At 74.8% G+C, this 55817-nt stretch carries 49 protein-coding genes and 1 pseudogene (1 of these 50 running past the window's edge); 22 read left to right on the forward strand and 28 right to left on the reverse strand.

Annotated features, from left to right (window positions below):
- The 3 genes and pseudogenes from K7787_RS03255 to K7787_RS03265 form a co-directional block, all read right to left on the reverse strand.
- Positions 1-162: pseudogene (locus K7787_RS03255) on the reverse strand (electron transfer flavoprotein subunit beta); the annotation flags it as partial.
- Between the two features lie 233 nt (positions 163-395).
- Positions 396-914: a flavin reductase family protein gene (locus tag K7787_RS03260; RefSeq protein WP_009187313.1), complete on the reverse strand. Its 519-nt coding sequence runs from the start codon at positions 912-914 to the stop codon at positions 396-398.
- Positions 915-1121: 207 nt separating this feature from the next.
- Positions 1122-1481 (reverse strand): TlpA family protein disulfide reductase, encoded by a 360-nt coding sequence (locus K7787_RS03265; RefSeq protein ID WP_199293090.1) that lies wholly within the window; start codon positions 1479-1481, stop codon positions 1122-1124.
- A 353-nt stretch (positions 1482-1834) separates the two neighbouring features.
- On the opposite strand from K7787_RS03265, the gene K7787_RS03270 reads away from it, so the two are divergent.
- Complete coding sequence (locus K7787_RS03270) at positions 1835-2563, forward strand: lysophospholipid acyltransferase family protein (RefSeq protein ID WP_009187315.1); 729 nt, start codon at positions 1835-1837, stop codon at positions 2561-2563.
- A gap of 424 nt (positions 2564-2987) precedes the next feature.
- Here the strand turns inward: K7787_RS03270 and K7787_RS03275 are convergent, their stop codons facing one another.
- The 5 genes from K7787_RS03275 to K7787_RS03295 all read right to left on the reverse strand — a co-directional run bounded on the left by K7787_RS03275 (position 2988) and on the right by K7787_RS03295 (position 7707).
- Positions 2988-3692 carry a B3/B4 domain-containing protein gene (locus K7787_RS03275; protein WP_223000430.1) on the reverse strand — a complete coding sequence of 235 codons (705 nt, stop codon included), beginning with the start codon at positions 3690-3692 and terminating at the stop codon, positions 2988-2990.
- Positions 3693-3709: 17 nt separating this feature from the next.
- Positions 3710-4306, reverse strand: coding sequence for a transglutaminase domain-containing protein (locus K7787_RS03280; RefSeq protein WP_223000431.1), 597 nt, complete (start codon positions 4304-4306; stop codon positions 3710-3712).
- A 139-nt stretch (positions 4307-4445) separates the two neighbouring features.
- Positions 4446-5516 carry a threonine aldolase family protein gene (locus K7787_RS03285; protein ID WP_019985647.1) on the reverse strand — a complete coding sequence of 357 codons (1071 nt, stop codon included), beginning with the start codon at positions 5514-5516 and terminating at the stop codon, positions 4446-4448.
- Positions 5513-6268 (reverse strand): SDR family NAD(P)-dependent oxidoreductase, encoded by a 756-nt coding sequence (locus K7787_RS03290; protein WP_009187319.1) that lies wholly within the window; start codon positions 6266-6268, stop codon positions 5513-5515. Before K7787_RS03290 ends, K7787_RS03285 begins: the two co-directional genes overlap by 4 nt.
- 41 nt (positions 6269-6309) lie before the next feature.
- Entirely contained in the window at positions 6310-7707 is a 1398-nt protein-coding gene (locus K7787_RS03295) for a DUF6421 family protein (RefSeq protein WP_223000432.1), read from the reverse strand.
- A 444-nt stretch (positions 7708-8151) separates the two neighbouring features.
- Here K7787_RS03295 and K7787_RS03300 point away from each other — a divergent pair, with 444 nt between their 5' ends.
- Positions 8152-8835, forward strand: a complete 684-nt coding sequence (locus K7787_RS03300; protein WP_009187321.1) for a glycerophosphodiester phosphodiesterase — start codon at positions 8152-8154, stop codon at positions 8833-8835.
- A gap of 31 nt (positions 8836-8866) precedes the next feature.
- Here the strand turns inward: K7787_RS03300 and K7787_RS03305 are convergent, their stop codons facing one another.
- Positions 8867-9412 carry a GNAT family N-acetyltransferase gene (locus K7787_RS03305; RefSeq protein WP_019985643.1) on the reverse strand — a complete coding sequence of 182 codons (546 nt, stop codon included), beginning with the start codon at positions 9410-9412 and terminating at the stop codon, positions 8867-8869.
- 81 nt (positions 9413-9493) lie between these two features.
- On the opposite strand from K7787_RS03305, the gene K7787_RS03310 reads away from it, so the two are divergent.
- Together K7787_RS03310 and K7787_RS03315 are read left to right on the forward strand one after the other, a co-directional pair.
- Complete coding sequence (locus tag K7787_RS03310; RefSeq protein ID WP_043260521.1) at positions 9494-9886, forward strand: VOC family protein; 393 nt, start codon at positions 9494-9496, stop codon at positions 9884-9886.
- Positions 9887-9987: 101 nt separating this feature from the next.
- Positions 9988-10818, forward strand: a complete 831-nt coding sequence (locus tag K7787_RS03315; protein WP_043260522.1) for a VOC family protein — start codon at positions 9988-9990, stop codon at positions 10816-10818.
- Positions 10819-11056: 238 nt separating this feature from the next.
- Here the strand turns inward: K7787_RS03315 and K7787_RS03320 are convergent, their stop codons facing one another.
- Together K7787_RS03320 and K7787_RS03325 are read right to left on the reverse strand one after the other, a co-directional pair.
- On the reverse strand, positions 11057-11695 hold the full coding sequence (locus tag K7787_RS03320; protein WP_223000433.1) for a MarR family winged helix-turn-helix transcriptional regulator: 639 nt from the start codon (positions 11693-11695) through the stop codon (positions 11057-11059).
- A complete protein-coding gene (locus K7787_RS03325; protein WP_223000434.1) occupies positions 11692-13398 on the reverse strand; it encodes an FUSC family protein in 1707 nt (568 codons plus the stop codon). Before K7787_RS03325 ends, K7787_RS03320 begins: the two co-directional genes overlap by 4 nt.
- A gap of 190 nt (positions 13399-13588) precedes the next feature.
- Here K7787_RS03325 and K7787_RS03330 point away from each other — a divergent pair, with 190 nt between their 5' ends.
- The 4 genes from K7787_RS03330 (at position 13589) to K7787_RS03345 (ending at position 17828) form a co-directional block, all read left to right on the forward strand.
- On the forward strand, positions 13589-14182 hold the full coding sequence (locus tag K7787_RS03330) for a DUF5134 domain-containing protein (protein WP_223000435.1): 594 nt from the start codon (positions 13589-13591) through the stop codon (positions 14180-14182).
- Between the two features lie 231 nt (positions 14183-14413).
- Positions 14414-15349, forward strand: coding sequence for a M56 family metallopeptidase (locus K7787_RS03335; RefSeq protein ID WP_223000436.1), 936 nt, complete (start codon positions 14414-14416; stop codon positions 15347-15349).
- A gap of 266 nt (positions 15350-15615) precedes the next feature.
- Positions 15616-16275: a TetR/AcrR family transcriptional regulator gene (locus tag K7787_RS03340; RefSeq protein WP_019985636.1), complete on the forward strand. Its 660-nt coding sequence runs from the start codon at positions 15616-15618 to the stop codon at positions 16273-16275.
- A gap of 206 nt (positions 16276-16481) precedes the next feature.
- Positions 16482-17828: an FAD-dependent oxidoreductase gene (locus tag K7787_RS03345; protein WP_223000437.1), complete on the forward strand. Its 1347-nt coding sequence runs from the start codon at positions 16482-16484 to the stop codon at positions 17826-17828.
- 400 nt (positions 17829-18228) lie between these two features.
- On the opposite strand, the gene K7787_RS03350 is transcribed toward K7787_RS03345, so the two are convergent.
- Positions 18229-18594 (reverse strand): ArsR/SmtB family transcription factor, encoded by a 366-nt coding sequence (locus K7787_RS03350; RefSeq protein ID WP_019985633.1) that lies wholly within the window; start codon positions 18592-18594, stop codon positions 18229-18231.
- 120 nt (positions 18595-18714) lie between these two features.
- Here K7787_RS03350 and K7787_RS03355 point away from each other — a divergent pair, with 120 nt between their 5' ends.
- Positions 18715-19794, forward strand: a complete 1080-nt coding sequence (locus K7787_RS03355) for an NADH:flavin oxidoreductase/NADH oxidase (RefSeq protein ID WP_223000438.1) — start codon at positions 18715-18717, stop codon at positions 19792-19794.
- 22 nt (positions 19795-19816) lie between these two features.
- On the opposite strand, the gene K7787_RS03360 is transcribed toward K7787_RS03355, so the two are convergent.
- The 3 genes from K7787_RS03360 to K7787_RS03370 all read right to left on the reverse strand — a co-directional run bounded on the left by K7787_RS03360 (position 19817) and on the right by K7787_RS03370 (position 26272).
- Positions 19817-24160, reverse strand: coding sequence for a cation-translocating P-type ATPase (locus K7787_RS03360; protein WP_223000439.1), 4344 nt, complete (start codon positions 24158-24160; stop codon positions 19817-19819).
- 9 nt (positions 24161-24169) lie between these two features.
- Positions 24170-25033: a hypothetical protein gene (locus K7787_RS32375; protein ID WP_372456594.1), complete on the reverse strand. Its 864-nt coding sequence runs from the start codon at positions 25031-25033 to the stop codon at positions 24170-24172.
- Between the two features lie 489 nt (positions 25034-25522).
- Positions 25523-26272, reverse strand: coding sequence for a PaaX family transcriptional regulator C-terminal domain-containing protein (locus tag K7787_RS03370; protein WP_223000440.1), 750 nt, complete (start codon positions 26270-26272; stop codon positions 25523-25525).
- Positions 26273-26343: 71 nt separating this feature from the next.
- Here K7787_RS03370 and K7787_RS03375 point away from each other — a divergent pair, with 71 nt between their 5' ends.
- Positions 26344-28086, forward strand: a complete 1743-nt coding sequence (locus tag K7787_RS03375; protein WP_223000441.1) for an acyl-CoA dehydrogenase family protein — start codon at positions 26344-26346, stop codon at positions 28084-28086.
- Positions 28087-28199: 113 nt separating this feature from the next.
- On the opposite strand, the gene K7787_RS03380 is transcribed toward K7787_RS03375, so the two are convergent.
- Positions 28200-28859, reverse strand: a complete 660-nt coding sequence (locus tag K7787_RS03380) for an Rv1733c family protein (protein WP_223000442.1) — start codon at positions 28857-28859, stop codon at positions 28200-28202.
- A gap of 281 nt (positions 28860-29140) precedes the next feature.
- On the opposite strand from K7787_RS03380, the gene K7787_RS03385 reads away from it, so the two are divergent.
- The 4 genes from K7787_RS03385 (at position 29141) to K7787_RS03400 (ending at position 33141) form a co-directional block, all read left to right on the forward strand.
- A complete protein-coding gene (locus tag K7787_RS03385) occupies positions 29141-30226 on the forward strand; it encodes a WD40/YVTN/BNR-like repeat-containing protein (protein WP_223000443.1) in 1086 nt (361 codons plus the stop codon).
- Between the two features lie 116 nt (positions 30227-30342).
- Positions 30343-31020: a uracil-DNA glycosylase gene (locus K7787_RS03390; protein WP_027758737.1), complete on the forward strand. Its 678-nt coding sequence runs from the start codon at positions 30343-30345 to the stop codon at positions 31018-31020.
- Entirely contained in the window at positions 31017-32009 is a 993-nt protein-coding gene (locus tag K7787_RS03395) for an N-acetylglucosamine kinase (RefSeq protein WP_223000444.1), read from the forward strand. Before K7787_RS03390 ends, K7787_RS03395 begins: the two co-directional genes overlap by 4 nt.
- A gap of 208 nt (positions 32010-32217) precedes the next feature.
- Positions 32218-33141: a sirohydrochlorin chelatase gene (locus K7787_RS03400; protein ID WP_203621865.1), complete on the forward strand. Its 924-nt coding sequence runs from the start codon at positions 32218-32220 to the stop codon at positions 33139-33141.
- A gap of 182 nt (positions 33142-33323) precedes the next feature.
- Here K7787_RS03400 and K7787_RS03405 read toward each other — a convergent pair whose 3' ends face one another.
- Both K7787_RS03405 and K7787_RS03410 read right to left on the reverse strand, forming a co-directional pair.
- Entirely contained in the window at positions 33324-34364 is a 1041-nt protein-coding gene (locus tag K7787_RS03405) for a lactonase family protein (RefSeq protein ID WP_223000445.1), read from the reverse strand.
- A 152-nt stretch (positions 34365-34516) separates the two neighbouring features.
- A complete protein-coding gene (locus K7787_RS03410) occupies positions 34517-36010 on the reverse strand; it encodes an FUSC family protein (protein WP_223000446.1) in 1494 nt (497 codons plus the stop codon).
- A 307-nt stretch (positions 36011-36317) separates the two neighbouring features.
- On the opposite strand from K7787_RS03410, the gene K7787_RS03415 reads away from it, so the two are divergent.
- Complete coding sequence (locus tag K7787_RS03415) at positions 36318-36794, forward strand: Lrp/AsnC family transcriptional regulator (RefSeq protein ID WP_164389672.1); 477 nt, start codon at positions 36318-36320, stop codon at positions 36792-36794.
- Positions 36795-37036: 242 nt separating this feature from the next.
- Here the strand turns inward: K7787_RS03415 and K7787_RS03420 are convergent, their stop codons facing one another.
- Positions 37037-39040 carry an AfsR/SARP family transcriptional regulator gene (locus K7787_RS03420; protein ID WP_223000447.1) on the reverse strand — a complete coding sequence of 668 codons (2004 nt, stop codon included), beginning with the start codon at positions 39038-39040 and terminating at the stop codon, positions 37037-37039.
- Between the two features lie 196 nt (positions 39041-39236).
- Between K7787_RS03420 and K7787_RS03425 the strand changes: the two genes are divergently transcribed.
- Positions 39237-40115, forward strand: a complete 879-nt coding sequence (locus K7787_RS03425; RefSeq protein WP_223000448.1) for an alpha/beta fold hydrolase — start codon at positions 39237-39239, stop codon at positions 40113-40115.
- 121 nt (positions 40116-40236) lie between these two features.
- Here the strand turns inward: K7787_RS03425 and K7787_RS03430 are convergent, their stop codons facing one another.
- Positions 40237-41052 carry a LysR substrate-binding domain-containing protein gene (locus K7787_RS03430; RefSeq protein WP_223000449.1) on the reverse strand — a complete coding sequence of 272 codons (816 nt, stop codon included), beginning with the start codon at positions 41050-41052 and terminating at the stop codon, positions 40237-40239.
- 58 nt (positions 41053-41110) lie between these two features.
- Between K7787_RS03430 and K7787_RS03435 the strand changes: the two genes are divergently transcribed.
- Positions 41111-41515, forward strand: coding sequence for a DUF5997 family protein (locus K7787_RS03435; RefSeq protein WP_223000450.1), 405 nt, complete (start codon positions 41111-41113; stop codon positions 41513-41515).
- 185 nt (positions 41516-41700) lie between these two features.
- Here K7787_RS03435 and K7787_RS03440 read toward each other — a convergent pair whose 3' ends face one another.
- Genes K7787_RS03440 through K7787_RS03455 form a run of 4 tightly spaced genes read right to left on the reverse strand, consistent with a single transcriptional unit; the run spans position 41701 to position 46565 of the window.
- The gene (locus tag K7787_RS03440; protein WP_223000451.1) at positions 41701-42855 is read right to left on the reverse strand and encodes an XdhC family protein; all 1155 of its coding nucleotides are present in this window, start codon (positions 42853-42855) and stop codon (positions 41701-41703) included.
- A complete protein-coding gene (locus K7787_RS03445) occupies positions 42848-44989 on the reverse strand; it encodes a xanthine dehydrogenase family protein molybdopterin-binding subunit (RefSeq protein WP_223000452.1) in 2142 nt (713 codons plus the stop codon). Before K7787_RS03445 ends, K7787_RS03440 begins: the two co-directional genes overlap by 8 nt.
- A complete protein-coding gene (locus K7787_RS03450) occupies positions 44986-45978 on the reverse strand; it encodes an FAD binding domain-containing protein (RefSeq protein WP_223000453.1) in 993 nt (330 codons plus the stop codon). The genes K7787_RS03445 and K7787_RS03450 overlap by 4 nt, the downstream gene beginning before the upstream one ends.
- On the reverse strand, positions 45975-46565 hold the full coding sequence (locus K7787_RS03455) for a (2Fe-2S)-binding protein (RefSeq protein ID WP_019985613.1): 591 nt from the start codon (positions 46563-46565) through the stop codon (positions 45975-45977). Before K7787_RS03455 ends, K7787_RS03450 begins: the two co-directional genes overlap by 4 nt.
- Positions 46566-46847: 282 nt before the next feature.
- Here K7787_RS03455 and K7787_RS03460 point away from each other — a divergent pair, with 282 nt between their 5' ends.
- The 4 genes from K7787_RS03460 to K7787_RS03475 all read left to right on the forward strand — a co-directional run bounded on the left by K7787_RS03460 (position 46848) and on the right by K7787_RS03475 (position 50390).
- Entirely contained in the window at positions 46848-47444 is a 597-nt protein-coding gene (locus K7787_RS03460; RefSeq protein ID WP_009187339.1) for a TetR/AcrR family transcriptional regulator, read from the forward strand.
- Positions 47445-47664: 220 nt separating this feature from the next.
- Entirely contained in the window at positions 47665-48504 is an 840-nt protein-coding gene (locus K7787_RS03465) for a patatin-like phospholipase family protein (protein WP_223000454.1), read from the forward strand.
- A 307-nt stretch (positions 48505-48811) separates the two neighbouring features.
- Entirely contained in the window at positions 48812-49465 is a 654-nt protein-coding gene (locus K7787_RS03470; protein ID WP_223000455.1) for a dienelactone hydrolase family protein, read from the forward strand.
- Between the two features lie 46 nt (positions 49466-49511).
- On the forward strand, positions 49512-50390 hold the full coding sequence (locus tag K7787_RS03475) for a universal stress protein (protein ID WP_223000456.1): 879 nt from the start codon (positions 49512-49514) through the stop codon (positions 50388-50390).
- Between the two features lie 60 nt (positions 50391-50450).
- Here K7787_RS03475 and K7787_RS03480 read toward each other — a convergent pair whose 3' ends face one another.
- Entirely contained in the window at positions 50451-51758 is a 1308-nt protein-coding gene (locus K7787_RS03480; protein WP_223000457.1) for a glycoside hydrolase family 3 N-terminal domain-containing protein, read from the reverse strand.
- Between the two features lie 143 nt (positions 51759-51901).
- Positions 51902-52324, reverse strand: coding sequence for a secondary thiamine-phosphate synthase enzyme YjbQ (locus K7787_RS03485; protein WP_223000458.1), 423 nt, complete (start codon positions 52322-52324; stop codon positions 51902-51904).
- A gap of 119 nt (positions 52325-52443) precedes the next feature.
- On the opposite strand from K7787_RS03485, the gene K7787_RS03490 reads away from it, so the two are divergent.
- Complete coding sequence (locus K7787_RS03490) at positions 52444-53529, forward strand: NAD(P)-binding domain-containing protein (RefSeq protein WP_223000545.1); 1086 nt, start codon at positions 52444-52446, stop codon at positions 53527-53529.
- Positions 53530-53760: 231 nt separating this feature from the next.
- Here the strand turns inward: K7787_RS03490 and mltG are convergent, their stop codons facing one another.
- Both mltG and K7787_RS03500 read right to left on the reverse strand, forming a co-directional pair.
- Entirely contained in the window at positions 53761-54642 is an 882-nt protein-coding gene (mltG, locus tag K7787_RS03495) for an endolytic transglycosylase MltG (RefSeq protein ID WP_223000459.1), read from the reverse strand.
- A gap of 43 nt (positions 54643-54685) precedes the next feature.
- Positions 54686-55817, reverse strand: partial view of an ABC transporter ATP-binding protein gene (locus tag K7787_RS03500; RefSeq protein WP_223000460.1) — the 3' portion only. The gene runs 671 nt beyond the window's last position; 1132 of the gene's 1803 nt are visible here — the last part of the coding sequence; its start codon lies off the right edge, out of view; the stop codon is at positions 54686-54688.

The following is a 55817-nucleotide window of genomic DNA, read 5'->3' on the forward strand; positions in this document are numbered from 1 at the left end:
GGCGTCCTCGGCGATCTGCAGCGCCTGCTCGACGGCGTACTCGTCGAGCTCGGAGAGCAGACCGTCCACGTCGTCCCGGTCGACGGTCAGGTCATCGGCGAAGTGCCGGTCGCCAGTGGCGTCGGGCACGTACTTCACAGTGACAACGATCCTCAAGCTCACGCCGGCTCTCCTACTGCATCGTCATTTCCAGGGCTGCCTTCTTGCAGGCAGCATAGGCGCCTGAAGCGGCCGATCCCGGTCGGGGCGACCCCGCGCTCCGAGCGGAATATTACTCGTCAGTACACCCAGTTCATGCCCGCTAAGCAAGCGCTTTGAACTGTGACCTTCGCAACGCAGCGTAACCGGAACTCGACGCCCGCGCAGGTCCGGGGCGCCCCGGACCGGAAGAAGGGTCAGTCGCGCAGACCGCTGAAGCGGCCCTGGTGGTACAGCAGGGGCCGGCCGGTGCCGGTGGGGTCGCCGAGGAGCACCTCGGCGAGGACGATGCGGTGGTCGCCGGCCGGGACCCGGGCGGCCACCCGGCACACCAGCCAGGCCAGCACGCCGTCGAGGACGGGGACGTTCTCGGGGCCGTCGCGCCAGGAGGTGGGCGCGCCGAAGCGGTCGGCGCCGCTGCGGGCGAAGGTGGCGGCCAGGTCCTCCTGGTGCTCGCCGAGTATGTGGACGCCGATGTGCTCCGTGCCGGATATCGCCGGCCAGCTGGAGGCGCCGGTGCCGATGCCGAAGGAGATCATCGGGGGCTCGGCGGAGACGGAGGTGAGCGAGGTCGCGGTGAAGCCGACCGGCCCCGCCTCCCCGCGCGCGGTGATCACGGCCACGCCGGCCGCGTGCCGCCGGAAGACGGAGCGCAGCAGGTCGGGCGAGGCGAGCTGGAGGGCGCCGGGAGCGCCGAGACCGGGGGTGACCGTCATGGAGTTGTCCTTCGGGTGGTGGGGCGAGCGGGGTCCGTGGCTGCTCAACAGCCCGGACAGCGCGCGCTCGCGGTACGGGCGAGGTCGACGTGCACCCGTCCGAAGAGAAGGAGTTCCCGGTCCATGCAGTCAGGCTGACGATGGATGGCAGGCGCAGTCAAGTGGCATCGGACACATGGGACGTGCCTCACGGTGGCGGACACGGCGTCAGACCGCCTCCCCCAGCGCCGCGATGACGTCCGCCTTGCGCGGCAGGCCGGCGGCGCGCCGCACGACGCGGCCGGCCGCGTCGAGGACCAGCACGGTGGGCGTCTTGAGGATGCCGAGTTCGCGCACGAGGTCCAGGCGGTCCTCGGCGTCGATCTCGACGTGGGCGACGCCGGGCACCATGCCGGCCACTTCGCCCAGGACCCTGCGGGTGGCCCGGCAGGGGGCGCAGAAGGCGGAGGAGAACTGCACCAGCGTGGCCCGCTCGCCCAGTTCCCCGCCCCACCGGGCCGCGTCCAGCCGCCCGTCGTCCTCGTCCGCGCGCACCGCACTCTCCTTCGTCCCTCTCGTCCCGCCCATGGCGGCTTCCTTCTCGTCCCGGCCGTGGCGGCCGTCCCGCCCGCGGCCGTCGTGGTTCCGTCGTGGCGGGCCTTCGTGCCTCCCGTGGGCGTCCGGCCGCCGGTACGTGTGCCCGCCGCCCACGAACTCTCCTCAGTCTTCAGCGTCCCGGCGGCCGCGGTTGATTCCCGTCCGCCGCGGCAGGGTGCGCGCCGTCGTTGGTCCGACGTGACGAGGATCTCGCCGTGTACGGGCACGCGGACTGGCTACCCGGCCGTTCTTCGGGCACGATCTGCGACATGCCGTAAACCTACGGCAACGTAACTTTGCAGGGAGCCCGCCTTCCCTGGCAGACAGAAGGGTCCACCCCGCCCATGGCCGAGCTTGTCTACCGTCCCGTCATCGGTTTCGCCCGCACGATGTTCAAGGTGTGGGACCTCAAGATCGATTGCCGCGGTTCGGAGAACATTCCGCGCTCGGGCGGTGCCGTGCTGGTGAGCAATCACATCAGCTATCTGGACTTCATCTTCAACGGCCTGGCGGCCCTGCCCCAGAAGCGCCTGGTGCGCTTCATGGCGAAGGAGTCGGTCTTCCGGCACCGGATCTCCGGCCCGCTGATGCGCGGCATGAAGCACATCCCGGTGGACCGCGCGCGGGGCGAGGCGGCCTACGAGCACGCGCTGGACTCGCTGCGCTCGGGCGAGGTGATCGGGGTCTTCCCCGAGGCGACCATCTCCCAGTCGTTCACGCTGAAGAGCTTCAAGTCGGGCGCCGCCCGGCTGGCCCAGGAGGCGGGCGTCCCGCTGGTCCCGATGGCGGTGTGGGGCACGCAGCGGCTGTGGACCAAGGGCCAGCCGCGCAACTTCCGGCGCAGCCACACGCCCATCACCATCCGCGTGGGCGAGGCCATCGAGGCCCCCCGCGACCAGTACGCCGGCGCCATCACCCGCCGCCTGCGCGAGCGCGTCCAGGAGCTGCTGGAGGCCGCGCAGCGCGCCTATCCGGTGCGGCCCCGGGGCGCGGAGGACACCTGGTGGATGCCCGCCCACCTCGGCGGCACGGCCCCGACCCCGGAACAGCTCCGCCTGGCCGAGGCGCACTGACCGCGCCCGGCGGCGCGGAAGAGGACGGAGTGGCGGTCCCGTAGGCGGTGCCCGCCCCGACGTGGACCGGCGGAACCGGAGCCGGCGGGCGGGGGCGTCCGCCCCACCGCCGAAGCGGCCGGGCGGACCCGGCGATGACGGCCCCGCCCTCCGTCGACGCCTCCGAGCGAGGCGAGTACGCGACACCGCGCCGACGCCTCCGAGCGAGGCGAGTGCGCGGCGCCGCGCCGACGCCTCCGAGCGAGGCGAGTGCGCGGCGCCGCGCCGGACACGCGCCGGTGGGTCCGACCATGGCGGCGGAACCCGCCCGCCCGCGCCGGCCGGGACCGACCGGCGCGTGTCCGGCGGGCTGGTCGGTCCCGGTCGGCGCGTGTCCGGCGGGCTGGTCGGTCCCGGTCGGCGCGTGTCCGGCGGGCCGGCCGCCTCAGGCCGTCGCGGAGTGCGGCGCGTGTACGGTGATCCGTGCTCCGGGGCTGAACTTCTCCAGGAGTTCGGCCAGTTCGGCGGCGGCCGCCTCGGCCTCGGCGACCGGCATCGGAGCCAGGCTCTCCAGCAGGAAGAGACCGGAGACGGTCCCCTCGGTCAGCCGGGTGCGCGGTCCCTGGCGCCAGTTCCAGCGGCGGCAGGTGACGCCGGCCTCGTCGCACCACACCACTTCGCCCGCGTCGGGGTGCTCGACGGTCTCCTCGCCCCCGGCCACGGTCACGAAGTCCTCGTCCCCGGTGGCCCGCACCAGGCGCATCCCGCCCTGGATCAGGTCCAGGTCCTCGCCGCCGACCGGGATCAGATGGGCGACGCTGATGGCGTTGTAGACGTCGACCAGGACGTTGACGCGGGGCAGCCCGGCGCCCGAGAGCGCCCGCTTCGCCAGCGCCTCGGCCGAGTTGCGGGTGCGCGACGGCTTGGAGCCGAACGCCGTGTAGACCTCGCGCCAGGCGGCCATGTGCGGGTCCTCGTGCGGGGCGCGGCCGTCCAGCCGGGCGGCCAGCCGACGGGCCGCGTCGTCCAGCAGCGCCGAACTGGCCTCCGTGGTGGGGCCGTTGGTCAGCTCGTACGCCTCCACCACCACATGGGTGAAGCCGGGCGCGAGCGCGCGCACCTCGTCGGACACGGTGAGCGTGAGTGTCATGTTCTGTCGCCTCGGGATCAGAGTGCGGTGGGCAGCGCCTTCCACAGCCACGGCCGGTCGGGGGCGGCCCTGAGGGCGCTCAGCACGACCGGATGCGGTTCAGCGTACAGTACCGGGTAGTCCATTTCATTTGCCTGTGGATCGACCGGGCAGGCCAGGCGCTCGCCGGCGAGGGAGAACTGCGCGTCGATGCCAGGCTTGTTGCCGCGCGGGTCCTGCCGGTGCCAGGCGCCGTTGAACCGCACCGCGACCAGTCCGTGCACCACATGCCCGCCGATCTCCTCGTCGTGCGTGAGGCGCTGGTAGCACAGGGCCGTCGGGATGTCCTCGGCCCGCAGCAGCGCGGCCAGGGCGTGCGCCTTGGCGTGGCAGATGCCGGTGCGCAGCCGCAGCACGTCGGAGGCCCGCCAGGTGACGCGCAGATCGCCCGCGTCCTGCGAGTGCGGGATCGTGTCGCGCACGAACTCGTACGCGGCCCGCGCATAGGCATACGAGTCGGCGACCCCTTCGGCGAGGCGGGCGGCCGTCTCGCGGACCACCGGGTGGTCATGGTCGATCGCCTCGTCAGCGGCCAGATAGGCGGACAGGTCAGGGGTGTGCTGGATCAGCTCCATGTCCGCAGAGCATAGGAATGCGATCACCCGATAGTCAATGACTTTCCGGGTGATCGCATAACTATGCAGATGGTCCCACCGGCTCGATCTCGTCCCACCGGCTCGGTCCCCTCGGGCCGACGGCTCCGGTGAGCGCGCCTCAGCGCGCCATCTCCTCCTTCAGCGCCGCCACGAAGGCGTCCACGTCGTCCTCCGTGGTGTCGAAGGAGCACATCCAGCGCACGACGCCCTCGGACTCGTCCCAGAAGTAGAACCGGAACCGCTTCTGCAGCCGCTCGCCCACGTCGTGCGGCAGCTTGGCGAAGACGCCGTTGGCCTGCACCGGGTAGAGGATCTCCACCCCGTGCACGGCCCGCACGCCCTCCGCGAGCCGCTGCGCCATCTCGTTGGCGTGCCGGGCGTTGCGCAGCCACAGGTCCTTGGCGAGCAGGGCCTCCAGCTGGACCGACACGAAGCGCATCTTGGAGGCGAGCTGCATGCTCATCTTGCGGATGTGCTTCATCCTGCGGACGGCGTCGTGATCGAGGACGACGACCGCCTCGCCGAACATCGCGCCGTTCTTCGTCCCGCCGAGCGAGAGGATGTCCACGCCGACGGCGTTGGTGAACGTGCGCATCGGCACGTCCAGCGAGGCCGCCGCGTTGGCTATGCGGGAGCCGTCCAGGTGCACCCGCATGCCGTGCGCGTGGGCGTGCTCGCAGATCGCGCGGATCTCCCCGGGCGTGTAGAGCGTGCCCAGCTCCGTGCTCTGGGTGATCGACACCACCTGCGGCATGGCCCGGTGCTCGTCCTCCCAGCCGTACGCCTGCCGGTCGATCAGCTCGGGGGTGAGCTTGCCGTCCGGGGTGGGCACGGTGAGCAGCTTGAGGCCGCCCATGCGCTCGGGGGCGCCGCCCTCGTCCACGTTGATGTGCGCGCTCTCGGCGCAGATCACCGCGCCCCAGCGGTCGGTGACGGCCTGGAGCGCGACGACGTTGGCGCCGGTGCCGTTGAAGACGGGGAACGCCTCGGCGCCGGCCCCGAAGTGACTGCGCACGATCCGCTGGAGGTTCTCGGTGTAGTCGTCCTCGCCGTACGCGACCTGGTGCCCGCCGTTGGCCAGGGCCAGGGCGGCGAGCACCTCCGGGTGGACTCCGGCGTAGTTGTCGCTGGCGAAACCGCGGACCTCCGGGTCGTGGTGGCGACGCGCGTCGGTCTTGGCGGGGTTCACGGCTGCTCGGTCAGCCACAGACGTTTTCCGTTCACTTCCGCGGCGGGCTTGTCCCAGACGTCGACGATGGCCTCGGCGAGGTCCTTGACGTCCGTGAAGCCCGCGAACTTCGCGTTGGGGCGCTCGGCGCGCATCGCGTCGTGCACCAACGCCTTCACCACCAGGATCGCAGCCGCCGAGGTCGGCCCGTCGGCGCCCTCGGCCTTCCCGGCCTTGCGGAAGTAGTCGGCCATGGCGAGCGTCCACGCCTCGGCGGCGGCCTTGGCCGCGGAGTAGGCGGCGTTGCCCGCGGTGGGCTTGGACGCGCCGGCGGCGCTGATCAGCAGGTACCGGCCGCGTTCGCTGCGCTGCAGGGCCTCGTGGAAGGCCAGCGAGGTGTGCTGCACGGTGCGCACCAGCAGCAGTTCCAGGAAGTCCCAGTCGTCCAGGCTGGTCTTGGTGAAGGTCTCGCTGCCGCGCCAGCCGCCGACGAGGTGGACCAGGCCGTCGACGCGGCCGAAGTCCTTCTCGATGTGGGCGGCCCACTCGCGGGTGGACTTCAGGTCCAGCAGGTCGACCGTGTCACCGGTCACGGTGGCGCCGCCGGAGGCGTAGCGGGCGGCGTCCACGGCCTCGGACAGCCGCTCGGGATCGTTGTCCGCGCCGACGACGGTCGCGCCCGCCTCGGCGAGCCGGAGCAGCGCCGCCCGGCCGGCGGGTCCGCCCGCGCCGGCCACCGCGATCACCGCACCGCTGAGAGCCCCGTTCCCCATGTTCTTCGCCTCCGTAGCAGCAGTGTTCTGGACGTGATCGCTCACGCGGCGACCCGCTCGGCGCTGTCGGCCGTGATGCCCTTGGTGGAGGCGATCACGTTCTTCAGCTTCTTGGACAGTGCCTCGTAGAACATGCTGAGCGGAAACTCGTCAGGAAGCACGTCATCGACGAGCTTGCGCGGCGGCAGGCTCAGGTCCAGGGCGTCGGGGCCCTTGGCCCACTTGGAGCCGGGGTGCGGGGCGAGGTAGGCGGCGACCAGCTCGTAGCCGGCGAACCAGTGCACCAGCTTGGGGCGGTCGATGCCGTCGCGGTAGAGCTTCTCTATCTCGGCGCACAGCTGGTTGGTGACCTGCGGGGCGCGCTCCCAGTCGATGGAGAGCCGGTTGTCGGTCCAGCGCACCACGTCGTGCTTGTGCAGGTAGGCGAAGAGGAGCTGGCCGCCGAGGCCGTCGTAGTTGCGCACCCGCTCGCCGGTGACCGGGAAGCGGAACATGCGGTCGAACAGCACCGCGTACTGCACGTCGCGGGCCTGCGGGACGCCGTCCGCCTGGAGCTTGACGGCCTCCTTGAAGGCGGTCAGGTCGCAGCGCAGCTCCTCCAGGCCGTACATCCAGAACGGCTGGCGCTGCTTGATCATGAACGGGTCGAACGGCAGGTCGCCGTGGCTGTGGGTGCGGTCGTGGACCATGTCCCACAGCACGAAGGCCTCCTCGCAGCGCTTCTGGTCGTGGACCATGGCGGCGATGTCCTCGGGCAGCTCCAGGCCGAGGAGGTCGACGGCGGCGGCGGTGACCCGGCGGAAGCGGGCGGCCTCCCGGTCGCAGAAGATGCCGCCCCAGGAGAAGCGCTCCGGGGCCTCGCGCACGGCGATCGTCTCGGGGAAGAGGACGGCGGAGTTGGTGTCGTAGCCGGCCGTGAAGTCCTCGAAGGTGATGCCGCAGAACAGCGGGTTGTCGTAGCGGGTGCGCTCCAGCTCGGCCAGCCAGTCGGGCCAGACCATGCGCAGCACGACCGCCTCCAGGTTGCGGTCCGGGTTGCCGTTCTGCGTGTACATCGGGAAGACGACCAGGTGCTGGAGGCCGTCCACGCGGTGGGCCGCGGGCTGGAAGGCGAGCAGCGAGTCCAGGAAGTCGGGCACCTGGAAGCCGCCGTCGGCCCAGCGGCCGAGGTCCGCCACGAGCGCCCGGTGGTAGGGGGCGTCGTGCGGCAGCAGCGGCGACAGCCGCTCCACGGCGTCGATCACGCGGCGTACGGCATGCTCGGCGTCGGCCGGGGAAGGCGCTCCCTCGGCCTGGAAGTCGATGGAACCGTCGTTGGACTGCCACGGCCGGATCTGCTCCACGGCATCCTTGAGCACGGGCCACGCCGGGTGCTCAACCACCCTGGTCGCCGAAGGAACCTCCCCCTCGGCACCCACCTGCACAAGAATTTCCGTCATGACCCATCCTCCACGGGAGAAGCTCGCGTAAGGAGACCGTATACATACAGCGTTTCTCCCATCAAGGGCACCCTCAGGAAATTATTCTGCGCACCCGCACCTCCACCGGTCATTTTCCTGCCGGACACCCATATGGCGGCCACTCGTACTAGGCCGTTCGAGTGAGGGCATCCGCCGTTCCAGGCAGGCGATTTCCGGCCCGCCACGGTCGCCGGACGGGACTCCGGGGCCGGTTCGTCAGCGTCCGCGCGACGCGCCCACGCCCGGGTGATCGTCCGCACGGGCCCCGCCCCGGCGGCGCCCGGCCGTCACCCCAGTGCGCCGTGTACGCGGGGGTCCGACGCGGGCGCGGGCCGTTAGGCTGCGGGCCTGCCGCGTGGACGACGAGGTCCCCGTATGGTCCGCGTGCGTGCCGAGCCGCCGTCGACGGAAGCGAGTTGAACCTTGAACTTCCTTACCATCGGTCACCGCGGAGTCATGGGTGTCGAGCCCGAGAACACCCTCCGTTCCTTCGTGGCCGCCCAGCAGGCCGGCCTCGACGTCATCGAACTCGATCTGCACCTCAGCAAGGACGGCGCCCTCGTCGTCATGCACGACGCGGAGGTGGACCGCACGACCGACGGCAGCGGCGCCATCGCCGACAAGACCCTCGCCGAACTGCGGGCGCTGGACGCCGGGCACGGCGAGCGGGTCCCGGTCTTCGAGGAGGTCCTCGACGCCGTCCGCACCCCGCTGCAGGCCGAGATCAAGGACGTGGCCGCGGCGCAGGCGCTGGCCGAGGTCATGCACCGGCGCGATCTGCTGTCCCGGGTGGAGGTGCTGTCCTTCCACGACGAGGCGCTCACCGAGATCGCCCGCCTGGTGCCCGGCGTCCGCACGGCGCTGGTGGCCGACCGCTACGGCCCCGAGGTCGTCGAGCGCGCCACCGCCGCCGGGGCCGCGACCCTCGTCCTCGACATCCGCCGGCTCACCCTGGAGACCGTCGAGCACGCCCGCGCGGCGGACCTCAGGATCATCGGCTGGGTGGTGAACACCCTGGACCACCTGCGGCTGGTGCGCGCCCTGGAGCTGGACGGGGCCACCACCGACTACCCGGAGATCAAGCGCACCGGCCGCTTCACCGCGTGAGTGAGCGCCGCCCGGGACCCGCGGTCCGGCCTCAGGGCCGGGCCAGCTCCTTGACCAGCAGCTCGAACCGCAGGTCGTCGCGGAGCGGCAGGCCGAACCGCTCGTCGCCGTACGGGAACGGGCTCATCCGGCCCGTACGGCGGTAGCCGCGCCGCTCGTACCAGGCGATCAGCTCCTCGCGCACGGAGATCACGGTCATGTGCATCTCCGTCACGCCCCAGATCTCCCGGACCCGGCGCTCCGCCTCCGCGATGATCACCTTGCCGAGGCCCGCGCCCTGGAGGGCCGGGGCGACCGCGAACATGCCGAAGTACGCGTACGCGCCCCGGTGCTCCAGCTGGCAGCAGGCCACCACGCGGCCGTCCCGCTCGACCGCCAGCAGCCTGCTGTCGGGCGACTGGATCACCGCGCGCACGCCCTCCGGGTCCGTCCGCTGTCCGCCGAGGATGTCCGCCTCGGTCGTCCACCCGGCCCGGCTGGCGTCGCCGCGGTAGGCCGACTCGATCAGCGCGACCAGCGTGTCCACATCGGCCTCGGTGGCGTCGCGGAAGGTCAGGGGGGCGGCGGCGGTCTCCATGAGGGTGGTGCCTTTCGTACTCGTGCGCGACAGGGCGGTGCAGAACGCCATCCTGCCACTGGCTGGCTAGGCTCCGGCTTCATGGTGCATGTACTCAGCAGCCGGACCCTGCTCCAGCCCACCGACCCCGAGCGCTCCCGCCGCTTCTACGGCGAGCAGCTGGGCCTGCCCGTCTACCGCGAGTTCGGCACGGGGCCGGAGCGCGGCACCGTCTACTTCCTCGGCGGCGGCTTCCTGGAGCTGTCGGGCCGCTCCGACGCCCCGCGCTCCCCCGCCGTGCGGCTGTGGCTCCAGGTGCCGGACGTGGCGGCGGCCCACGCGGAGCTGCGGGAGGCGGACGTGGAGATCGTGCGCCCGCCGGTGCGCGAGCCGTGGGGGCTGATCGAGATGTGGATCGCGGACCCCGACGGCACGCCCGTCGTCCTCGTCGAGGTGCCCGCCGACCACCCGCTGCGCTACCGGCCGGGGATCTGACCTCCGGGGCCCGCCCGGGCGTACGGCTCCGGCTGGCCACCGTCGGTGACCGGGGATAGCGTGCTGGAGGTGGGGGCGAGCCTTCTTCCCGGAGGAGTGCCATGGAGTTCGACAAGCCGGTGACCGGCGGCCCCTGCTGGGCGGAGCTGGGCACCAGCGATCTGGCGGCGGCCAAGCGGTTCTACGGCGAGGTCTTCGGCTGGCGGTGCGACGCCCCCGACTCCCGCCCCGAGCTGCGCGGATACACCGTCGCCCGGCTGGGCGGCGCCGCGGTCGCCGGGCTCGGCCCCCTCTACCGGCCCACGCAGCCGATCGCCTGGAACGTCTCGTTCGCCGTGGCCGACGCCGACGCGGCCACGCACAAGGTGGTGGAGGCCGGCGGGACGGTGATCCGCGGCCCGATGGACATCTTCGACGAGGGCCGCCGCACGGTGGCGCTGGACCCGTCCGGCGCGGCCTTCCAGCTGTGGCAGGCGCGCGACTTCCCCGGCGCCGGCGTCTTCAACCGGCCCGGCGCGCTCGGCTGGGTGGAACTCGCCACCCGGGACGTCAAGCGGGCCAGGGACTTCTACACGAGCGTCTTCGGCTGGAGCGTGAACGCCTCCGAGTGGTACACGCAGTGGGGCATGCACGGCATGGACTTCGGCGGGGTGACCGCGCTGCACGAGCGCTTCCCGGCCGATGTGCCGCCGCACTGGCTGCCCTACTTCGCGGTCGAGGACGTGGACGGCACTACGGAGGTCGCGCTGCGGGCGGGCGGCAAGGCCCTCCAGGAGCCCACCTCCGTCCCGGACGGACCCCGGATCGCGGTGCTCCGCGACCCGCAGGGCGCGGCCTTCGGCGTCTACCCGGCCGGGGACGAGGACATGGGGCCGGCCGGTGTACGGGAACAGGACGCCGGGCGGGAGGAGAGCGGGCCGGGGGCGGGCTGAGGGCCGGGGGCAGCGGCCTGCGGGTCGGCGGTGGGGCGGGGGCCTGCGGCTCAGCGGTGAGCTGAGGCTCGGTGGCGGGGCTCGGGCCGAAGGCGGGGGGCTCGGGTCGGAGTCGGGGCTCGGGTCGGGGGTGCGGCTCGCGTCGGGTCGGAGGTGGGGCTCGGGTCGGGGTGGCGGGCGGCCTTGCGACCGCCGGCCCTGAAGCGCGCCCCGGACCGGCCGCGTCCCTGGCCGCCCCTCAGATCCGCAGCGCCCCCGGGCGGCCCTCCAGCCTGCTCAGCAGCTCGCACAGCAGTACGGCCAGGTCGCCGCGTCCGGCGCCGTCGAGACCGGCGAGGACGGTCCGCTCGTAGGCGAGCTGTTCCGGCAGGATGCCGTCGACCAGCTCGCGCCCGGCGTCGGTGAGGCGGACGTGGGCGACCCTGCGGTCCCGGGTGTCGCCGCGCCGCTCGACCAGGCCGCGCTCGGTCAGCTGCTTGAGGCGCTTGGTGACGGCGGCGCCCGAGGAGAACGTCTCGCGGGCCAGTTCGCCGGGGGTGAGTTCGTGCCCGGTGCGCCGCAGCGCGCCGAGCAGGTCGAACTCGGCCCGGCTGAGCCCGGCCCGGCGCAGCGGCGCGTCCTCGGCCTGCTGGAGGAGGGCGGCGCAGCGGTTGATCCGGCCGATGATCTCCATCGGCGCGGTGTCCAGGTCGGGGTGGACGGCCCGCCACTGGCGCACGACCGCTGCGACGGTGTCGTCCTGGACGGACGCGCCCCGGGCGGCGTCCTGGGAGGGGCCCCGGGCGGCGGCCTCGTCCCGGACGGGGGGGTCCTCGGGCGTCGCCGCGGTGTCGTCGTGGGCGGCGCCGGGTGCCGGCCGTCCGTGGTTCGCCGTCATGGCCGTGGGTCCTCCGTGGTGCCGTCCGTGCTGGTCGCCGGGGTGTGCAGGCCCAGGCGACGTATCGTCGCGGCGAGCGTACGGTGTGCGGCCTGCTCGGTGCGCACGACCCGCTCCTGGGGCAGGGCGCGCTGCCACCACTCGCCGGACGCGGCGTCGGCGGTGGCGCGCAGTTCGACCAGCGCGGCGGCCAGGGCGCGGCGGGCGGTCTCCAGCGCGGCGGGCTCGGGCCGTTCCTCGGCGAGCAGGCGCGCGGCCCGCTCGCGGGCCCGCTCCACGGCGCTCAGGGCGTCCTCGATGCGGTCGCCGGCCCGGCGGTTGGTGACGGCGACGGCGGCCGCGAAGCCGACCAGCGCGCCGACGACGGTGTCCACCGCGCGCTCGGTGATCAGCTCGCCCGTGGCCTGCTGCCGGGCGAACTCGGTGATCAGCAGGGCCATCGGGGTCACGCAGATGGTGCCGAGCCAGTAGTTGCGGCCGATCAGCGCCTCGGCGCCGAAGTTCAGGGCCAGGCAGCACAGCACGAGGGCCACGCCGCTGGTGTGCGCGAGCGGGGCGATGACCGCGAAGACGAGGACGCCGACGAGGTTGCCGACGACCCGCTGGACGCTGCGGTTCCAGGTGAGGGCGAGGTTGGCCTGGTAGAGGGCGGCGGCGGTGACCAGGGCCCAGTAGGGGCGGCCGATGCCGAGCGCGAGGGAGGCGTATCCGGCGAGCGCGCAGCCGAGGGCGGTGCGCAGCGCGATCGGGGCGAGCGGGCCGAGACGGCTCCACCAGGGGCGGTGCGGGGCGGCGCTCTCGGCGGCCACGCCGAGCAGTTCGTCGGTGGCCGCCGCCGTCTCGTCCACGGCCGGGACCGGTCCGCGGCCGCACAGAAGGCGGGCCCAGGTGCGCAGCCGGTCCGGGTCGGTGTCGGCCGGGGCGGCGAGGGCGACCTCGGCGCGGACGACGAGGCGTTCCAGGGCGCGCCGGGTCTCGGTGCGGGCGCCGCAGGCCAGCAGTGTCTGCCAGGCGGCCTGGACGGCGGCGGCCGCGGCGGCGCGGGTCCGGGCGTGGCCCTCGCCGTCGCCGCCGGTGGCGGCGTACGCGGCGGCGGCGTTCAGCGCCTGCGCGGTGGCGCGGCGCTCCGGGCCGTGCGGGCGCAGCAGGCCCGGGGCCATGCCGACCAGCCAGGCCCAGATCCCCGCCCCGGCGGCCAGCGCCAGGTGCCCGGGGACCTGGCCGAGGGTCTGCGGCACGAACAGGGAGGCGGAGCTGATGAAGGTGAGGACGACGTTGCCGGGCGGGCCGAGCCGGGTCGCGTCGCACAGCGCCTTCTGCGCGGCGGCCATGAGCGCGCCCACGGTGACCAGGACGGCCGCGTCGGTGGTCAGGGAGGCGGCGACCAGGGAGAGCCCGAGTCCGCCGAGCATGCCGGCCACGACCCAGGCGAGGACCCGGGCCCGGGCGGCATAGGGGCGGTTGTGGGCGTAGAGGGCGCACAGCGACCCGGCCATCGTGTACATGGCCAGGTCGAGCCGGCCGAGGGCGAGCAGCGTGAGGTTGGGCGGGGCGACCGAGACGACGACGCTCAGCGCGGGCTTGAACCAGATGTCCGAGGGACGGCCGAGCCGGAGCACTCCGGTGAGCGGGAGGCGCGGGGCGGACCGGCCGGTCGGGGTGGGGGCGGGGGTGCGGTGGGGACTGGGGGGCGCACTGCTCATACCCACAAGCTTAACAGGTGTTTTACCGGTAAATTATGTCGCTCGGCCACGCTTCGGCGTCGCACGCTCCCCCGCATGCTCCCCGCGTACACCCTTGCGCTTGTGTGCGCGCCGCGTGACCCGGGCATCGCTTGACCGACCGGCGGGCCGCGAGCGGCGGTCCGGCGACCGTCGAGCGGGGAGGTGGGGGGTGCACGGACCGGCTTCGCCCGGCTGGCTGCTGGTCGCGCTGTGCGCGGCGAGCGGCGCCTACTGCCTGCTGCGGATGCGCAGCGGCGTCGAGGAGCAGCGCAGGGCCGCGGGCAGCGAGGCGCTGATGGGGTTCGCGATGGCCGCCATGGCCGTGCCCGCGGCGGTCTTCACGCCGCCGGCCTGGGCCTGGGCCTGTTACGCGGCGGTCTTCGGCGTGGCCGCGCTGCACTCGCTGCGGTGGGCGCGGACCAGTGCCCACCATCTGCACCATTCGGTGGGCTCCGCGGCCATGGTCTACATGTCGGTGGTGATGACGCTCTCCCCCGGCTCCCCCGGGGGGCACCACCACGCGCACGGCGGCTCGGGGACACCGCTGCTCACCGGCGCGCTGCTGCTGTACTTCGCCGGGTACGTCCTGCTGACCGGCGCCCGGCTGGTACCGGCGGTGGCCGCGCCCGCGGGCGGGGGCGGTGCGGTGACCGCGCCCGGTGGTGGGGGCGGCGGCACGGGGTGGGGCGACCGCCCGGAACTGGCGCGCGCGTGCCGGCTCTCGATGGGGATGGCGATGGTCGCGATGCTGCTGACGTTGTGAGCGGGCGAGGGAGCCGGAGGGCGTGGGCGGACGGTCGGCCGGGCAGCGTGAGCAGGCGAGGGCCCCGCGCGGACGGGGCCGGTGTCGGGCGGGGCCGGTGTCGGGCGGGGACGCCCCGGTGGCGGCGGGGGCGCCCTGCCGGGCGGTGCGGCGGGGCCGACGCGCCGTGGTCTGCGTCACTTTGCCGGGCAGCGCGGTATCCGAGCGGCCGGGCGCTCATAAGGTGCTCGCATGATGGTCCCCGCGGTCCTGTTGCTGTTCGGCGCGCTGACCGCCGTGGCCGCTCCGCGGCTGCTGGCCCGGACCGACTGGCCGGACCGCGAGCCGGTCGTCGCGCTGTGGGCCTGGCAGTGCGTGGTGGCCTCCGTCCTGCTGTGCTGCGCGCTGTCGATGACGCTCAGCGCCGCTGCCGCCTGGCAGGCGGTGCGCGGCCATCTGTTCGCCTCGGCGCCGCGCGCGGTGGTCGAGGCGTACGCGCTCGGCACGGCCGGGGCATGGGCGCCGACCACGGCGGTGGCCCTGGCCTGCGGCGGGGTGTGGAGCGCGGCGATGCTGCTGCGCGAGATCGTCCGGGCCCGGCGGCGGCGCGGCGGCCGGCGCGCCGAACTCCTCGTCCGTGCGCCGCTGTTGCCCGGAGAGGAGCCCGGCGCCGACCGGCTCGTCGTACTGGAGAGCGACCGGCCGGACGCGTGGTGGCTGCCCGGCGCGTCGCCCCGGCTGGTCGTGACGACGGCCGCGCTGCGCCGGCTGAAGGGACGGCAGCTGGACGCCGTCCTCGCCCACGAGCAGGGGCACGCACGGGCCCGGCACGACTGGCTGCTGCACTGCTCGGCCGCGCTGGCCGACGGTTTCCCGCAGGTGCCGGTCTTCGCCGCGTTCCGCGACGAGATGCACCGCCTGGTCGAACTCGCCGCCGACGACGCCGCCTCGCGCCGCTTCGGCCGGCTGACGACCGCGCTCGCCCTGGTCGAACTCAACGAGGACCGGGGCGTGTTCGGCCCCTGCCCGAGCCCGCAGGCCGATGTGCCGCGACGGGTGCACCGGCTGCTGGCGCCCCGCGGCCGGCTCACCGCCGCCCACCGGCTGCGCCTGACGGCGGTGGCGTCGCTCGTGCCGGTGGTGCCGGTCCTGGTCACGCTCATTCCGGGACTGCGCGCGCTGGGCTGAGGAGACTGGAGAAGTCCGCGCTGAGGGGACTGGAGAAGTCCCCGAAAGCGTCGGCTCTCGACGGCCGGGCATCAGCCCTCGGACCCCGCGCCGGCCCCCGCGGGACGCTCAGGAGCCCGAGGACGCCATGCGGGAAGAGCGAGCCCGTCTCGGACGATCCCCCGCGTCGCCCGAGACGGGCGGCATGCCGACCAGGCCCGTACAGGGGCCGGTCCGCCTGCGTTGAGTATAGTTGGCTGGCAGCCAGTCAACGCAGGAGTTACAGCATGTCCCCGCGCAGCGCCTCGGTCAATGAAGAGTTGCGGCGGCGTTCCCGGGAGCGGCTTCTGCAGTCGGCGGTCGAGCTGGTGGCCGAACACGGGTACGACGCGACGACGCTCGGCGCCATCGCCGACCGGGCGGGCTCGGCGCGCGGTCTGGTGTCGTACTACTTCCCCGGCAAGCGCCAGCTGGTGCAGTCCGCCGTGCACCGGCTGATGCACCGCACGCTGGAGGAGGCCCTGGAGCGCGAGCCGCGCACCGAGGACGGCCGGGAGCGGCTGGCGCGCGCCATCGACGCGATCCTGGGCCTGGCCGTGGACCGGCCGGTGCTGATGCGGCAGCACATGGCGGGCATCCTCCAGGCCGAGGGCTTCGTGCAGTGCCCTGAACAGCAGCGGCTGTCGTACCTGCTGCGGGACACGGTGGCCCGGCGCGGCTCGGCGGACGTCGACGCGGACTACCCGATGCTGCGGGCGCTGCTGATGGGCGCGGTGTACGCCGCGCTGGTGCCCGGCGCGCCCATGCCGGTGCCGGTGCTGCGGGCCGAGCTGTTCAAGCGCTACGGCCTGGACTGGGACATGGGCATGCCGCCGGGCGCGGAGGCCCCCGGCGGTTCCCGCGGCGCCGACGTGTCCCGCTTCTTCGCGACCGACCGGCCGGAGTAGCCGGCCGACCACCGGTCCGGGCAGCCCTCGCGGGCCGGGAGGCGGCGCTCCGGGCAGCCCCTCGCGGGCCGGGAGACGGTGGTTCGGGGGCGGGTGGGTGACATGCCGTCGGGGGCGGTGTCGTGGCGCTTACCCGCCGGCATCCCCGGTGCCATGCTGGGAGACGTCAGCGCTCTCCTGCGACCGCCGGGGTAAGGAGTTCCGCCGTGCTGCGTGTCGCCGTCGTCGGCTCGGGGCCGAGCGGGTGCTACACCGCTCAGGGCCTCGTCCAGCAGGACTCCTCGGTACGCGTCGACGTCCTGGACCGGCTGCCGTGCCCGTACGGGCTCGTCCGCTACGGCGTGGCGCCGGACCACGAGAAGATCAAGTCGCTCCAGGGCAGTCTGCGCGCGGTGCTGGAGCACGAGCGGGTCAGATTCCTCGGCGGGGTGCGGATCGGCGGTCCCGACGGGCTGCCCGTCGGCAGGCTGCGGCAGCTGTACCACGCGGTGGTGTACTGCGTGGGCGCCTCCACCGACCGCCGGCTCGGCATCCCGGGCGAACAACTGCCGGGGAGCTGGTCGGCGACGGAGTTCGTGTCCTGGTACAGCGCCCACCCGGACGCCGTGGACGGCGGTTTCGTACGGGACGCCCGCAGCGCCGTGGTCGTCGGCGTGGGCAACGTGGCCGTGGACGTCACCCGCATGCTGGCCCGGGGCGCGGCCGAGCTGAACCCCACCGACATGCCCGAGGCCGCGCTCGCCGCGCTCGCCGCGAGCCGGGTGAGCGACATCCACATGGTGGGCCGGCGCGGCCCCTCGCAGGCCCGGTTCACCACCAAGGAGCTGCGGGAGCTGGCGAACCTGCCGGACACCGACGTGGTCGTCGACCCGGCGGAACTTTCGCTGGACCCCGCGTGCGCGGACCCCTCGGCGCTGCCGGCCGCCCAGCGCCGCAATGTGGAGGTGCTGCGCGAGTGGGCGCGCACGCCGCTGCGCGGCGGCTCCCGCCGCATCCACCTGCGGTTCTTCCTGCGCCCGGTCGAACTGCTCGCCGCCGAAGGCCGGGTTGCGGCGGTGCGCCTCGAACGGACGGCGCCGGACGGCCGGGGCGGGATGACGGGCACGGGGCGGTACGAGGAGCTGGCGGCGCAGCTGGTGCTGCGTTCGGTCGGCTATCGCGGGGTGCCGCTGGACGGGCTGCCGTTCGACCCCGCCACGGGCACCGTGCCGCACCGGGCGGGCCGGGTGCTGCGCGAGGGCGTCGTCGCGCCCGGCGAGTACGTGGCCGGGTGGATCAAGCGGGGCCCCACGGGGGTCATCGGCACCAACCGGCCGTGCGCGAAGGAGACGGTGGCCTCGCTGCTCGCGGACGCGCCGGACCTGGTCCGCGCGCCGGTGCCCGAGGACGCCGTGGCGGCGCTGCGCGCGGAGGGTGTGGAGCCGGTCGGATGGGCGGGCTGGCAGGCCATCGAACAGGCCGAGGCGCGGCTCGGCGCCTCGCTCGGCCGGGGCGTCGTCAAGCTGCCCGACTGGGAGTCGCTCCGGGCGGCGGCCCGCACGGCGGCGCGGTAGCGGACGCGCGGGGCGACTCGGACTCCGCGCGCGGGACCGGGCTCGGGGTCCGCGGCTCTGGTCGCCTCTCGGGGCGCGCGGCGACTCCCGACACACGGTGCTCTCCTCCGGCCGAGCGATGCCCGGGCCGCCCCGCCGACCGGGCAGCCCTTCGCGCGGGAAGTCCCTCGGGCCAGAGGCTCCCGGACCGAGCAACCCTCGGCGCCGCGCGCCCCGCCGCCCGAGTGGGTCCCGGGTCGCGCGCCCCGCCGACCGGCGACCCTTCGCATGCGCGCCCCTCGGACCGGACTTCTCGGGCCGGGCCGCTCCCGGGCTGCGGGAGCCTCGAACCGAGGTCTCTCGGGGTGAATCCCTTGGGTCTGGGCCCCGGTCCCGGTCCCGCAGGGACGGCCGACGCGTCTCAGGCCCCCGCGAGGCGCTCCTCCTGGCGGGCGGCGGCCTCGAGGAGGCTGTCGAGCAGGCCCGGGAACAGGGCGTCGAGGTCGTCGCGGCGCAGGCCGTTCATCTTCGCGGTGCCCCGGTAGACCTGCCGGATCACCCCGGCCTCGCGCAGCACCCGGAAGTGGTGCGTGGTGGTCGACTTGCTGACGGGCACGTCGAAGTCCGAGCAGGCCAGTTCGTCGCTGCCGACGGCCAGCTCCCGCACGATTCCCAGGCGCAGCGGGTCGGACAGCGCGTGCAGCACGCCCTCCAGACGGATCTCCTCCGGCGCGGGGTGCGCGAGGGCACGGCTGCCGGCGGCGGGGACGGAGACAGGGGCGGTCACGGCGGCTCCACTTCGTACGAGGCACCTCATTCTACGAGGAACATCGTAGTTTGACAGCCGCCGTACTACGAGAGCTATCGTACAAGCCGACCACTGCTCCCGTGACGAATGGAGTCCGCCGTGAGTGCGCTCTTCGAGCCCTGGACACTGCGCGAAGTGACGATCCCCAACCGGGTCTGGATGCCCCCGATGTGCCAGTACTCGGCCGAGCCCGAGGGCCCGCTGACCGGCGTCCCGCACGACTGGCACTTCGCCCACTACGCGGCGCGGGCGACCGGCGGCACGGGGCTGATCATCCTGGAGGCGACCGCCGTGTCTCCGCAGGGCCGGATCTCCCCCTACGACCTCGGCATCTGGAACGACGCCCAGGTCGAGGCGTTCCGCCGGATCACCCGCTTCCTCAAGGGCCAGGGCACGGTGCCCGCGATCCAGCTGGGGCACGGCGGCCGCAAGGCGTCGACGGACCGGCCCTGGCGGGGCGGCGCGCCGGTCGGACCGGACGAGCACGGCTGGCAGGCGGTGGCCCCGAGCGCGGTGCCCTTCGACGAGCGGCACCCGGTCCCGGACGAGCTGACCGCCGACCAGATCCAGGAGATCGTGCGGCAGTTCGCGGACGCGGCGCGCCGCGCCCTGACCGCCGGCTTCGAGATCGTCGAGATACACGGCGCCCACGGCTACCTGATCAACGAGTTCCTCTCGCCGTACTCCAACCACCGCACGGACGCCTACGGCGGCTCGTACGAGAACCGGGTGCGGTTCGCGCTGGAGGTCGTCGACGCGGTGCGGGCGGTGTGGCCCGAGGACAAGCCGCTCTTCTTCCGGATCTCCGCCACCGACTGGCTGGACGAGGGCGGCTGGACGGCCGACGACACGGTGCGCTTGGCGGCCGAGCTGCACGCGCACGGCGTCGATCTGCTCGACGTCTCCACCGGCGGCAACGCGCCCGGCGCGAGCATCCCGACGGGCCCCGGCTACCAGGTGCCGTTCGCCGCGCGGGTGAAGGCCGAGACCCCGATGCCGGTGGCCGCCGTCGGCCTGATCACCGAGCCGGAGCAGGCCGAGAAGATCCTCGTCAACGGCGAGGCCGACGCCGTCCTGCTCGGCCGCGAGCTGCTGCGCGACCCGTCCTGGGCCCGGCACGCGGCCCGCGAGCTGGGCGGCTCGGTGCACGTGCCGGACCAGTACCACCGGTCCGTCTGACCGACGGGGCACGAGCCCCCGGTCAGGTCCCGGCGGGGACGGCGGCCTCCTCGTCCCGCCCCTTCGGCAGCAGCCGTACGACCGTCTCCTCCAGGCGGGGCAGCGCGCGCTGGCCCGCCAGGGCGAGGGCGATCGCCGCGACGACGCCGGCCCAGGCGACCGGCCCGAGCGGTGTGCAGCCGAAGACGCGGCTGACGCCCGGGGTCTGGACCATGGCGACCAGGGCGACGGCCGAGCCGAGGGAGGTCACCTGGACCAGCCTGCTGTCCCGGCGGTCGAGGAGGGTCTGCGCGAGCTGGGTGCCGACCACCCCGCACAGCGCCATGGTGCCCGAGCGGCGCGCGGTGCCCGGGGTGAAGCGGCCGATCAGCCAGGCGGTGACCGCGCCCAGACAGGTGGTCAGGGCCCGGTGGCGGATCTGCCGGATCAGCGGCTCTCCCAGCACTCCGCCGGCGGCGTCCTCGGGCGAGCCGGCGCGCGCTTGCTCGACGTCCTCCTTCGGCGTGACCGCCACCGCCATGGCCGGGAACAGGTCGGTGAAGAGGTTCACCATCAGCATCTGCCGGGTGGACAGCGGCGCCCGGCCCGCCAGCAGGGTGCCGAGGATGCCGAAGCCGACCTCGCCCGCGTTGCCGCCGATCAGGATGGCGATGGCGTCGGCGACGCTGTGCCACAGGGCGCGGCCCTCGCCGATCGCGTCGATCAGGACGGTGAGGTCGTCGTCGGTGAGGACGATGTCGGCGGCGTTGCGCGCGGCGGCCGAGCCGCGGGCGTTGATGCCGACGCCGATGTCGGCGGCCCGGATCGCGGCCGCGTCGTTGGCGCCGTCGCCGACCATGCCGACCACCCGGCCGGCGTCCCGCAGCGCCTCGACGACCTGGAGTTTCTGCTCGGGCGCCACCCGGGCCACCACGCCCGCGTCGCGCAGCATCCGGGCCCGGGCGGAGCGGTCGGCGGCGGCGAGCTCGTCGCCGGTGACCACGGTGGTGTCCTCGGGCCAGCCGAGTTCGGTGGCGATGGCGCGCGCGGTCTGCGGATGGTCGCCGGTGAGCATGACCGGCCGTACGCCCTCCTCGTACAGGCCGTGCACGAGGGTGGTGGAGGTCTCGCGGGGCACGTCCGACAGGGCGAGCAGGCCGGTGAACTCCAGGTTCCGCAGGGCCTGTTCGAGCGCGTCCGTCTCCTTCTCGTCCTCGGCGAGCCGCCGCTGCGCGACGGCCAGGACGCGCAGTCCGCTCCCGGCGAGGGAGTGCGAGGTGTCGGCGGCGTGCGAGGGGAGGGCGGGGCAGGCGGGCAGGACGGTCTCCGGGGCGCCCTTGACCACGAGCAGGCGCTGCCCGTCGGTGGTCCGGCCGACGGCCGCCGCGTAACCGCGGGCCGCCTCGAAGCCGAGCCCTTCGAGCTGCGTCCAGTCCGGGTCGGGCCGGGCCGCGTCGAGGACCGCCTCGTCGGTGGCGTGCACCGGCCGGTCGGAGCCGCCGTTCAGACGCGGGCAGGCCCGCGCCGCGGCGCGCAGGGTGTCCGCGGCCGCCTCGTCGCCCACCGCGTGGACGGTTCCGCCGCCGTCGGAGATCCGTACCAGGCGCAGCCGGTTCTCGGTGAGGGTGCCGGTCTTGTCGAAGCAGAGGGTGTCCATACGGCCCAGCGCCTCCAGGGTGCGCGGCGTGCGCACGAGGACGCCGCCCCGGCTGAGCCGGCGGGCCGCGGCCAACTGCGCCACGGTCGCCACCAGCGGCAGTCCCTCGGGCACGGCGGCCACCGCGACGGCCACGCCGCCGCTGACCGCCTCCCGGATGGGGGTGCCGCGCAGCAGGGCGAGACCGGTCACCGCCGCGCCGCCCGCGAGGGTCAACGGCAGTGCCTTGCGGGTGAGTTCCTGCAGCCGGGCCTGGACTCCGGCGGCCGGGGGCGTGCGGGCGGCCAGGTGCACGGCGCGGGCGGCCTCGGTCAGCTCGCCGGTCTCCACGACGACGGCCCTCGCCTGCCCGGCCACCACGGTGGTGCCCTCGAAGACCATGCAGAGCCGGTCGGCGACGGCGGCGTGCGGGGTCGGGTCGGTCTGCTTCTGCACCCGCAGGGACTCCCCGGTCAGCGCGGACTCGTCGACCTCCAGGCCCTCCTGCCACAGCAGCCGGGCGTCGGCGGGCACCACGTCGTCGCCCTTGAGCTCGATCACGTCGCCGGGGCTGAGCTTTCCCGCGTCGACGGTGCGGGTGCCCCCGGCGGGCGCCTGACCGGCCTCGGGCGCCAGACGTGCCTTCTGCTTCTGCTCGGCCAGCAGCCCGGACAGCGCCCGTTCGGCGCGCAGCCGCTGGACGCCGCCGACCAGGGCGTTCAGATCGAGCGCGCCGACGACGAGCAGGGCGTCCACGACGGAGCCGAGCAGCGCGGACGCCGCCGAGCCGACCGCCAGGACGGGGGTGAGGGGGTCCTGGAGTTCGCCGCGCACGGCCCGCCCGAGGTCGTACGTCCAGCGGGCCGGGGCGAGCACGGGGTGCCGAAAGGCGCTGCCGACGGTCCTGCGGGCGCGGGTGGTCGCCTGCTCCAGCGGTGTCGGTTCGTCGGCCGGCTCGTGCTCCAGCCGCTCCCGGGCCTCGTCCGACTCCAGCTCGTGCCACGGCACGCGCGGGTGCGGGCGGGGGGCGCGGGCGGCGGCCACGCCGAGGGCGGCGCGCGCCCCCGAGAGCAGGGCGGTGGCGGCCGCGGCGTCGACCGGCGCGTGCCGCAGGCCGGGCAGTACGGACCGGCGGCCGCGGCCGCCCTTGGACTCGCCGACGGCGACCATGAGCCCGGACAGCGCGGCGCCGGACCGGGCCAGGGTCTGCGAGCGGCGGCCCACCCTGCGGGCGGCGGGGACCGCGGTGAGCACCCGCCACACGTCGGGCAGGCCGTGCAGGGCCAGGATGTCGGCGCCCCACACGACGGCGCCGTCGCGGTCGGTGAGGGCCACGGCGATGTCGCTGCCGCGCAGCCCGGCCAGGACGTCGTGGTCGTCGGCCGACCGCGCCCGGGCGACGGTGACGACCACGCCCTCGTCCTCGTCGCGGCGCAGCCCGTACACCACGTCGTCGAGGGGCCGCCGGGCGTCCACCACCTCGTCGGCGAGGCCGGTGACGTCCTCCAGGGCCGGGTCGCCCACGACGACGACCCTGAGGCCGGCGCGGCGGGCGGCGTCCAGGACGGGTTCGGCCCAGGGGTCGGCCGTGCCGTCCTCGGCGCGCAGCGCGCTCGGGTGCAGGACGACGGTGCCGGCCATCTCCAGCTGGCGCAGCCGCTCCGGGTCGCGCACCAGCACGCCGGTGCGGGCCAGCGCGGCGCTGAGCACGGCGTGGAAGACGGCGGGACCGTAGCGGGCGGCCTTGGGCGAGCCGGCGAGCACCGCCTCGGCCGCCTCGGAGCCGTCGTGCTTGACCAGCAAGGTGGCCGCCGCGCCGATCAGACTGCCGGCGGAGGCGTGGTTGGCGTACTCCTGGGCGGGGGAGACGCGCAGCGGCGGGCGCGGGCAGTCGTCGGTGCCGACGCTGATCCGCCCGGGCGAGCACAGCTGGTCGTGCACCGAGTCGAAGGCGGCCGAGCGGGCCACGGTCTCGGCGAGCTGGCAGCCGCGCAGGGCGCCGTCGAGCACGAGCGAGGTGGGGGTCTGCCCGGCGCCGTGCACGGCCGCGTTGACGCACGCCAGCAGCAGGTCCATCCGGTCGGCGCCGAGCCGGGCGCGCAGCCGGGCGCGGAAGCGCGGGTTCTCCCTGAGCAGGGTCACCACCGCGGTCACCAGGCGCGGCGACGGCGGCAGCCGCAGCCAGTACGCGGTCAGGCCCACGGCGATCCCGAGAACGTCCGCGCCGAGCGTGGCCGCGGCGGCCCGCACCCCGGCGGGGTCGGCGGGATGCGTCATCTCCTCCGGGTCGCCGCCCGCCAGGGCCAGCCCGCTGCGGGCGGCGAGGTCGCAGGCGTGCTCCAGGACCCGGTCGGAGAACTCGTCCTCGGTGACGCTGACGACCAGACGGCCGAGCCCCTGGTCCCAGTAGGCGAAGAGGACGTCGGGTCGCTCGGCGAGCTTGGCGGCCACCCGGCGCGCCAGGTGCGCGGTGCCGCCGGCGCGCCGTACCGCGCCCGGCTCGGCGGCGCGCAGCGCGAGGTGGGCGCGCGTCCCGGAGCGCCAGTTGCCGCCGGCGCCGGGGAGCGCGTTGCGGGCGACCCGCGCGACGCGCACTGCGGCGTCAGCGCCGCGTACGCCGGCGCGCGCCGTTGTGGCCGCCGCCCCGGCGGCCACCCCGACCGCCGGGGCGGCGGCCCGGGCGAGCACCCGGGGCGCCGCGGGCAGCAGCCTGACGGCCGCCGAGGGCACGGTCAGCAGACCCAGTGCCATGGCGCGCCCTCAGAGGGTGGTGCGGCCGGGCCGCGCCGTCGGGCCGAGGGGGCCGGTGGCCGCGGGACCGGTGGCCGGCTTCTCCGCGGGCGCCTTACCGGTGGGTGCCTTGCCCGTCGGTGTCCGGCCCGGCGCCGTCGGCGTCCTGCTCGTCGCCGTCCGGCCGGACGCGGGCGCGCCCCGGTCGCGGTCGCCGGCCTTTGGCCCGGGGTCGTCGGCCGGCACCGGGCCGGGCGCCGGCGGCGGCGTTCCGGCGGGTCCGGTACGGCTTCCGCCGCGGCCCGCCGGTCGGGAGGTGAGCGCCGCGGTGGCGATGTCCTCCGCCGGTTCACCGCTCGCGGGGGCGCGCCTGGCCCGCCGGGGGGCGGCGCCCGGGCTCGCGGACGTGCGGGCAGTCCCGGCGGTGCCGGGAGTCTCGGCGGCCGGGGCCGCGGCTGCGGACGCGGGGTCCGTGGCGCCGGATGCGGTGTCCGTGGTGCCGGGTGCTGTGTCCGTGGTGCCGGATGCGGTGGCCGTGGTGCCGGGGCCCGTGTCTCCTGCCGCGCCGGTCTCCCCCGAGCCGTTCTCCGCTCCCCCGGCCGTCAGGCGTCCGGGCTCGCGGGGCTCCTCGGGGCGGTCCGGCCGGGGCTGGGTGAGCCAGGCGACGGCCGCTCCGGTGAGCGCGACGGGCCACTCCACGATCCCGGCGACGCCGAGGACCCCGGCGCCCGTGTAGACCGCGATCCGCCGCCCCCTCGGCGACACGGCCTCGACCTTGTTCAGCGTGCCCTGCGCGGCCCTGCCCACCGTCCCGGCGCCGGGTACCCTCCGCAGCACCGAGGCCGCGCCGTGCAGGGGCGCCGCAAGGACCGACGACGACTTCTGCTCAGCCATGACTCTCCTCGCCTGGGTGAGATCCCTTCCGTGCCCCCCGGGTGCCCGCGACCGCGCTGGTCATCCCGCCCATCCTCAGGGAACGCCAGGGTCCGCGCCCGCGCCACCGGCCGCACCGCCCGCTCGCCCGGACGGCTCTCGCCGCCCCGGTGCGGCACGGCTCTCCCGGCCGGCCGGGGCACGGCCCTCTCGCCCTGTCGCGGCACGGCTCTCCCGCCCTGTCGCGCGCGACTCCGGCCCCGTCGCGGCACGGCTCGCGCCGGGCCGGCGGCACTCGGCTTAAGGCCGTCCCTCGCCGCACCGGACGTTCCGCCCGGGGCGTTGCCCGGAAAGCGCTGCACGACCTCGGCCGCACGTCCGTATCACAGGCGGCGCGCACCGGCCGACGGCCTGCCTGCGCTCGGCCTTTCGGCAGGCATCACCTACACGTGGTCCCGCCCCGGTGCGGGCGGCCACCCGCCGCGACCGCCCTCACCGCGCCCTGTCCGCTCACCGCCCCGCGTGGCCGAGCATCTCCTCGGTCAGTTCGCGCTGGTAGTCGGTGTAGGCGGCGCGCAGTTCGGGGCCGGGCCAGTGGCCGGGCAGCAGCGGGGCGGGCAGGACGGGGTCGGCCAGCAGGTGCCGTACCACCGCGGCGAGGGCGGTGAAGCGGTCGGCGGGCCGGCCGGCGCGCGCCACATGGGCGAGCAGGGCCCGGGCCGTCGCCGCCCACGCCTCCAGCGGCCACAGGCGCGCGGCGAGGTCCTCGTCCGGCTCGTCGGGCCGGGCGGTGAAGCGTCGCACCACGTCGTCCAGGTCGCCGGGCCAGGGGCGGCGCAGGTTGGCGGGGCGCAGCCAGACGCCCTCGCGGAGTTCGGCCAGGCGCAGGGCGGTGAGCCGGGTGCGCAGGGCGGCGCGTTCGGCGGGCTCGCGGCCGGTCGCCGTGACCACCGCCATCTCCCACGCGCCGGTCCAGTCGCGGGTCTGCGGGTGCACGGCCGCGTCCTGGCGGCGCTGGCGCTCCAGCAGGCGGTCGCTGAGGCGGTAGACGCCGTCCGCGCGCCGCAGATCGCCGGCGGCCACCATGCGGCTGAGCGCCGCCCGCAGGGTGGAGCCGCCGATCCCGAGGGGCTCGACGGCCCGCAGCAGGCCCCGTACCGGCAGTTCGGGCGGGTGCGTGCCCAGCAGCAGGCTGAGGACGACGGACCGCGCGGACAGCGGACGCAGGTCCACCGCTGCGGGCTCCTCGGAGGCGTTCATGGTCACGTACTGTACGGACCCCCCTTGTTGCACTATTGCTACGGTCGCAGACGAAGTGCAACACTGCCCGTATGGCTTCGACACTCGCGCACGAGCAGCAGGACCGGCGGACCGAGCGGCCCGCGCCGACGGGGCAGGACCAGCGGCAGGCCTCGGAGCAGTGGCCGCAGCCGCCCGGGCCGTACGCCACGCACGACGTCACCAATCAGCCCCCGCCGCTGAGCCCCTACGACGCCTCCGAGGACGCCGCCCTGCTGGAGGGGCTGCGCCGGGAGGGCGCCGGATGGGCCGAGCGGGACGTACGGCGGCTCGGCGCGCTGGCCGGGAGCGCCGAGGCGCAGGAGTGGGCCGAGCAGGCCAACCGGCACGAGCCGGAGCTGCGCACCCACGACCGGTACGGCAACCGGATCGACGAGGTGGACTTCCACCCGAGCTGGCACCACCTGATGCGGACCGCGGTCGCCGAGGGCCTGGCCGGCGCGCCGTGGGCGGACGGCCGGCCCGGCGCGCACGTGGCCCGTACGGCGGGCGGGCTGGTGTGGGGGCACACGGACGCCGGGCACGGCTGCCCGACGTCGATGACGTACGCCGCCGTGCCCGCGCTGCGCGCCCAGCCGGACCTGGCCGCCGTCTACGAGCCGCTGCTGACCAGCAGGGTGTACGAGCCCGGGCTGCGGGCGCCGGCGGAGAAGCCGGGCCTGCTGGCGGGCATGGGCATGACCGAGAAGCAGGGCGGCTCGGACGTGCGGACCAACACGACGGCGGCCACGCCGACCGCCGAGCCCGGTGTGTACACGCTGCGCGGCCACAAGTGGTTCACCTCGGCGCCCATGTGCGACGTCTTCCTGGTGCTGGCGCAGGCGCCGGGCGGGCTGTCCTGCTTCCTGGTGCCGCGCGTCCTGCCCGACGGCAGCCGCAACGCCTTCCGCATCCAGCGGCTCAAGGACAAGCTGGGCAACCGGTCCAACGCCTCCTGCGAGCCGGAGTTCGACGGGACGGTCGCCTGGCTGGTCGGGCCGGAGGGGCGGGGCGTCAAGACGATCATCGAGATGGTCAACTGCACCCGGCTGGACTGCGTGATGATGTCGGCGGCGCTGATGCGCAAGACGCTCGTCGAGGCGGGCCACCACACGCTGCACCGCCGGGCCTTCGGCGCCCGCCTGGCCGACCAGCCGCTCATGCGCAACGTACTGGCCGATCTGGCGCTGGAGTCGGAGGCGGCCACGACGCTCACCCTGCGGCTGGCCGGCTCGGCGGACCGGGCGGTGCGCGGGGAGGACCCCGGCGAGGCGGCGTTCCGGCGGATCGCCACCGCCGTCGGCAAGTACTGGGTCACCAAGCGCGGGCCGGCCTTCACCGCGGAGGCCCTGGAGTGCCTCGGCGGCAACGGCTACGTCGAGGAGTCCGGCATGCCCCGCCACTACCGCGAGGCGCCCCTGCTGTCGATCTGGGAGGGATCGGGCAACGTCAACGCCCTGGACGTGCTGCGGGCGCTCGGCCGCGAACCCGGCGCCGCGGAGGCGCTGTTCGCCGAACTCTCCCTGGCGCGGGGCGCGAACGCCCGGCTGGACGCGGCCGTCACCGGCCTGAAGAACGGTCTCGGTGAGGCGTCCCCGTTCGGCGCGCGCCGGCTGGTGGAGCGGATGGCGCTGGCCCTCCAGGCGTCGCTGCTGGTCAGGCACGCCCCGGCCGCCGTCGCCGACGCCTTCTGCGCGACCCGGCTGGGCGGCGAGGGCGGCCACGCCTTCGGCACCCTGCCGGACTCGGCGGACGTGGACACGATCCTGGGGCGGGCGCTGCCCGGGACGGTGTGAGCCGTAGCCGAGGCGGGGGTGGCATGAGCGGTAGCCGAGGCAGGGGTGGCATGAGCGGTAGCCGAGGCGGGGGTGGCATGGCATGAGCGGCAGCTGAGGCGGGGGCGGCGCGCTCAGGGAGTCCTGCGGCCCCACAGCGGGTCGAAGCGCGCCCACTCCACGTCCCACTGCTTCAGCCGCCGGCGTTCCAGGCGGTCCCGCAGGAGGCGGCCGCAGGCGAAGGGCACGGCGGCGGCGCTCAGCCCGACCAGGCCGCCGATCGCCAGGGACCGGGTGCGGGCCTGGTTCACCGTGGGCGGCTGGGTCACCAGCCTGCCCGCGGGGTCGGTCCAGACGGTGACGGCCGCGCCGACGGCGCTGTCGGAGGCCACCCGGGTCCTGCCGGTGCGGGCCGTCCCGTCGGGCGCGCTCCAGCGCACCTCGCCCCACACCGAGGCGGGACCGCGGCCGCGCCCCTGTCCGGCGCCGGCGTCACCGCTGTCGTCGTCCCGGGCGCCGTCGCCGTCCCCGGTGGTGGCGTCGTCACCGGTGGTGGCGGAGGCCGGGCCGGGCGCCTTCTGCGTCACCAGGGCCACGGTGGGCCGCCACTCCTCACGCTCCCGGTCCAGCCCGTGCCGCACGCTCCGCACGCCGGACCAGCCGGCGAGGACGCCGACGGTGACGGTGAGGAGCCAGACGCCGAGCAGGACCCAGGCGTCCACGGCGTCGGCACGGCGCTTGAGCGGATTGCGGCGCCACCGCCACAGCCACCCCCCGGGACCACGGAAGCCCATCGAAGGCGTCCTCCTCACATGTGCGCGGACAGGCCGGACCGCCCTTTCATACGGAAGACGGCCCGCCGATGCTCACGCCGGGTTCCCCCGCCCGCCGGTCCCAAGGGGGCGAGACTCCCGTACGACCGGTCGAGCGGTCCCGCGCGCGACCGTCCGGCGTGCCGACCATGCCGTCCGACCTGCGACGACGCCGTCGCGCGGGGCACTGTCAGTGGTCGGGTGCAGACTGGCGGGTGTCCGGGACGAAGGCGTTCCGGACGAGCGTCGTGGAGGTGATCGGCATGACCGAGGTACTGCTCGCCGTGGGCACCCGCAAGGGATTGTTCCTCGCACGGCGGCGCGCCGGCGACTGGGAGTTCGACGACCGTCCCCACTTCAACGCCCAGGCCGTGTACTCGGTCGCGATCGACACCCGCGGCCCCGTCCCCCGGCTGCTGGCCGGCGGCGACAGCGCGCACTGGGGCCCGTCGGTGTTCCACTCCGACGACCTGGGGCGCACCTGGACCGAACCGGCCCGCCCGGCGGTGAAGTTCCCCAAGGACACCGGCGCCTCGCTGGAGCGGGTGTGGCAGCTGCATCCGGCGGCGGCGGAACCGGAGGTGGTGTACGCGGGCACGGAGCCGGCCGCGCTGTACCGCTCCGAGGACCGCGGCGAGAGCTTCAAGCTGGTGCGCCCGCTGTGGGAGCACCCCACGCGGTCGAGATGGGTGCCGGGCGGCGGCGGTGAGGGCCTGCACACCGTGGTGACGGACCGGCGCGATCCGAACGCCGTGACGGTCGCCGTGTCGACCGCCGGGGTGTTCCGCACCACGGACGGCGGGGCGAGCTGGTCCCCGGCGAACCATGGCGTCTCGGCCGTGTTCCTGCCCGACCCGAACCCGGAGTTCGGCCAGTGCGTCCACAAGGTCGCCCAGGACTCGGCCGACCTCGACCGGCTGTACCTGCAGAACCACTGGGGCGTGTACCGCAGCGACGACGGCGGCGCCCACTGGACGGACATCGGCGAGGGGCTGCCCTCGACGTTCGGTTTCGCCGCGGCCGCCCATCCGCACCGCGGCGAGACGGCGTACGTCTTCCCGATCAACGCCGACGCCGACCGGGTCCCGGCCGGTCACCGCTGCCGGGTGTTCCGCACCCAGGACGCGGGCCGCAGCTGGGAGCCGCTGTCGGCGGGCCTGCCGCAGGAGGACCACTACGGCACGGTGCTGCGCGACGCGCTGTGCACCGACGACGCCGACCCGGCGGGCGTCTACTTCGGCAACCGCAACGGCGAGGTGTACGCCTCGGCGGACGACGGCGACAGCTGGCGGCAGCTGGCCGCGCATCTGCCGGACGTGCTGTGCGTGCGCGCGGCGGTGATCGGATGACCGCCTCGGGCGTCCTCGGTCCGCATCCGGCGGCGGACGCACCGCTTCGGTCGTCTTCGGCCGGTGTCCGGCAACCGCTTGATCATCGCCCGGTGCCCGGCAGTAGGGTGACGCCCGTGGCACCACGACCCTTGCATGAAATCGTCGAAGCCGGCTGGGCCGAGGCCCTGGAACCCGTCGCCGGACGGATCGCCCAGATGGGCGACTTCCTGCGCGCGGAGATCGCCGCGGGACGCACCTACCTCCCGGCCGGGGCGAACGTCCTGCGCGCCTTCCAGCAGCCGTTCGACGACGTACGCGTCCTGATCGTCGGCCAGGACCCTTATCCCACGCCGGGCCATGCGGTGGGCCTGTCGTTCTCGGTGGCGCCCGAGGTGCGTCCGCTGCCCGGCAGTCTCATCAACATCTACCGCGAGCTGACCAGCGACCTGGGGCTGCCCCAGCCGTCCTCCGGCGACCTGACGCCGTGGACGCGGCAGGGCGTGCTGCTGCTCAACAGGGCGCTCACCACGGCCCCGCGCAAGCCGGGCGCCCATCGCGGCAAGGGCTGGGAAGAGGTCACCGAGCAGGCGATCCGGGCGCTGGCCGCGCGCGGCAAGCCCCTGGTGTCAATCCTGTGGGGCCGGGACGCCCGCAACCTCCGCCCGCTGCTGGGCGATCTGCCCTCGGTGGAGTCGGCCCATCCCTCCCCCATGTCCGCCGACCGCGGCTTCTTCGGCTCCCGTCCGTTCAGCCGCGCCAACGACCTGCTGATCGGGCAGGGCGGACAGCCCGTGGACTGGCGCCTGCCGTGACGGGCCGGGCGGCGGCCGGTGCGGCGGGGTTCCTCGCCGTCGACTCCGGCGGCTCCGGGATCCGGGCCGTCGTCGGGGTGCCCGGCCGAGGACCGCTCGCCGAGCGCCGGTCCGCCGAACCGGTGCGCACCGGGGACCGGGGCATCGACCCCGGGCACCTGATGGCGCAACTGGCGCCCATGGCCCGGGCGTTGACCGCCGAGGCCGGGGTGGGGCGGCTGACGACCGCAGTCGTGGGGGCCGCCGGATTCGCCACCCTGGGCGACGCCCTGCGCGCCGAGCTGCCCGGCGCGCTGGCGCGGGAACTGGGCGTGCGCCAGGTCGCGTTGGCCGCCGACGCGGTCACCGCCTATGCCGGTGCGCTCGGTTCGCGTCCCGGCGCCGTGATCGCCGCCGGGACGGGGCTGATCGCGCTCGGCACCGATCTGACCGGCTGGCGGCGCGCGGACGGCTGGGGGCATCTGCTGGGCGACTGCGGCGGCGGAGCGTGGATCGGCCGGGCCGGACTGGAGGCCGCGCTGCGCGCCCACGACGGACGCGACGGCGGTTCGACGGCGCTGCTGACCCGCGCCGAGGAGACGTTCGGACCGATGCCCGAACTGCCCGGCAGGCTCTACCCGCGCCCCGACCGCGCCGCCGCCCTCGCCTCCTTCGCCCCCCAGGTGGCCGCCTGTGCTGCCGGCGACCCGGTGGCGGCCGGTGTGCTGCGCGCCGCCGCCCGGCACATGGCCGAGTCGGCCGCCGCCGTGTGCCCGCCGGGAGGCGAGCCGCTCGTCGCCCTCACCGGGGGCCTGTTCCACATGGGCGACCCGCTGCTCGTACCGCTGGAGCGGGAGCTGGCCCTGCGGCTGCCGCACGCCCGGCGCGTCGCCGCCGAGGGCGATCCGCTGCACGGCTCCGCGCGCATCGCGACCGAACTGGCCGAGGGCCGGCTCGCCCTGCCGGGTGACGAGAAGATGCTGTACGTCCCACCGGCACAAAGGGACTGATCCCCCGACCGATCGCCCACATCCCGACGTGTCGAGCACGCGTCGGACAAGTACGCCGATGTCCTGGACGAGTTGTCGGTTCCGAGTCTTTTGCGCACATCGCACAGGCTTGATCAGTACGTAACTCATCAGACAAAACCGGACGGAAACCGCTCACCTGCACCCTCCCCGAACAGGGGCACCGCGAAAGCCAGTAACATGCGGCGCCATGAGCTCCCCCACTGGGCCCGCGTCCGGCCTGCCAGTACGAATGCCGCGCCCCCGCCAGCCCGGACGGCACCGCCGACCCGAACCGCTGGCGGCTCCCGAGGGCGCGCCCGCGCTCGTCCTCGCGGTGCCGGGCACGCCCGGCGCCGCCACGCGCGGCCTCGCCGAGGAGGTCGTGAGCATCGCCCGTTCCGAGCTGCCCGGCCTCGACGCCCTGATCGGGTACGTGGACGGCGACGACTCGGAGTTCCCGACCCTGCAGTCCGTGCTCTCGCGCGCGGCCGACGAGCGCACCGCCCGCTACGAGCAGGCCCTCGCGGCCGGCGTCGAGGCCAAGGAGCCCGACGGCCCGGTGGCGGTCGTCGTGCCGCTGCTCGCCGGCCCGGACAGCGCGCTGCTGCGCCAGGTCCGCCAGGCCGTCATGGACAGCCGGGTCGCGGCCGAGCTGACCGACGTCCTCGGCCCGCACCCGCTGCTCGCCGAGGCGCTGCACGTCAGGCTGTCGGAGGCGGGTCTGGCCCGCGCCGACCGCGCCCGGCTGTTCACCGTGGCGACCGCGGCGGACGGCATCATCCTCGCCTCGGTCGGCGGCGACGAGGCCGTGCAGGCCGCCGGGATCACCGGCATGCTGCTGGCCGCGCGCCTCGCCGTCCCGGTGATGGCCGCCGCCCTGGACCAGGAGGGCTCGATCTCGGCCGTCGCCGAGCAGCTGCGCTCCTCCGGCTCCCAGCAGCTGGCCCTGGCGCCGTACCTGATCGGCCCGGAGATCGACGCCGAGCTGGTCCAGGCCGCCGCGAAGGAGGCGGACTGCTCCGCCGCCGAGGCGCTCGGCGCCTACCCGGCGATCGGCAAGCTCGCCCTGGCCAAGTACACGACGGCCCTGGGCATCGCGCCGCAGCCGTCGCAGGGCACGCCGGTCCACTGACCTCGGCGCAGCCGCGCACCCCGCACGAACGTACGACCGCACGCACGCGGTGAAGGGCCCGCTCCGCACAGCCGGGGCGGGCCCTTCGCCGTGCCACGGGCCGTGCCCCGCTGTGGGCCGGGGCCGCTGTGGGGGGCGCTGTGGGCCGGGGCGCTGTGGGCCGGGGACCGTCCGAGCGTGGTTCAGCCGAAGACCACGCAGGAGGCCGCCGGCACCCGCACCGCGCCGGCCCGCTCCGGCGCTCCCGTAGCCGGGTCCACGGCGAACCAGGTCACGTCCCCGGAGCGCTCGTTGGCGACGTACAGGAAGCCGTCGTGCCAGGTGAGCGCCCGGGGCCAGTGGCCGCCGCACGGCACCGTCCCGGCCCGCACCAGCCGTTCGCCGTCCGCCTCGACGGCGAAGACGGACAGCACGTCCTCGCCGCGCGTGGCGGTCCACAGGAAGCGGCCGTCCGGCGCGACCGCGATGCCCGAGGGGTAGGCGTCGCCGGCCGGGGTGTCCGGCAGGACCGGCGTCTCGGCCAGCGGCTTGAGCGCGCCGGCGGCGGCGTCCCAGCGGCAGACCGTGACGGTGGGCGTGAGTTCGTTGACGACGTAGGCGTGCCGGCCGTGCGGGTGAAAAGCCAGGTGGCGGGGGCCGGAGCCGGGGCGCAGCGCGATCTCCCGGCGCAGCTCGGGCCTGCCGTCCGTCAGCATGCACACCCGGACCGAGTCCGTGCCGAGGTCGACGCTGACGGCCCAGCGGCCGCTGGGGTCGGGCTGCACCTGGTGGGCGTGCGGGCCGCGCTGGCGGCGCTCGTTCGGGCCGGAGCCGCTGTGCCGGAGCTGTCCCGAGGGCGCGTTGCCGAGGCGTCCGTCGGCGCGGACGGGGACGGCGGTGACGCTGCCGGAGCCGTAGTCGGCGGTGAGGACGTGGCCGTCGAACAGGCTCAGGTAGGTGGGTCCGCTGCCGTCGAGCCGCACGGGCGGGCCGGCGAGTTCGAGCGCCTCGCCCTTCACCCGGTAGGCGGCCACCGCGCCCTCGGCGGTCTCGCTGACCGTGTAGAGCGTGTTCCCGTCGGGCGACAGGGCCAGGTAGGAGGGGTCGGCGACGCTGTCCGCGCTGGTCAGCGGGGTCAGTGCCCCGCCGTGCTCGGCCACGGCCGCGGTGACGACGCCGGGGCCGCCCGCCGCCGTGAACGATCCGATGAACGCCCGCCGTGCCCGCCTGCCGCCGTCTGACACCGCTGTCCCCTCTCGGTCGACCCGTTGCGGTGACCGTAGCAGTCGATCATGCGCGGTCTAGACCAAGGCGCGGACGTGTTCCGGTCCTCCGTGCGGGACTCCGGCCGGTACGGGAGCGTCCGGGCTCGGTCGCCCGGGCGCCCCCGCGCGGCTCAGGCGCCGACCAGAGGGGAGCCCGAGGACGCGCGCAGGGGCGCGGACAGCTCGGTGAGGGCGCGTTCCAGGCCGTGCAGATGGGCGAGCGCGCCGGCGTCCGCGGCCGGGCGTGCGGTGCCGTCGGCGACGGGTTCGACGCCGCCGGTGAGCGCTTCGATCGCCGCCTCCACGCGCCAGCAGGCGGCGGCGAGCCGGGCGTCGTGGGAGGCCTCCGGGTCTGCGGCCACGGCGACCAGGCCGCGGATCTCGCGGGCGCAGTCGTCGAGCAGCCGCAGCACCTGCCGGGCGCGCTGCTTGCGGCCGAGCATCGGGTTCAGCGGGTGGACGAGCGGCGCGACGGAGAGCCGTACCCGGCCGAGCAGTTGTTCCAGCTCGGCCACCCGGGGCGCGGGGTCGGCGTCCGCCGTGCCCGCGAGCCGGGCGGCGGCCTCTGCGGTGCAGGCGTGGACGCAGCGCAGGGCGCGCTGGATCCAGGCGTCGGTGACGGCGTGGGTGCTGACCGGCAGCACGAACAGCACGGCCAGCCAGGCGCCGAGCGCGCCGACGGCGGTCTCGCCCAGACGCAGGGCGAGCAGCCCCGGGGTCAGCACGCCGAGCAGGCCGTAGAGCGAGGTGGCGAGCACCGTCACCCAGAGCATCATCCAGGTGTACGACACGGCGGCCGTGTAGAAGATGCCGAAGACGCTCACGGCGACGAGCAGTGCGGTGGGCAGCCCGGCCCCGTGCAGCGGGGCGACGACGAGGACGCCGAGGCCGAGGCCGAGCACCGTGCCGAGGACCCGGCGGAAGCCGCGGACCAGGGTCTCGCCGCGCGAGGCGGTGTTCACGAAGACCCACCAGGTGGCGCCGACGGCCCAGTACCAGCGCTGTCCGGACATCAGTTCGCCCACGACGAGCGCGAAGCCGGCGCCGGCGACCGCCTGCACCGCCTGCCGGGTGGTCACCCGGGCCAGCCCGGTGCCGCCCGGCGGCGCGGGCGCCGTGGCCGGGGGCAGCCGGCGTTCGTAGCACCACAGCCCGAAGCGGACCGCCGCCGCGCTGAGCACCGACAGGACGACGGCGACCGACAGCTCGGGCAACTGGCCCGGCGTGGCGTGCAGGAACTGGGCCACGAAGAAGGTCATGAACGCGAACACGCCGAGGCTGTGGCCGCGCGGCCCCCAGCGGCGCGCGTACACGCCGGCCCCGACCACGGCGAGGAAGGCCAGGTCGCGGACGAGGGGCTGGGCGTGCAGCGCGGACGCGGCGGCGAGGACCGGGATGCCGACGACCGGCAGCAGCGCGGTGGTGACGGCCTGGCCGCGGACCGTGGGGTCGGCGACGGTGAACAGGGCCAGCAGCGCGGCGAGCCCGCCGGTGACGGCGCCGGTGAGCGAGTGTCCGGCCGCGGCGCAGACGAGGACCGCCAGGCCGATGCCGAGGACGGCCCGGGCGGCGAAGCGCAGCCGCGCCCGCCCCGGGTCCGGAGCCGCGAACACCCTCTTCAGCACTGCTGACCGCCCCCTTGGAGTACGTGGGGTGCCGCGGGACGCATCGCGTGCGCGGCACCCGGGCACCGACATGAAAAAGGCGCCGCGGGGATCCGCAGCGCCATCGACGTGTCCATCACAGCATCACGACGGCCTCTGGCTCAAGTGACCCGCCCTCCACTGGGCCATTGGCTCAGCAGCGCGGGCCGAGTCCGCGCTGATCACGGGCCAATGGACGACACCTCACTGGTCCAGGCTGTCCGCCCGACGCTGAGCCATTGGTACAGTCGACGTCGATCAACGCACGTATCTGGAGGCCGGCGCCGTCATGGCCGTGGACGAACTCGACACCCGCATCCTGCGGCTGCTCCTGGAACAGCCCCGCACCAGCGTGCGCGAGTACGCCCGCATCCTCGGCGTCGCGCGCGGCACCCTCCAGGCCCGGCTGGACCGGCTCGAACGGGACGGTGTGATCACCGGCACCGCGCCCGCCCTCTCCCCCGCCGCGCTCGGGCATCCGGTGCTCGCGTTCGTGCACATCGAGGTGACCCAGGGCCATCTGGACGATGTCGGGGACGCGCTGGCCGGGGTGCCGGAGATCGTCGAGGCGTTCTCCATCACCGGCGGCGGCGATCTGCTGACCCGGGTGGTGGCGCGGGACAACGCCCATCTGGAGGACGTGATCCAGAAGCTGATCAGTCTGCCGGGCGTGGTCCGCACCCGCACCGAGGTGGCCCTGCGCGAACGCGTCCCGCACCGGATGCTGCCGCTGGTGGAGTCGATCGGGCGTACGGCGCGCAGGTGAGGCGCGGGGGGAGGGCCCGCGCGTGAGCCGGCCGGACGGTCCGTGAGTGGGCTCGACCGTGCACGGTCCGCTCGACCGTGCACGGTCCGGGAGTGAGCTGGGGCGTACGACCCGTGAGTGAGCCGGTGCGTACGACCCGTGAGTGGGCTGGGGCGCGCGACCGACCCGTAAGGGGCTCGTGAGCGTGGTCCGAGGGCGGGGTGCCGGTTTCGCGGAGGTGGGCCGCGAGGGCGGCCCGGCGGTCAGGGGGCCGGTTCGCCGAGTGCGGCGGTGATCTCCGCGAGCCAGCGGTCGACCGGTCCGAGGGCGACCAGGCCGCTGCCCGCGCCCGCCAGTTCCCCGGCGGCGGGCCGCAGCCGGGCACGGGTCCGTTCCAGCGCGGCCCGGTCGCCGAGTTCCAGGGCGACGGCCGCCTCCAGGCAGCACAGGGCCTCGTAGAGCAGGTCGGGGGGCGGTTCGGGCAGGGCCTCCAGCGCGGCCCGGGCCTCGGCGCGGCGCCCCTCGTCGAGCAGGGCGAAGGGCCGGGCCCAGGGCCGGTACGGTCCCCAGTCCGCGTCGAGGTCCACGGCAGCAGCCGCCTCCAGAGCCGCTCCGGGCCGGTCCGCCAGGCGCAGGCAGAGCAGGGCCAGCGGGAGCAGTCCGGCCGCCAGGCCCGGCATCCCCGCGCCGTCCAGGAGCCCGGCGGCCGACCGTACGGCCCGCTCGTCACCGGCCTCCATGGCGCGGTACCAGCCGGTGAACACCGCCACCAGCGGACGTTCGTGCCGCTCGCCGAGGCGGTCGGCGGCGGTCGCGTGCGCCCGGGCGCCGGCACGGTCGCCGAGCGCGGCGCGGGCCTGCATCCGCACGAGATGCCCCAGCACTTCGTAGTTCGTCAGCCCGTGCCGCGCCGACAGGGCCACCAGTTCCCCGCCGATCGCGTCCCGCCGGGCGGCCAGGCCGGCCCGCGCGCAGGACTGCATGAAACGGCCGTTGAGGGCGAAGGCGAGCAGCGCGGGATCGTCCAGCCGCCGGGCGAGCGCCTCCGCCTCGGCCGCGGCCCGCGGTCCACGGGCCGACCGGGTGCCGCGCGACTCCAGGGCGACGGTGGCGAGCAGCCGGCACCGGTCGGCGTCGTGGGCGGGGCCGGGCGGCAGGGCGGCGAGGGTGCGTTCGGCGGCGGCGACGATCCGCCGGGCGGCCGGCGGGTCGTCGCTGCGGGTCCAGATCGCGGGGATGTCGTAGGCGCCGATGATCCGGGCGGTCAGAACGGCGTCGCCCTGCTCCTCGGCGGCGGCGACCACCGCCGTCCGCTGCTCGCGCGCCGCCGCCAGACCGCCGCCGCCGGCGAGGGCGAGGCCGCGCAGCAGTCCGACCGTCGACTCCAGCCGTGCCCGGGACCCGGCGGCGACGGTGCGGTCGTACGCCTGAGCGGCGCGGTTCCACAGGTTCTCGGCGGCGGCCGTCTCCCCGGGCGCCTCCCCGGGCGTGTCGAGGTCGGGGCTCTGGGCGAGCACGTCCGCCTCCAGGCGGCGCAGCGCGGGACCCGGATCGACGCCGAGCTGTTCGGCGAGGGTGGTGCGGGCGCGGCGCAGGACGGCGAGGGCGTCGCCCTGACGGCCCGTGCGGTACAGCGCGAGCGCCAGCAGCCGCCAGGCCTCCTCACGCCACGGATGGCCGGTGACATGGGCCTCCAGATCGGGCACGGCCTCCGCCGCCCGGCCGAGCGCCAGCCGGGCGCCGGCCCGCCGCTCCTCGGCGCTCAGGCGCAGCTCGGCGAGGCGGGCGCGCTCGGAACGGGACCAGTCCTCGTCGGCGAACTCGGCGTAGGCGGGGCCCCGCCACCAGGTCAGGGCCTGTTCGAGCCGGTGGAGGGCCTGCTCGGGCGGCAGTTGGGCGGTGTCGGCCACGGCCGTCTCGAACCGCCAGGCGTCGACCGTGTCCGGCGCGGTCCGCAGCGCGTATCCGGGGCCGTCGGTGACCAGCAGGCGGGCGGGGGCGCGGGGCGGGCGGGCGGGTTCGAGGGCGCGGCGCAGGGCGGCGACGAAGGTCTGCAGGGCGCCGACGGCACCGGCCGGAGGCTCCACCCACAGGTCCGCGACCAAGCGGGCGACGGGGACCACGCGACGGCGGGCGACGATCAGCCGCGCCAGCACGGCGCGGTGACGCGGCCCCTTCAGGTCCAGCGGACCGCTCAGTTCCGGTGGGCCGCCGTCGCGCTCGGCCACCACCGGCCCGAGCACACCGAACCGGACCTGGTCCGCCATCGTCCGCTTTTCCTCTCGTGTGCCGGGCCGCCACCCCACACCGATCATCCGTTGGCCCTCTGTACCGATGTTCCCCCGTGACCGATGTCCCCCGTGCTGATTGTCCGCTGATCGGGAGGCGGCAGGCTCGGTGGGGCCGGTCGATCCGACCGGCGCTCCCTTACCACCAGCCCCTTCCTGAGGAGAGGCATCGCCGATGACACCCGCCATCCCCGGTTTCGGCCTGCGCCGCGTACCCGTCGCCGACGGAGTCGAGCTGACCACGGCCGTAGGCGGCTCGGGCACTCCCGTCGTCCTGCTGCACGGCTTCCCGCAGACCCATCTGATGTGGCGGCACGTGGCCGCCGACCTCGCCGCCGACCACACCGTGATCTGCCCCGACCTGCGCGGATACGGCGCCAGCGACAAACCCGCCGACACCGACGGGACGCTGTACGCCAAGCGCACCATGGCCGCGGACGTGGTGGCGCTGGCCAGCGCTCTCGGCCACGAGCGTTTCGCCCTCGCCGGGCACGACCGCGGCGCCCTGGTGGCCTTCCGCGCGGGTCTCGACCATCCGGACCGCGTCACGCACCTGGCCCTGCTGGACATCCTGCCCACCCTCGACATGTGGGACGTGCTGCACGGGACGTCGGCCGCCGTTGCGTTCCATCTGTACCTGATGGCCCAGCCGCCGGGCCTGCCCGAGCGGATGATCGCGGCCGCGGCGGACGACTTCTTCGGATACTTCCTGGACGCCTGGACCCGGTCCCCCGAAGCGCTGCCCGCCGACGTACGGGCCGCCTACCTCGCGGCCTGCCGCGCCGCCGTGCCCTCGATCGTGGCGGACTACCGGGCCTCGGCCGGCATCGACACGGCCCACGACCGCGCCGACCGGGACGCCGGGAACCGGCTGACCATGCCCGTCGCCGTGCTCCAGCAGGACTGGGGCGCCGCTCTCGGCTACGACGCCGCCGCGCTGTGGCGGGCATGGGCGCCGGACCTGCGGCACACCACGGTCACCTGCGGACACTTCATGGCCGAGGAGGCTCCGGGAGAGGTGGTGAAGGCGCTGCGGGACCTGCTGGCCCGATGACCCGCCGGGGCGCGGTGCGGCCCGGGCCCGTGTCCCTCGGAGACCCCTCGGGGGCCCTCGGCCTCCCCGCGCGCACGCCTCAGCGGGCACGCCTCAGCGGGCACGCCTCAGCGGGCACGCCTCAGGACCGACGGCGTGAGCCTCCTTGGCGGCCGCCACCCTTGGCTCCCTTCGCGCCCCCCTTGGCGCTCTTGGTTCCCTTCGGGTTCCTGGCGCCGCTCTTCTGGCCGGTCGCCGTCCTGCCGCCGCGGGTGGTCGCGGGTTTGCGGCGGGCGTTCTTCTCCTGACCCTGGCCGTCCTTGGAACGTTCCCCGTCCTGGGGACGGGTGCGTCCCCGTGTGCTGTTGACGGTGCGGCCGCGGACGATGCCGATGAGGTCCTCGACCAGGTCCGTCGTCGCCTCCTCCGGCCACGTCAGCGCGACGCCCGACTGGGGGGCGTCGGCGACCGGCCGGTAGGTGAGGTCTCGGCGGTGGTAGAGGCGGGCCAGGGACTGCGGCACGACGAGCACGCCCACTCCGGCCGCCACCAGTTCCACGGCGTCCTCGGTGGTGGCCGGGCGCTCGAAGGCGGGCTCCCCGGGCGGCTGCTCCCAGCCGAGCACGTCGTCCAGGGGGTGGAAGACGACCTCCTCGGCGAGATCGGCGACCGTCACCTCCTCCGCGGCCGTCAGCAGATGGTCCTTGGGGACCACGACGACCGTCGTCTCGGTGTAGAGCGGGATCGCGCTGAAGAACGCGCGGTCCACCGGCAGCCGCAGGATGCCCGCGTCCGCCGCGCCGTCGCGCAGGGTCGCGGGCGCGTCGGCGGCCGGTACCTGCACGAGGGTGAGGGGGACGTCGGGCAGGCGCTCGTTCCAGATCCGCACCCACTTGGCGGGCGTCACCCCGGGGACGTACGCGAGCCGGAACGTGGGGGATGTCTCCGAGCCTGTCACCCCGCCAGGTTACCCGCCGTGGTCAAAGCTCTCTCCGGCGGTCGATAGTCTGGACACCATGAAGTCGCACCAGACCGCCCAGACCATGAAGGCCGCCACCGCGGCGAAGAAGCTGGGTGTGTACCTCCCCGCCACGCCCGCGGAGTTCCAGCAGGGCGCCGTCTCGCGCGCCGAGCTGAACCAGCTGCAGGCCGACCCGCCCGAGTGGCTGCGGGAACTGCGACGCAACGGCCCCCACCCGCGCCCCGTCGTCGCGGCCAAGCTCGGGGTCTCCATCGCCGGTCTCGCGCGCGGCGGGATCACCGAGGCCCTCACCACGGACCAGATCGAGGCGCTGAAGCAGGAACAGCCCGAGTGGCTGGAGAAGGAGCGGGCCACCCAGGCCGAGGTCCGCAAGGAAGCCGCCCGGCTGAAGGCCCGCGACGCCGAACGCGCCGAGCAGGACGAGGAGCCCCGCTCCTGACCAGCCCTGTTCGTGACGAGCCCCGTCCCTGACCAGCGCCGTCCCTGACGGTCCTGTTCCTGACGTCCTGTTCCTGACGAGTCCTGTTCCTGACCAGCGCGGTTCCTGACGAGGCCCGTTCCCGACGAAGGGGCCGGGCCGGCTCCTGGCACCTGCTGTTCCGCTCGGCCGGCATCCGTACGGTCTCAGGCCGCCCGGGTGCCGGTCCGGTGCCTCACCTCCCGGTGTATCGGCGTGCCGGACCCGGTCAGCGGAACGCCTGTCCCGCCGTGCCGGGCCGCGACGATCTCCGCCGCGATCGACAGCGCGGTCTCCTCCGGCGTGCGGGCGCCGAGGTCGAGGCCGATCGGTGACCGCAGCCGGGCCAGCTCCCGTTCGCCCAGTCCGGCCTCGCGCAGCCGCCGCTCGCGGTCGGCGTGGGTGCGGCGCGAACCCATCGCCCCGACGAACGCGACCGGCATCCGCAGCGCGGCCTCCAGCAGCGGTATGTCGAACTTGGCGTCGTGGGTGAGGACACACAGCGCCGTACGCGTGTCGGTCGCGGTGCGCCGCAGATAGCGGTGCGGCCAGTCGACCACGATCTCGTCGGCGTCCGGGAAGCGGGCCCGGGTGGCGAAGACCGGGCGGGCGTCGCACACGGTCACGTGGTACCCGAGGAACTTGCCCGCCCGCACCAGCGCCGCGGCGAAGTCGACCGCTCCGAAGACGATCATGCGGGGTGGCGGCATGTTCGACTCGACCAGCAACGTCAGTCCGCCCGGGCAGTGCACCCCGTCCTCCGACAACTCCACCGTGCCGGTACGCCCGGCCTCCAGAAGCGCCCGCGCCTCGGCCGCCGCCGCACGGTCCAGGCCTGGGTCTCCGGTCAGGCCCCCATCACGTGATCCCTCGTAGGTCCCGTCCGGCCGGACCAGCAGGGCGGCGCCGACCAGGCCGGCCGGGCCGCGGACGACCCGGGCGAGAGCGGCCGGCTCGCCCCGGACGGCCGCCGACAGCGCCGCCCGGACCACCGGCCGCGCGGGGGACGCCGCGTGGACCGGGGTGACCAGGACGTCGATGGTGCCGCCGCAGGTCAGGCCGACGGCGAAGGCGTCCTCGTCGCTGTAGCCGAACCGTTCGAGGACGGTCTCGCCGTCCTGGAGAGCCCGCAGGCACAGTTCGTAGACCGCTCCCTCCACGCAGCCGCCGGAGACCGAACCGATCGCCGTGCCCGCGCTGTCCACGGCGAGGGCGGCGCCGGGGTCGCGCGGCGCGCTGCCGCCGACGGTCACGACGGTGGCGACGGCGAAGTCCCGGCCCTCCGCCGTCCAGCGGTGCAGTTCAGCGGCGATGTCAAGCATCCGGCGCTCCCGTCACCGCCTGGAGGACGCGGTCGGGGCGGATGGGCAGGTCGCGGTGGCGGACGCCGGTGGCGTGCCAGACCGCGTTGGCGACCGCCGCCGCGGCGCCGACGATGCCGACCTCTCCGATGCCCTTGAGCCCGACCGGGTCGTCCGGATCGGGGTCCGCCACCCAATCGGCCTCGATGTCCGCCACGTCGGCGTTGGTCGCGACGTGGTAGCCCGCCAGGTCGGCGCCGTAGAGGCCGCCGGTGGCGGGGTCGCGGACCGCTTCCTCGTGCAGGGCCATGGAGATGCCCCAGATCATGCCGCCGAGGAGCTGGCTGCGGGCCGTGAGCGGGTTGACGATCCGGCCGGCGGCGAAGATGCCCAGCATCCGGCGCACCCGTACCTCTCCGGTGGTGACGTCCACCGCGACCTCGGCGAACTGCGCCGCGAAGGAATGCCGCTCCTTCTGTGTGAGGGCCTGGAGCGCCTCGGTGGTGTCGGACCGTACGGTGATGCCCTCGGGCGGGATGTCCGCGCCGAGCGCCAGCCGCTCCCTCAGTTCGCTGGCCGCCGCCGTGACCGCCCAGCCCCAGGAGCGGGTGCCCATGGAGCCGCCGGCGATCCACGCGGGTCCGAAGTCGCTGTCGCCGATCCGCACCTGGACCCGGTCGGGGGTGACGTCCAGGGCGTCGGCGGCGAGCAGGGTGAGCGCGGTGCGGGCGCCGGTCCCGATGTCGGCGGCGGCGATCCGCACGGTGAACGTGCCGTCCGCCTCGGCCGTGGCGACCGCCGTGGACGGTGCGGCTCCGGCGGAGAAGGAGCCGGCGGCCGTGCCGGTGCCGATCAGCCAGCGCCCTTCGCGGCGCACTCTGGGGCGCGGGTCCCGGTCCGCCCAGCCGAACCGGCGGGCGCCCTCCTCGAAGCAGGCGCGAAGGTTGCGGCTGCTGAAGGGCAGGCCGGAGACGGGGCCGCGCTCCGGTTCGTTGCGCAGGCGCAGTTCGATGGGGTCCAGACCGCACTTCTCGGCGAGTTCGTCGAACGCCGACTCCAGGGCGAAGGAGCCCGGGGCCTCGCCGGGGGCGCGCATGAACGTCGGGGTCGGCACGTCCAGCCGTACCACGCGGTTGGCGGTGTGGTGGGCCTCGGCGCCGTACATCACCCGGGCCGGGCCCGCCGCGGGTTCGACGAAGTCGAACACGGTGGAGGTGGCGTTGACGGCGCTGTGCTCCAGGGCGCGCAGTCGTCCGTCGGCGCTCGCGCCGAGCCGGACCCGCTGGATGGTGGGGCTGCGGTAGCCGGTGAGCGAGAACATCTGGCGGCGGGTCAGGACGACGCGGACCGGGCGGCCCACGGCGGTCGCGGCCATCACCGCGGCGACCTGGTGCGCGCGCACTCCCTTGCTGCCGAAGCCGCCGCCGACGTGTTCCGAGCGCACCCGCACGGCGTCCGGGGCGAGGGAGAACAGCTTCGCCAGCTCGTTGCCCACCCAGGTGGCGCCCTGGTTGGAGTCGATGACTTCGAGTCGGCCGTCGTCCCACAGGGCGGTCGCCGCGTGCGGCTCCATCATGCTGTGGTGTTCTTCGGGGGTGGTGTACTCGGCGTCCAGGACGATGTCGGAGGCGGCGAGTTCGGCTTCCAGGTCGCCCTTCTCCGTCACCGCCGGCATGAACCCGTCCACCGGGCGGACGTCCGGGCGGGTGGCGGAGAACGCCACGTCGTGCGGCTCCCGTTCGTAGTGGACGGCCAGCGCCTCGGCGGCCTCCCTCGCCTGTTCGGGGGTCTCGGCGACGATCAGCGCCACGGGCCAGCCGAGGTGGGGCACCCGGACGTGCTGGAAGACGGTCCAGGTGGGGTCCGGCGGGGTGCCCAGCGTGCCGATGTAGTCGGTGTTCAGGCGCGGTGCGTTGCCGTGGTGCAGGACGGTGATCACGCCGGGCATCCGCAGGACGGACTCGACGTCGAGGGAGAGGATGCGGCCACGGGCGACGGTGGACACGGCGAGCCAGCCGTGGGCGAGGTCGGCGAAGGGGATCTCGCCCGCGTACCGGGCCGTTCCGGTGACCTTCTCGTAGCCCTCGATCCGGGTGTGGGCCGTCCCCGTCGAGCGCTTCGGGGTGGTGGGCGTCCCGGTCGTCGTGGTGGTCATCGGGCGGCCTCCTCGGCGAGTTCGGTCAGGACGGCCACGATGAGATTGCGCATCAGGGTCACCTTGTATCCGTTGTGGGGCAGCGGCCGGGCGGCGGCGAGTTCGGCGTCCGCGGCGGCGGCGAAGGTCGCGCCGTCGGCCGGTGCTCCGGCCAGCACCCGTTCGGCCGCGCGGGCCCGCCACGGCCGGGAGGCGACCGCTCCCAGGGCCAGGCGCGCCTCGCGCACGACGCCGTCCTGTACGTCGAGCGCGGCGGCGACGGAGCCGATCGCGAACGCGTAGGAGGCGCGCTCGCGCACCTTGCGGTAGCGGGAGCGGGCGGCGACGGGAGCGGGCGGCAGGGTGACGCCGGTGATCAGGGCGCCCGCCGGCAGGGCCGTCTCGAGGTGCGGGGTGTCGCCGACCGGCAGGTAGAAGTCGGCGAGGGGCAGTTCGCCGGGGCCGCCGGGGGTCTCGTAGGCGACGGCGGCGTCGAAGGCGGTCAGTGCGACGCCCATGTCGGAGGGGTGGACGGCCACGCAGTGCTCGGAGGCGCCGAGGACGGCGTGGTTGTGGTGCTCGCCCTGGATCGCGGGGCAGCCGCTGCCGGGGAGGCGTTTGTTGCACGGCTGGGTGACGTCGGTGAAGTAGTCGCAGCGGGTGCGCTGGAGCAGATTGCCGCCGACGGTGGCCATGTTGCGCAGCTGGCCGGAGGCCCCGGCCAGCACCGCCTGTGTCAGCGCCGGATAGCGTCGGCGCACTTCGGGGTGGACGGCGAGGTCGCTGTTGGTGACGGTCGCTCCGATGCGCAGGCCGCCGTCCGCGGTGGGCTCGATCCCGTCGAGCGGGAGTTCCCGCACGTCGACGAGGCGGGCGGGCCGTTCGACGCCGGTCTTCATCAGATCGACGAGGTTGGTTCCGCCGCCGAGGAAGCGGGCGTCCGGGTCGGCGCCGAGCAGGGCGAGGGCGCCCGCGACGTCGTACGCCCTCTGATAGCCGAACTCCCTCATGCCGCGGCCTCCCGGTCTGCTGTGGTCGTCTTCTCACCGGCCGGCGCGGTGCGCGCCCCGGCCGCCCGGGCGACTGCCTGGGTGATCGCGACGTAGGCGCCGCAGCGGCACAGGTTGCCGCTCATCCGCTCCCGGATCTCGTCGGGGGTCAGGGGCGGCGGGCCCGCTTCGGGACGTACGTCGTCGGTGGCGGCGCTCGGCCAGCCGGCCGCGTGCTCCTCGATCACGGCGATGGCGGAACAGATCTGTCCCGGGGTGCAGTAGCCGCACTGGTAGCCGTCGAGGTCGAGGAAGGCCTGCTGCACCGGATGCAGTCGCTCGCCCTCGGCGACGCCCTCGATGGTGGTGATCTCACGGCCCTCCGCCGCCACCGCGAACTGCAGGCAGGCCACGGTACGGCGGCCGTCGACCAGCACGGTGCAGGCGCCGCACTGCCCCTGGTCGCAGCCCTTCTTGGTGCCGGTGAGATCCAGTCGCTCCCGCAGAGCGTCCAGCAGGGTGGTGCGGTGATCGACGGACAGCGCGTGCTTCTCGCCGTTGACGTTCAAAGTGATGCCGCTGTGCGTGGGCGACGGAACCGGGTCCATGATCAGCTTCTTTCGCGTATCCGGAAGTGCGCCGGAGGGAGACCGCCGGCGGACGGACGATTCGGAAGACAAGCGGAGTAGGTGAGTCGAAGAACCGAGGAAGAAGAACCGAGGAATTGGGGTCAAAGAGCCTGGCGACTGATGGGGCACCGCAGATGGCGCGAAAGCGCTGCCCGCCACTATGGTGGTGCGAAACGGACAACTGTCCGCTATTTGAAAACTAGCGGACAGTTGTCCGCTTAGCAAGACCGGGTGAGCCATCGCCACCCGCAAGGAGGACGAGTGCGGCAGGAGAAGAACGCACCCAAGCGCTCGGACGCGCAGCGCAACCGCGAGAGCATCCTGGAGGCGGCGGTGGCGGAACTGACCCGCTGCGCGGACGCCCCGCTCAGCCTCATCGCCAAGAGGGCCGGGGTGGGACAGGGCACCTTTTACCGTAACTTCCCCAGCCGCGAGGCACTCGTCCTGGAGATCTACCGCCACGAGGTCCAGCAGGTCGCCGACAGCGCGGTCCAGTTGCTGGCGAGCCTGGAGCCCGACCGGGCACTGCGGGAGTGGATGGACCGGCTGGCCCGGTTCGCCATGACCAAGGCGGGCCTGGCGGACGCGATCCGCCAGGCCACCAGCGCCCCCGGCGGCCCGGCGAAACCGGGGAACAGACCCGTGACCGAGGCGGCCGAACTCCTGCTCCGGGCGGGCGAGGCGGCCGGCACCGTACGGCCGGGCGTGACCGGGGACGACTTCCTCCTCGCCATCGCCGGCATCTGGCAACTGGACCCGCACGGCGACTGGCAGCCGCGCGCCGCACGCCTGCTGGACCTCGTCATGGACGGTCTGCGCGCCGGAGCCCCCGCGGCCCGCACGGCCCGGTCGAACTGAGAGCCCGCCGCCCGGCCCGACCGGCCCGCACCGACTGAGCATCGACGGCCCGACCGGCAGGCCTGGCGGGACCGGCAGGACGGACGGGACCGCCAGGACGGATGGGACCGGCCGAGGGCCTGCGGCCGGTCCCGTCCCCGACCGACCGACCGACTAGGGTTCAGCCGAACACGCAAATGATCGAACACGCAGACGATGCAGATGTGTTGAGGGGGCGGACATGACCGAGGCGTTGGTGCTGGGCGGGGGCGGTGTCGGGGGCATCGCCTGGATCACCGGGCTGCTGGCGGGGCTCGCCGACAAGGGGCAGGACGTGACGGGCGCCGACCTGATCGTCGGCACCTCCGCGGGGTCGGCCGTCGCGGCCCAGCTGGGCAGCGGACTGTCGCTCGAGGAGCTGTACGCCCGGCAGGCCGAGCCCTCGTCGCAGACCGCCGAGATCATGGCGGAGCTGGACCTGGAGGCCTTCGCGGCGCAGCTCGGCGCCGCGCTGGCGAGCGGTGACGGACCGCAGCTGCGGCGGGCCGTCGGGGAACTGGCGCTGCGCGCCGAGACCGTGCCGGAGGCGGAGCGGCGGGCGGTGATCGAGTCGCGGCTGCCGCGGGACGCATGGCCGACGCGCCGGCTGCGGATCGTGGCGGTGGACGCCGGGAGCGGCGAGGCCCGGGTGTTCGACGACACCTCGGGCGTGAGTCTGGTCGACGCGGTCGCCGCGAGCTGCGCGGTCCCGGGCGTCTGGCCGCCCGTGACCATCGGGGGCCGCCGGTACGTCGACGGCGGCGTCCGGTCCATGGCCAACGCCGACTTCGCCGCCGGCGCCTCGCGCGTCCTGGTGATCGTGCCGATGGGCACGGTGGAACCGTTCCCGAGCGAGACGCCGCTGGAGCGGACCCTCGCGGACCTGCGCGCCCAGGGCGCCGAGGTCGCGGTGATCGAACCGGACGAGGCGTCGAAGGCCGCGATCGGCACGAACCCGCTGGACCCGGCCACGCGCACACCGGCCGCCGAGGCGGGGCGTGCGCAGGGGCGCGCGCTGACGATCGAGTGGGCGCGCGGCTGACAGCGTGCGCCGGGCGGCCGGCGTGCGCCTCCGCGGGGGCGCCGCCGGCCGCTTAACGGACCGGCCGGCGTGGCCGGACTCGGGCCGAACGGGTGAACGGGCCCCGCGTGCTTCAGCGCGTCCCTGCCCGACCGGTGCGGCGGGCGGACCGGCAGCGCCGTACGGCCCGAGTTTCCGCACGCGCCCGGCGGTCCGGGCGATCCGGCTGCCGTCCGGACGGGTACCCGGCGAGCGGCGGAGTGCTTCCGCAGGGAGCATGGAGCCGAGCGACCCGGGAGTGATGCCCATGTTGTCCGATACGGTGTCGATGCCCGCCGACCGTGTGACGCTCGAGGGCGACCTCTCCGTTCCGGAGTCCGCCGAGGCGGTGGTGCTGATCCCGCACGACGTCGACACGTCCCGCCGGGACCCGCACAGCCAGGCGATCGCCACCCGCCTGCGCGCGGCCGGATGGGGGACCCTGCTGGTGGATCTCCTCAGCGAGCGGGAGGACCGCGGGGGCACGGAGCGCGGGGAACAGGTCTTCGACGCGGGGCTGCTGGCCCGCCGCCTGGTGGCCGCCGTCGACTGGGTCGGGGCGCAGCCCGACACCCGGACGCTGTCGATCGTCCTGTTCGGGTGCGGGACCCAGGCGGCCAGTGTGCTCGAAGCCGCCGCGGAGCTGCCGGACCGGGTGCTGACGGTGGTGCTGTGGGGCGGACTGCCCGATCCGACGGCCGACACGGTCCGGCGCCTGCGGGTGCCGGTGCTGTTCGTCGCGGGCGGCCGGGAACCGGGCGTGCTGCGGCTGACCGAGAAGGCGGCCCGGCGGCTGCACGCTCCGCACGAGGTGCGCGTGGTGCCCGAGGCCACGCATCTCTTCCAGGGCACGGACGTGCTCGACCAGGTCACCGCCATCGCCGATGAGTGGTGCGCCGAGCGTCTGCGGGCCGCGCGGACGGCCGCCCGGCCGGGGCGGTGACTCCCTTCGGCGCCCACGATCCAGCGTCTACGGTCTTGGAGGAACGATGACTGACGAGCACCGTGGCCCGGTCCTCGTGGCGATCGACGACACGGCGCACTCCTGGCTCGCCGTGGAGTGGGCGGCCGCGGAAGCGGCGCTGCACGGACTGACGTTGCGGCTCGTCCACTCGGTGGGCCCCGGCCCCGAGATCGGGTACGACGAGACCGGCGCCGGCCTCACCGAGCAGGTGTTCGAGGCGGTCACCGGCATGCTGGAGGATGCCAGGAGCCGGATCGCCGCCGCCCATCCCCACCTGCCGGTCGACACCGTCCTCGTCCACGGCCGTCCGGCGGAGGCCGTCCTGGACGCGGCAGCGGGCGCGGACGCCGAGGTCGTCGTCCTCGGCACCCGTGGCCGCGGCGGCTTCGCCGGACTGCTGCTGGGCTCGGTGAGCATGAAGGTGGCCGCGCACGCGGACCGGCCCGTCGTCGTCGCCCGGGGCCAGGTGGAACGGGCCGTGGGCGACGACATCGCGGTCGGCGTCCGCGACGAGCGCGACGAGGCGGCCGTACGGTTCGCCCTCGCCGAGGGGGGCGTGCGCCGGGCCACGGTGCGCCTGGTGCACGCCTGGTCGCCGCTGCGCGAGGCCGGGCTCATGGTGCCGCAGGTGGGTCATGTGGACGAGGAGCAGCGCAGCCATGCCGAGCTGCTGAACCGGGTCGCCCGTGCCGCCGCCGAGGGCTTCCCCGAGGTGCGGGTGGTCACCGAGCTGGCCGTGGCGTCGTCGCCGGCCTCCGCGCTGGTGGACGCCTCCAAGGAGGCCGGCCTCGTGGTGCTGCCGCGCCATCCGGCCGAGGGCGGCCTCGGTCTGCCCCTGGGCACGGTGACGCACGCCGTGCTGCACCACGCGAACTGCCCGGTCGCCATCGTGCCGGTGCGGTAGGGCGTTCGCAGGCCGGGCCGGTCGCTCGTGGGCGACCGGCCCGGCCTGCGAACGGATCCGTCAACCGCAGTCGAGCAGACCCGCGGCGCGCTTGGCGTCGAGTATCCGGCGCACGCTGTTGTCGACCTTGGCCCGGAACGAGGCGTCCTGGCCCATCTTGGCCTGGAGGGCGCGGGTCATCGCCGGTACGGTGCTCGGCTGCACCGTGAGGATCATGTCCCCGCCCGCCGCGACGAAGTTCACGGCCCGCTGGGCGGGTGTGAAGGACCGCACGGCGACCGCGTTGCCGAGGTCGTCCGAGATGACCACGCCCTTGAAGCCGAGCTGCCCGCGCAGCAGGTGGTCGACGACCGTCGGCGAGAAGGCCGCCAGATGCTTGGGGTCGATCTTGGTGTAGGTGGCCGACGAGATCATCACGAAGGGCGCCCCGGCCTTCACCCCGGCCCGGAAGGGCGCGAGATCGGGGCTGTCGGCGGTCGTCACCGAGTCCACGACCCCGGCGGTGGTGTCGGTGTTTCCGATCACGTGCCCCAGCCCGGGGAAGTGCTTGAACGTGGTCAGCACGCCGGTCTGCGCGAAGCCGGCGGCGAAGGCGCCGGTGTGGGAGGTCACGGTGGCCGGGGTGTGGCCGTACTCCCGCTGGAAGGAGCCGATGGGGATGTTGCGGGCGCCCAGGGAGGCGGGGACCACGTCGGCGACCGGAGCGAGATTGAGATTCACCCCGGCGGACTTGAGCTCCTTGGCCCATCCGGCGGCCCGGGCGCGCAGGGTCGCGGTCGACCAGCTGCCCTGGGTCAGTCCGCTCGGCATGGCCGAGAAGCCGGGGCCGTTGAGCACCTGCACCCGGCCGCCCTCCTGGTCGGTGGAGACGAGGAGGCCGACCTGACGTCCGTTCACCCGGTCCGCCTGGCCCCGGAAGCCGTCGACGGCCTTCCTGGTCGCCGCCGTGCCCGCGGTGCTGCGGCCGGTCAGCATGACGGACCCGACGTGGTTGTCGCGCAGAACGCGCAGCTGGGCCTGGTCGGGGTGGGCCGCGGAGACGCCGCCCATGACCAGCTGGCCGGCCCGCTGGGCGGTGGTCATACCGGACAGGTAGCGGTCGGTGCAGGTGGCGGTGGGCTTCGACGCGGCGGCGGTCGTGGTGGCCGGTGCGGCGTCGGCGCTCGTACGGCCCGGCGGCGCGCTGGTGGCGCCCGGTTCCTGTACGCCATGGCTGGCAGCGGCGGATCGGGATGATGCGGCAGTCGCCCCGGGGCTGTCGGATGCGCCGCAGCCGGTGACGGCGAGCGCCAGAGTGATCAGTGAGACTCCGGTGCGCGCGGCGGTGCGACGGCGGTTCTTGGGCTGCTGCCGGACGCGTATCGTCATGCTTCTTCTCCCGGCGTGGACGAGTCGAGCCGCTTCTGGCCGCGTGCTGCGAAGCCGCTTCCGTCACAGCCGGCCCGGCTTGGTACGTCCATCACACCGTACGTTGTCGGGCATTTGTTCGCCTCTCGGCTCCCGTCCGTCGGTCAGGCCAGGAAGCTCAGCCGCACCTTCCGGTCGGGGTTGTCTTTGTTGGTGTCGACCAGGCACACCGACTGCCAGGTGCCCAGTTCCAGACGGCCGCCGAGGACCGGGAGCGTGGCGTGCGGCGGGACGATGGCGGGCAGGACGTGGTCGCGGCCGTGGCCGGGGCTGGCGTGGCGGTGCTGCCAGCGGTCGTCCGCGGGCAGCAGGGTGTGCAGGGCGGCGAGGAGGTCGTCGTCGCTGCCGGAACCCGTCTCGATGATCGCGATCCCGGCGGTCGCGTGCGGCACGAACACGTTCAGCAGGCCGTCCCTGCCGTCGGCGGCCTCCCGCAGGAAGGCCTCGCAGTCGCGGGTCAGGTCGACGACCGTCTCCCGCGATCCGGACGCGATGTTCAGCACTCGGGTGGTGAAGGCGTGTGACATGCCCCCATCCTCACCGATCGGCGGGGAAGATCCACGCCCGCGGCGCGGTTGACAGCCGCGTGGACGCTATGAGCGAGGTCGGTGTGGGCGTGGGCGGCGGGCGCGAGGTCGATGCGCCTGTGGACGGCGGGCGCGAGGTCGGCGTGGTCGTCGTGGGGGCCGGGCAGGCCGGGCTGTCGAGCGCCTACCACCTGCGGCGCGCCGGTCTCCGGCCGGACCGCGACTTCGTCGTGCTCGACCACTCCCCCGGTGCGGGCGGCGCCTGGCAGTTCCGGTGGCCGTCGCTGACGTACGGCAAGGTGCACGGGATGCACTCGCTGCCGGGGATGGAACTGACGGACGCCGATCCCGCGCGGCCGTCGGCGGACGTGATCGCCGGGTACTTCGCCGAGTACGAACGCGCCTTCGATCTGCGGGTGCGGCGGCCGGTGGACGTGCGTGCCGTACGGGACGGGGCCGGCGGGCGGCTGCTCGTGGAGACCTCGGCCGGCGTGTGGTCGGCGCGGGCGCTGATCAACGCGACCGGCACCTGGGACCGGCCGTTCTGGCCACGCGTTCCCGGGCAGGAGACCTTCCGCGGGCGGCAACTGCACACGGCGCAGTACGCGGGGCCCGAGGAGTTCGCCGGGCAGCGGGTGGTCGTGGTCGGCGCAGGCGCGTCCGGCACCCAGCACCTGCTGGAACTCGCGCCGTACGCGGCGGCCACCACCTGGGTGACCAGGCGCCCGCCGGTCTTCCGCGAGGGACCGTTCGACGAGGAGGCGGGCCGGGCCGCGGTCGCCCTCGTGGACGAGCGGGTGCGCGGGGGGCTGCCGCCGAGGAGTGTCGTGTCGGTCACCGGGCTGCCGCTGAACGACGCGATCCGGCGCGGCGTGGCGGACGGCGTCCTGGACCGGCAGCCGATGCTCGACCGGATCACTCCGGACGGCGTGGCGTGGCGGGACGGACGGCGGGTCGCCGCCGACGTGATCCTCTGGGCGACCGGGTTCCGGGCCGCGCTCGGCCATCTGGCGCCGCTGGGCCTGCGCGAGCCGGGCGGCGGCATCCGCGTCGACGGCACGCGCGTGCTGGCCGACCCCCGGGTCCACCTCGTGGGCTACGGCCCGTCGGCGAGCACGATCGGCGCGAACCGGGCCGGCCGCGCGGCCGTCCGCGACGTCCGCCGGCTGCTGGCCGAGGACCCGGCCGGCGCGGCGGCGGCCTGAGCGCACCGGACCGGGGCGCGGGGCGGAACGCACGACCCGGGCCGCCGGTGTCCGGTCGCGGCCGGGCCGCCGGTGTCCGGTGGCGGCCCGAGGCCACCAGGCCGAGGTGCGGAGGCCGGCGCACGGCTGAGGCGTCGGCATCCGGTGGCGGGCGGCCCTGGCCGCTCGGGGCCGTCGGCGTTCACCCGAGACGGCCGGTGGGCCGTCGCGAGGACTGGGGACTGCGGTGCGTCACTTCGACGGCTCGGGGCTGGGGGTCCGCTGTGCGGCCCGGCTCCGCTGTGCGGCCAGGCTCTGCTGCAGGGCGTTGAACTCGGCGACGTTGCGCTCGTGCTCGGCGTAGTCGGCGGTGAAGCGCGTGTCGCCGGGCTTGACGGTGACGAAGTACAGCCAGTCGCCCGGGGCCGGGTTGAGCGCGGCGTGCATCGCGTCCTCGCCAGGGTTGTCGATGGGGGTCGGCGGCAGGCCCATCCGCTGGTAGGAGTTGTACGGACTGTCCAGCCGGGTGTCGGCCGCGGTCGTGCGGACGGTGGTGCGGCCCAGGGCGTAGTGCAGGGTGGAGTCCATCTGCAGCGGCATCCCGCGCTCCAGCCGGTTGAACACCACGCGCGCCACCTTCGCCATGTCCGCCTTCGTCGCGGACTCGGCCTGGACGATGCTCGCGACGGTGACCGCCTGATAGAGGTTCATGTAGTCGCGTTGCGCGCCCGCCGCGACCGGCGCCGCGGAGAACTTCTTGTTGGCGGTGTCCACCATGGCGGCCAACAGCGACTGCGGGGTCGCCTTGTCGTCGAGGGGATATGTCGCCGGGTAGAGGTAGCCCTCCGGGTTGCCCTCGGCGGTGTCGGGCAGCTTGAGGCCGGCCTTGGCCGCCGCCTGCTTGGTGCTGCCCGCGGGCAGGGCGAGGGCCTTGTCCACGGCGGCGTAGACCTGTCCGGCCCGCCAGCCCTCGGGGATGACGAGGGTGCGCGGGCGCGCGGGTTTGTCGCTGTCGAGGGTCAGCAGCGGCACCGCCACGGCGGTGCCGGCCAGGACGGCCCCGGACACGACGAGGGCCAGCCGGCCCCGGCGCGTCAGCTTGATGGTGTTCCGTGACGGAATGTTCGTCTGCATGCGGGCACGGTAACTCCCATACGCTCATAAACCTGGCATATCGTCAGCTTGTCGGTTCCAGTTGGGCGTCCCGGCGGACCAGTGCCGCATAGCGCCCGTCGAGTTCCAGCAGTTCCTCGTGGGTGCCGCGTTCGGCCACCCGTCCGGAGTCCAGGACGACGATCTGGTCGGCGCCGCGGACGGTGGAGAGCCGGTGGGCGATGGTGAGGGTGGTCCGGTCGGCCGACAACGCGTCGATGGCCTCCTGCACGGCCGCCTCCGTACGGGTGTCCAGGGCGCTGGTCGCCTCGTCGAGGAGGAGCACCGGCGGGTCACGCAGAATGGTCCGGGCGATTGCCAGGCGCTGCTTCTCACCACCGGAGAACCGGTGTCCGCGCTCGCCGACGACGGTGTCGTAGCCGTCGGGCAGCGCCGCGATGTGGTCGTGTATCTGGGCCGCCCGGGCGGCCGCCACCAGTTCCTCGTCGGTGGCGTCGGGCTTGGCGAAGCGCAGGTTCTCGGCGACCGAGGCGTGGAAGAGGTACGTCTCCTGGGAGACCACGCCGACCGCGCGGGCGAGGGTGTCGAAGTCCAGGTCGCGCACGTCGACCCCGTCGAGGGTGACCCGGCCGCCGGTCACGTCGTAGAGCCGGGGCACCAGGCAGCCGAGCGTGGACTTGCCGGCGCCGGTGGGGCCGACGACCGCGAGGCTGCTGCCGGCCGGGACGGTGATGTCGATGCCGTCCAGGATGGGGGCGCCCTTGCCGTCGTAGCGGAAGCTGACGTCCTCGAAGCGGATCTCGCCCTTGATCCTCTCCAGCCGGACGGGCTGTTCGCGCTCGGTGATGTCGATCGGCAGGTCGAGGTACTCGAAGATGCGCTGGAACAGGGCGAGCGAGGTCTGGATCTGCACCCCGGTCGACAGCAGGCTCACCGCGGGCCGGAACAGGCCCTGCTGGAGCGAGACGAAGGCGACGATCGTGCCGATGGAGACCTCCGGGCCGCCGAACTGGAGGGCGATTCCCGCGGTCCAGTAGATGACGGCGGGCATGGCGGCCATCACGATGGTGATCACGGCCATGCGCCAGCGCCCGGCCATGTTCGACCGCACCTCGAGGTCGACCAGGCCTTCGGACTCGGCGGCGAAGGACGCGGTCAGCGAGTCGGACCGGCCCATCGTGCGGCCGAGGAGAATG

This window comes from Streptomyces sennicomposti (genome assembly GCF_019890635.1).
Lineage (GTDB): Bacteria > Actinomycetota > Actinomycetes > Streptomycetales > Streptomycetaceae > Streptomyces > Streptomyces sennicomposti.

Coding starts and splice junctions, on each gene's coding strand:
- K7787_RS03275 (WP_223000430.1), bottom strand. CDS start 3,692: ATGACACTCACGCTCACCGTGTCCGACGAGGTGCGCGCGCTCGCGCCC.
- K7787_RS03270 (WP_009187315.1), top strand. CDS start 1,835: ATGGCCGAGCTTGTCTACCGTCCCGTCATCGGTTTCGCCCGCACGATG.
- K7787_RS03385 (WP_223000443.1), top strand. CDS start 29,141: ATGACCGAGGTACTGCTCGCCGTGGGCACCCGCAAGGGATTGTTCCTC.
- K7787_RS03420 (WP_223000447.1), bottom strand. CDS start 39,040: ATGGCGGACCAGGTCCGGTTCGGTGTGCTCGGGCCGGTGGTGGCCGAG.
- K7787_RS03450 (WP_223000453.1), bottom strand. CDS start 45,978: ATGAGGGAGTTCGGCTATCAGAGGGCGTACGACGTCGCGGGCGCCCTC.
- K7787_RS03320 (WP_223000433.1), bottom strand. CDS start 11,695: ATGACGGCGAACCACGGACGGCCGGCACCCGGCGCCGCCCACGACGAC.
- K7787_RS03380 (WP_223000442.1), bottom strand. CDS start 28,859: ATGGGCTTCCGTGGTCCCGGGGGGTGGCTGTGGCGGTGGCGCCGCAAT.
- K7787_RS03340 (WP_019985636.1), top strand. CDS start 15,616: ATGTCCCCGCGCAGCGCCTCGGTCAATGAAGAGTTGCGGCGGCGTTCC.
- K7787_RS03455 (WP_019985613.1), bottom strand. CDS start 46,565: ATGGACCCGGTTCCGTCGCCCACGCACAGCGGCATCACTTTGAACGTC.
- K7787_RS03295 (WP_223000432.1), bottom strand. CDS start 7,707: ATGACGGAAATTCTTGTGCAGGTGGGTGCCGAGGGGGAGGTTCCTTCG.
- K7787_RS03480 (WP_223000457.1), bottom strand. CDS start 51,758: ATGACGATACGCGTCCGGCAGCAGCCCAAGAACCGCCGTCGCACCGCC.
- K7787_RS03470 (WP_223000455.1), top strand. CDS start 48,812: ATGCCCGCCGACCGTGTGACGCTCGAGGGCGACCTCTCCGTTCCGGAG.
- K7787_RS03370 (WP_223000440.1), bottom strand. CDS start 26,272: ATGAACGCCTCCGAGGAGCCCGCAGCGGTGGACCTGCGTCCGCTGTCC.
- K7787_RS03280 (WP_223000431.1), bottom strand. CDS start 4,306: ATGGAGCTGATCCAGCACACCCCTGACCTGTCCGCCTATCTGGCCGCT.
- K7787_RS03315 (WP_043260522.1), top strand. CDS start 9,988: ATGGAGTTCGACAAGCCGGTGACCGGCGGCCCCTGCTGGGCGGAGCTG.
- K7787_RS03415 (WP_164389672.1), top strand. CDS start 36,318: ATGGCCGTGGACGAACTCGACACCCGCATCCTGCGGCTGCTCCTGGAA.
- K7787_RS03260 (WP_009187313.1), bottom strand. CDS start 914: ATGACGGTCACCCCCGGTCTCGGCGCTCCCGGCGCCCTCCAGCTCGCC.
- K7787_RS03325 (WP_223000434.1), bottom strand. CDS start 13,398: ATGAGCAGTGCGCCCCCCAGTCCCCACCGCACCCCCGCCCCCACCCCG.
- K7787_RS03375 (WP_223000441.1), top strand. CDS start 26,344: ATGGCTTCGACACTCGCGCACGAGCAGCAGGACCGGCGGACCGAGCGG.
- K7787_RS03265 (WP_199293090.1), bottom strand. CDS start 1,481: ATGGGCGGGACGAGAGGGACGAAGGAGAGTGCGGTGCGCGCGGACGAG.
- K7787_RS03485 (WP_223000458.1), bottom strand. CDS start 52,324: ATGTCACACGCCTTCACCACCCGAGTGCTGAACATCGCGTCCGGATCG.
- K7787_RS03425 (WP_223000448.1), top strand. CDS start 39,237: ATGACACCCGCCATCCCCGGTTTCGGCCTGCGCCGCGTACCCGTCGCC.
- K7787_RS03360 (WP_223000439.1), bottom strand. CDS start 24,160: ATGGCACTGGGTCTGCTGACCGTGCCCTCGGCGGCCGTCAGGCTGCTG.
- K7787_RS03435 (WP_223000450.1), top strand. CDS start 41,111: ATGAAGTCGCACCAGACCGCCCAGACCATGAAGGCCGCCACCGCGGCG.
- K7787_RS03440 (WP_223000451.1), bottom strand. CDS start 42,855: ATGCTTGACATCGCCGCTGAACTGCACCGCTGGACGGCGGAGGGCCGG.
- K7787_RS03445 (WP_223000452.1), bottom strand. CDS start 44,989: ATGACCACCACGACGACCGGGACGCCCACCACCCCGAAGCGCTCGACG.
- K7787_RS03305 (WP_019985643.1), bottom strand. CDS start 9,412: ATGGAGACCGCCGCCGCCCCCCTGACCTTCCGCGACGCCACCGAGGCC.
- K7787_RS03465 (WP_223000454.1), top strand. CDS start 47,665: ATGACCGAGGCGTTGGTGCTGGGCGGGGGCGGTGTCGGGGGCATCGCC.
- K7787_RS03475 (WP_223000456.1), top strand. CDS start 49,512: ATGACTGACGAGCACCGTGGCCCGGTCCTCGTGGCGATCGACGACACG.
- mltG (WP_223000459.1), bottom strand. CDS start 54,642: ATGCAGACGAACATTCCGTCACGGAACACCATCAAGCTGACGCGCCGG.
- K7787_RS32375 (WP_372456594.1), bottom strand. CDS start 25,033: ATGGCTGAGCAGAAGTCGTCGTCGGTCCTTGCGGCGCCCCTGCACGGC.
- K7787_RS03335 (WP_223000436.1), top strand. CDS start 14,414: ATGATGGTCCCCGCGGTCCTGTTGCTGTTCGGCGCGCTGACCGCCGTG.
- K7787_RS03310 (WP_043260521.1), top strand. CDS start 9,494: ATGGTGCATGTACTCAGCAGCCGGACCCTGCTCCAGCCCACCGACCCC.
- K7787_RS03290 (WP_009187319.1), bottom strand. CDS start 6,268: ATGGGGAACGGGGCTCTCAGCGGTGCGGTGATCGCGGTGGCCGGCGCG.
- K7787_RS03400 (WP_203621865.1), top strand. CDS start 32,218: ATGAGCTCCCCCACTGGGCCCGCGTCCGGCCTGCCAGTACGAATGCCG.